The sequence below is a fragment of the Pseudomonas sp. BF-B-15 genome (assembly GCF_019946675.1).
Lineage (GTDB): Bacteria > Pseudomonadota > Gammaproteobacteria > Pseudomonadales > Pseudomonadaceae > Aquipseudomonas > Aquipseudomonas migulae.
On the sequence record NZ_JAGYFZ010000012.1, the window covers coordinates 1 to 55,823 of the forward strand.

At 60.1% G+C, this 55,823-nt stretch carries 58 protein-coding genes (1 of these 58 running past the window's edge); 40 read left to right on the plus strand and 18 right to left on the minus strand.

Going from position 1 to position 55,823, the window contains the following annotated elements:
- The 5 genes from KGA97_RS05930 to KGA97_RS05950 all read left to right on the plus strand — a co-directional run.
- The coding region (locus KGA97_RS05930) for a hypothetical protein (protein WP_223480374.1) at window positions 1-230 on the plus strand (230 nt) is incomplete at its 5' end.
- Window positions 231-1,052: 822 nt separating this feature from the next.
- The gene (locus tag KGA97_RS05935; RefSeq protein WP_223480375.1) at window positions 1,053-1,502 is read left to right on the plus strand and encodes a DUF411 domain-containing protein; all 450 of its coding nucleotides are present in this window, start codon (window positions 1,053-1,055) and stop codon (window positions 1,500-1,502) included.
- On the plus strand, window positions 1,502-1,936 hold the full coding sequence (locus KGA97_RS05940) for a YqaA family protein (RefSeq protein ID WP_223480376.1): 435 nt from the start codon (window positions 1,502-1,504) through the stop codon (window positions 1,934-1,936). Before KGA97_RS05935 ends, KGA97_RS05940 begins: the two co-directional genes overlap by 1 nt.
- Window positions 1,937-2,019: 83 nt before the next feature.
- Window positions 2,020-3,042: an alpha/beta fold hydrolase gene (locus KGA97_RS05945; RefSeq protein ID WP_192229989.1), complete on the plus strand. Its 1,023-nt coding sequence runs from the start codon at window positions 2,020-2,022 to the stop codon at window positions 3,040-3,042.
- A gap of 13 nt (window positions 3,043-3,055) precedes the next feature.
- Window positions 3,056-4,009: a D-2-hydroxyacid dehydrogenase family protein gene (locus KGA97_RS05950; protein ID WP_008036836.1), complete on the plus strand. Its 954-nt coding sequence runs from the start codon at window positions 3,056-3,058 to the stop codon at window positions 4,007-4,009.
- A gap of 51 nt (window positions 4,010-4,060) precedes the next feature.
- Here KGA97_RS05950 and KGA97_RS05955 read toward each other — a convergent pair whose 3' ends face one another.
- On the minus strand, window positions 4,061-4,288 hold the full coding sequence (locus KGA97_RS05955) for a hypothetical protein (RefSeq protein WP_223480377.1): 228 nt from the start codon (window positions 4,286-4,288) through the stop codon (window positions 4,061-4,063).
- A 114-nt stretch (window positions 4,289-4,402) separates the two neighbouring features.
- Between KGA97_RS05955 and KGA97_RS05960 the strand changes: the two genes are divergently transcribed.
- The 3 genes from KGA97_RS05960 to KGA97_RS05970 are packed head-to-tail and all read left to right on the plus strand — an operon-like array spanning window position 4,403 to window position 6,241.
- Window positions 4,403-4,933, plus strand: coding sequence for a tetratricopeptide repeat protein (locus tag KGA97_RS05960; protein WP_223480378.1), 531 nt, complete (start codon window positions 4,403-4,405; stop codon window positions 4,931-4,933).
- A 46-nt stretch (window positions 4,934-4,979) separates the two neighbouring features.
- Complete coding sequence (locus tag KGA97_RS05965; RefSeq protein WP_202949142.1) at window positions 4,980-5,477, plus strand: RNA polymerase sigma factor; 498 nt, start codon at window positions 4,980-4,982, stop codon at window positions 5,475-5,477.
- A complete protein-coding gene (locus KGA97_RS05970) occupies window positions 5,474-6,241 on the plus strand; it encodes an anti-sigma factor family protein (RefSeq protein ID WP_008036838.1) in 768 nt (255 codons plus the stop codon). Before KGA97_RS05965 ends, KGA97_RS05970 begins: the two co-directional genes overlap by 4 nt.
- 104 nt (window positions 6,242-6,345) lie before the next feature.
- Here KGA97_RS05970 and KGA97_RS05975 read toward each other — a convergent pair whose 3' ends face one another.
- Together KGA97_RS05975 and KGA97_RS05980 are read right to left on the minus strand one after the other, a co-directional pair.
- A complete protein-coding gene (locus KGA97_RS05975; RefSeq protein WP_223480379.1) occupies window positions 6,346-7,647 on the minus strand; it encodes an ATP-binding protein in 1,302 nt (433 codons plus the stop codon).
- Between the two features lie 4 nt (window positions 7,648-7,651).
- The gene (locus tag KGA97_RS05980; protein ID WP_008031130.1) at window positions 7,652-8,353 is read right to left on the minus strand and encodes a response regulator transcription factor; all 702 of its coding nucleotides are present in this window, start codon (window positions 8,351-8,353) and stop codon (window positions 7,652-7,654) included.
- Between the two features lie 295 nt (window positions 8,354-8,648).
- On the opposite strand from KGA97_RS05980, the gene KGA97_RS05985 reads away from it, so the two are divergent.
- The 10 genes from KGA97_RS05985 to KGA97_RS06030 all read left to right on the plus strand — a co-directional run bounded on the left by KGA97_RS05985 (window position 8,649) and on the right by KGA97_RS06030 (window position 20,803).
- The gene (locus KGA97_RS05985) at window positions 8,649-9,806 is read left to right on the plus strand and encodes an efflux RND transporter periplasmic adaptor subunit (RefSeq protein ID WP_223449940.1); all 1,158 of its coding nucleotides are present in this window, start codon (window positions 8,649-8,651) and stop codon (window positions 9,804-9,806) included.
- Between the two features lie 15 nt (window positions 9,807-9,821).
- Window positions 9,822-12,920 (plus strand): efflux RND transporter permease subunit, encoded by a 3,099-nt coding sequence (locus tag KGA97_RS05990; protein ID WP_223480380.1) that lies wholly within the window; start codon window positions 9,822-9,824, stop codon window positions 12,918-12,920.
- Window positions 12,921-13,099: 179 nt separating this feature from the next.
- Window positions 13,100-13,741, plus strand: coding sequence for a DUF1345 domain-containing protein (locus tag KGA97_RS05995; protein ID WP_223480381.1), 642 nt, complete (start codon window positions 13,100-13,102; stop codon window positions 13,739-13,741).
- 76 nt (window positions 13,742-13,817) lie between these two features.
- A complete protein-coding gene (locus KGA97_RS06000) occupies window positions 13,818-14,657 on the plus strand; it encodes an AraC family transcriptional regulator (protein WP_223480382.1) in 840 nt (279 codons plus the stop codon).
- Between the two features lie 52 nt (window positions 14,658-14,709).
- Window positions 14,710-15,318 carry a LysE family translocator gene (locus tag KGA97_RS06005; protein WP_223435826.1) on the plus strand — a complete coding sequence of 203 codons (609 nt, stop codon included), beginning with the start codon at window positions 14,710-14,712 and terminating at the stop codon, window positions 15,316-15,318.
- 138 nt (window positions 15,319-15,456) lie between these two features.
- Entirely contained in the window at window positions 15,457-16,482 is a 1,026-nt protein-coding gene (locus tag KGA97_RS06010; protein ID WP_310650436.1) for a LacI family DNA-binding transcriptional regulator, read from the plus strand.
- 156 nt (window positions 16,483-16,638) lie between these two features.
- Window positions 16,639-17,421 (plus strand): sugar phosphate isomerase/epimerase family protein, encoded by a 783-nt coding sequence (locus tag KGA97_RS06015; RefSeq protein ID WP_223480383.1) that lies wholly within the window; start codon window positions 16,639-16,641, stop codon window positions 17,419-17,421.
- A complete protein-coding gene (locus KGA97_RS06020) occupies window positions 17,414-18,400 on the plus strand; it encodes a sugar kinase (protein ID WP_223480384.1) in 987 nt (328 codons plus the stop codon). Before KGA97_RS06015 ends, KGA97_RS06020 begins: the two co-directional genes overlap by 8 nt.
- Window positions 18,401-18,505: 105 nt before the next feature.
- Window positions 18,506-19,804, plus strand: coding sequence for an MFS transporter (locus KGA97_RS06025; protein ID WP_008036856.1), 1,299 nt, complete (start codon window positions 18,506-18,508; stop codon window positions 19,802-19,804).
- Between the two features lie 21 nt (window positions 19,805-19,825).
- Window positions 19,826-20,803: an NAD(P)-dependent oxidoreductase gene (locus KGA97_RS06030; RefSeq protein ID WP_223480420.1), complete on the plus strand. Its 978-nt coding sequence runs from the start codon at window positions 19,826-19,828 to the stop codon at window positions 20,801-20,803.
- Window positions 20,804-20,920: 117 nt separating this feature from the next.
- Here the strand turns inward: KGA97_RS06030 and KGA97_RS06035 are convergent, their stop codons facing one another.
- The 4 genes from KGA97_RS06035 to KGA97_RS06050 all read right to left on the minus strand — a co-directional run bounded on the left by KGA97_RS06035 (window position 20,921) and on the right by KGA97_RS06050 (window position 26,627).
- Entirely contained in the window at window positions 20,921-22,108 is a 1,188-nt protein-coding gene (locus tag KGA97_RS06035) for a pyridoxal phosphate-dependent aminotransferase (protein ID WP_223480385.1), read from the minus strand.
- Window positions 22,109-22,149: 41 nt separating this feature from the next.
- Entirely contained in the window at window positions 22,150-23,775 is a 1,626-nt protein-coding gene (locus KGA97_RS06040; protein ID WP_223480386.1) for a methyl-accepting chemotaxis protein, read from the minus strand.
- Between the two features lie 346 nt (window positions 23,776-24,121).
- Window positions 24,122-25,264, minus strand: coding sequence for a glycerate kinase (locus KGA97_RS06045; protein WP_223480387.1), 1,143 nt, complete (start codon window positions 25,262-25,264; stop codon window positions 24,122-24,124).
- 241 nt (window positions 25,265-25,505) lie between these two features.
- On the minus strand, window positions 25,506-26,627 hold the full coding sequence (locus KGA97_RS06050) for a sugar diacid recognition domain-containing protein (RefSeq protein ID WP_008036866.1): 1,122 nt from the start codon (window positions 26,625-26,627) through the stop codon (window positions 25,506-25,508).
- Between the two features lie 161 nt (window positions 26,628-26,788).
- Between KGA97_RS06050 and KGA97_RS06055 the strand changes: the two genes are divergently transcribed.
- The 3 genes from KGA97_RS06055 (at window position 26,789) to rarD (ending at window position 30,392) form a co-directional block, all read left to right on the plus strand.
- On the plus strand, window positions 26,789-28,099 hold the full coding sequence (locus tag KGA97_RS06055) for an MFS transporter (protein ID WP_008031098.1): 1,311 nt from the start codon (window positions 26,789-26,791) through the stop codon (window positions 28,097-28,099).
- A gap of 191 nt (window positions 28,100-28,290) precedes the next feature.
- Window positions 28,291-29,304 carry an aldo/keto reductase gene (locus KGA97_RS06060; protein WP_223480388.1) on the plus strand — a complete coding sequence of 338 codons (1,014 nt, stop codon included), beginning with the start codon at window positions 28,291-28,293 and terminating at the stop codon, window positions 29,302-29,304.
- Between the two features lie 200 nt (window positions 29,305-29,504).
- The gene (rarD, locus tag KGA97_RS06065) at window positions 29,505-30,392 is read left to right on the plus strand and encodes an EamA family transporter RarD (protein ID WP_223480389.1); all 888 of its coding nucleotides are present in this window, start codon (window positions 29,505-29,507) and stop codon (window positions 30,390-30,392) included.
- 83 nt (window positions 30,393-30,475) lie between these two features.
- On the opposite strand, the gene hppD is transcribed toward rarD, so the two are convergent.
- Together hppD and KGA97_RS06075 are read right to left on the minus strand one after the other, a co-directional pair.
- Window positions 30,476-31,552 (minus strand): 4-hydroxyphenylpyruvate dioxygenase, encoded by a 1,077-nt coding sequence (gene hppD / locus KGA97_RS06070; protein ID WP_008031092.1) that lies wholly within the window; start codon window positions 31,550-31,552, stop codon window positions 30,476-30,478.
- Between the two features lie 252 nt (window positions 31,553-31,804).
- Window positions 31,805-32,749 (minus strand): DMT family transporter, encoded by a 945-nt coding sequence (locus KGA97_RS06075; protein WP_223480390.1) that lies wholly within the window; start codon window positions 32,747-32,749, stop codon window positions 31,805-31,807.
- A gap of 78 nt (window positions 32,750-32,827) precedes the next feature.
- On the opposite strand from KGA97_RS06075, the gene KGA97_RS06080 reads away from it, so the two are divergent.
- From KGA97_RS06080 to KGA97_RS06090, 3 genes are all read left to right on the plus strand, one after another.
- A complete protein-coding gene (locus KGA97_RS06080) occupies window positions 32,828-33,700 on the plus strand; it encodes a LysR family transcriptional regulator (RefSeq protein WP_223480391.1) in 873 nt (290 codons plus the stop codon).
- A gap of 115 nt (window positions 33,701-33,815) precedes the next feature.
- Window positions 33,816-35,351 (plus strand): EAL domain-containing protein, encoded by a 1,536-nt coding sequence (locus tag KGA97_RS06085; protein ID WP_223480392.1) that lies wholly within the window; start codon window positions 33,816-33,818, stop codon window positions 35,349-35,351.
- Window positions 35,352-35,584: 233 nt separating this feature from the next.
- Window positions 35,585-35,950, plus strand: a complete 366-nt coding sequence (locus tag KGA97_RS06090) for a histone-like nucleoid-structuring protein, MvaT/MvaU family (protein WP_008031084.1) — start codon at window positions 35,585-35,587, stop codon at window positions 35,948-35,950.
- Window positions 35,951-36,116: 166 nt separating this feature from the next.
- On the opposite strand, the gene KGA97_RS06095 is transcribed toward KGA97_RS06090, so the two are convergent.
- Window positions 36,117-36,641, minus strand: a complete 525-nt coding sequence (locus KGA97_RS06095) for a DUF4946 domain-containing protein (RefSeq protein ID WP_223480393.1) — start codon at window positions 36,639-36,641, stop codon at window positions 36,117-36,119.
- A gap of 145 nt (window positions 36,642-36,786) precedes the next feature.
- Between KGA97_RS06095 and gloA the strand changes: the two genes are divergently transcribed.
- Window positions 36,787-37,308 carry a lactoylglutathione lyase gene (gene gloA, locus KGA97_RS06100; protein WP_223480394.1) on the plus strand — a complete coding sequence of 174 codons (522 nt, stop codon included), beginning with the start codon at window positions 36,787-36,789 and terminating at the stop codon, window positions 37,306-37,308.
- A 176-nt stretch (window positions 37,309-37,484) separates the two neighbouring features.
- On the opposite strand, the gene ahpF is transcribed toward gloA, so the two are convergent.
- The 3 genes from ahpF to KGA97_RS06115 form a co-directional block, all read right to left on the minus strand.
- Window positions 37,485-39,050 (minus strand): alkyl hydroperoxide reductase subunit F, encoded by a 1,566-nt coding sequence (ahpF, locus tag KGA97_RS06105; protein WP_223480395.1) that lies wholly within the window; start codon window positions 39,048-39,050, stop codon window positions 37,485-37,487.
- A 128-nt stretch (window positions 39,051-39,178) separates the two neighbouring features.
- Window positions 39,179-39,742 carry an alkyl hydroperoxide reductase subunit C gene (ahpC, locus tag KGA97_RS06110; protein ID WP_007975937.1) on the minus strand — a complete coding sequence of 188 codons (564 nt, stop codon included), beginning with the start codon at window positions 39,740-39,742 and terminating at the stop codon, window positions 39,179-39,181.
- Between the two features lie 138 nt (window positions 39,743-39,880).
- Complete coding sequence (locus KGA97_RS06115; protein WP_223480396.1) at window positions 39,881-40,819, minus strand: site-specific integrase; 939 nt, start codon at window positions 40,817-40,819, stop codon at window positions 39,881-39,883.
- Window positions 40,820-40,997: 178 nt separating this feature from the next.
- On the opposite strand from KGA97_RS06115, the gene KGA97_RS06120 reads away from it, so the two are divergent.
- A complete protein-coding gene (locus KGA97_RS06120; protein ID WP_223480397.1) occupies window positions 40,998-42,008 on the plus strand; it encodes a DNA-binding protein in 1,011 nt (336 codons plus the stop codon).
- Here KGA97_RS06120 and gorA read toward each other — a convergent pair.
- Together gorA and galU are read right to left on the minus strand one after the other, a co-directional pair.
- On the minus strand, window positions 42,005-43,363 hold the full coding sequence (gene gorA / locus KGA97_RS06125; RefSeq protein ID WP_223480398.1) for a glutathione-disulfide reductase: 1,359 nt from the start codon (window positions 43,361-43,363) through the stop codon (window positions 42,005-42,007). The two genes, KGA97_RS06120 and gorA, sit on opposite strands and share 4 nt — an antisense overlap.
- A gap of 131 nt (window positions 43,364-43,494) precedes the next feature.
- On the minus strand, window positions 43,495-44,334 hold the full coding sequence (gene galU / locus KGA97_RS06130; RefSeq protein ID WP_008036893.1) for a UTP--glucose-1-phosphate uridylyltransferase GalU: 840 nt from the start codon (window positions 44,332-44,334) through the stop codon (window positions 43,495-43,497).
- Between the two features lie 279 nt (window positions 44,335-44,613).
- Here galU and KGA97_RS06135 point away from each other — a divergent pair, with 279 nt between their 5' ends.
- Together KGA97_RS06135 and KGA97_RS06140 are read left to right on the plus strand one after the other, a co-directional pair.
- Entirely contained in the window at window positions 44,614-44,802 is a 189-nt protein-coding gene (locus KGA97_RS06135; protein WP_008036894.1) for a hypothetical protein, read from the plus strand.
- A gap of 141 nt (window positions 44,803-44,943) precedes the next feature.
- Window positions 44,944-45,225: a hypothetical protein gene (locus KGA97_RS06140; RefSeq protein WP_008036896.1), complete on the plus strand. Its 282-nt coding sequence runs from the start codon at window positions 44,944-44,946 to the stop codon at window positions 45,223-45,225.
- An 11-nt stretch (window positions 45,226-45,236) separates the two neighbouring features.
- On the opposite strand, the gene KGA97_RS06145 is transcribed toward KGA97_RS06140, so the two are convergent.
- The gene (locus KGA97_RS06145) at window positions 45,237-45,467 is read right to left on the minus strand and encodes a hypothetical protein (RefSeq protein ID WP_008031064.1); all 231 of its coding nucleotides are present in this window, start codon (window positions 45,465-45,467) and stop codon (window positions 45,237-45,239) included.
- Between the two features lie 72 nt (window positions 45,468-45,539).
- Window positions 45,540-45,899, minus strand: coding sequence for a hypothetical protein (locus tag KGA97_RS06150; protein WP_223480399.1), 360 nt, complete (start codon window positions 45,897-45,899; stop codon window positions 45,540-45,542).
- A gap of 212 nt (window positions 45,900-46,111) precedes the next feature.
- Between KGA97_RS06150 and KGA97_RS06155 the strand changes: the two genes are divergently transcribed.
- The 5 genes from KGA97_RS06155 to ada all read left to right on the plus strand — a co-directional run bounded on the left by KGA97_RS06155 (window position 46,112) and on the right by ada (window position 49,273).
- A complete protein-coding gene (locus tag KGA97_RS06155; RefSeq protein ID WP_008031060.1) occupies window positions 46,112-46,414 on the plus strand; it encodes a DUF1883 domain-containing protein in 303 nt (100 codons plus the stop codon).
- Between the two features lie 34 nt (window positions 46,415-46,448).
- Complete coding sequence (locus KGA97_RS06160; protein WP_162130704.1) at window positions 46,449-46,619, plus strand: hypothetical protein; 171 nt, start codon at window positions 46,449-46,451, stop codon at window positions 46,617-46,619.
- Between the two features lie 125 nt (window positions 46,620-46,744).
- On the plus strand, window positions 46,745-47,452 hold the full coding sequence (locus KGA97_RS06165; RefSeq protein WP_223480400.1) for a 2OG-Fe(II) oxygenase: 708 nt from the start codon (window positions 46,745-46,747) through the stop codon (window positions 47,450-47,452).
- Window positions 47,442-48,122 carry a DNA oxidative demethylase AlkB gene (gene alkB, locus KGA97_RS06170; RefSeq protein ID WP_223416087.1) on the plus strand — a complete coding sequence of 227 codons (681 nt, stop codon included), beginning with the start codon at window positions 47,442-47,444 and terminating at the stop codon, window positions 48,120-48,122. The genes KGA97_RS06165 and alkB overlap by 11 nt, the downstream gene beginning before the upstream one ends.
- An 86-nt stretch (window positions 48,123-48,208) precedes the next feature.
- A complete protein-coding gene (gene ada / locus KGA97_RS06175; RefSeq protein WP_192227050.1) occupies window positions 48,209-49,273 on the plus strand; it encodes a bifunctional DNA-binding transcriptional regulator/O6-methylguanine-DNA methyltransferase Ada in 1,065 nt (354 codons plus the stop codon).
- Between the two features lie 47 nt (window positions 49,274-49,320).
- On the opposite strand, the gene KGA97_RS06180 is transcribed toward ada, so the two are convergent.
- Window positions 49,321-50,304, minus strand: coding sequence for an MDR family oxidoreductase (locus KGA97_RS06180; RefSeq protein ID WP_192227049.1), 984 nt, complete (start codon window positions 50,302-50,304; stop codon window positions 49,321-49,323).
- 187 nt (window positions 50,305-50,491) lie between these two features.
- Here KGA97_RS06180 and KGA97_RS06185 point away from each other — a divergent pair, with 187 nt between their 5' ends.
- From KGA97_RS06185 to KGA97_RS06215, 7 genes are all read left to right on the plus strand, one after another.
- Window positions 50,492-51,556 carry an NAD(P)H-dependent flavin oxidoreductase gene (locus KGA97_RS06185; RefSeq protein WP_223480401.1) on the plus strand — a complete coding sequence of 355 codons (1,065 nt, stop codon included), beginning with the start codon at window positions 50,492-50,494 and terminating at the stop codon, window positions 51,554-51,556.
- 135 nt (window positions 51,557-51,691) lie between these two features.
- Entirely contained in the window at window positions 51,692-52,459 is a 768-nt protein-coding gene (modA, locus tag KGA97_RS06190) for a molybdate ABC transporter substrate-binding protein (RefSeq protein WP_223480402.1), read from the plus strand.
- A complete protein-coding gene (modB, locus tag KGA97_RS06195; RefSeq protein WP_192227047.1) occupies window positions 52,460-53,140 on the plus strand; it encodes a molybdate ABC transporter permease subunit in 681 nt (226 codons plus the stop codon). It abuts the gene before it with no gap.
- 3 nt (window positions 53,141-53,143) lie between these two features.
- Window positions 53,144-54,223 carry a molybdenum ABC transporter ATP-binding protein gene (gene modC / locus KGA97_RS06200; RefSeq protein WP_223480403.1) on the plus strand — a complete coding sequence of 360 codons (1,080 nt, stop codon included), beginning with the start codon at window positions 53,144-53,146 and terminating at the stop codon, window positions 54,221-54,223.
- A gap of 75 nt (window positions 54,224-54,298) precedes the next feature.
- Complete coding sequence (locus tag KGA97_RS06205) at window positions 54,299-55,339, plus strand: DNA topoisomerase IB (RefSeq protein ID WP_223480404.1); 1,041 nt, start codon at window positions 54,299-54,301, stop codon at window positions 55,337-55,339.
- Between the two features lie 72 nt (window positions 55,340-55,411).
- A complete protein-coding gene (locus KGA97_RS06210; protein WP_223416091.1) occupies window positions 55,412-55,633 on the plus strand; it encodes a hypothetical protein in 222 nt (73 codons plus the stop codon).
- Between the two features lie 115 nt (window positions 55,634-55,748).
- Window positions 55,749-55,823, plus strand: the start of a protein-coding gene (locus KGA97_RS06215; protein ID WP_008031039.1) for a hypothetical protein. Its footprint extends 156 nt past the window's final position; only the first 75 of its 231 coding nucleotides appear in the window; the start codon lies at window positions 55,749-55,751; its stop codon lies off the right edge, out of view.

The window sequence follows — 55,823 nt, forward strand, 5'->3', positions numbered from 1 at the left end:
GAACCTGCGCTCGGCCTCTCGAGGGGGCGCTCAGATCAAAAGCGGAAGGCGAGCTAACGCTCGGCCTGATGAGTGGTGAGAAGCAAAAGCAAACGCGATTCCCTGTAGGAGCGAGGCTCGCCCGCGAAAAACGACCGGACAACGCGTTCATTCAGACAGCCCGCGTTATCGTTGGCGTCCATCGCCAGCAAGCTGGCTCCTACAAGGGAAATGCACTTGCGTTTGGATAAATACGATCAACTGTAGGAGCCGGCTTGCCGGCGATGGCATCCGTCCAGTCAACAAATATGCTGGATGACCCACCGCTATCGCCAGCAAGCTGGCTCCTACAAGGGAAATGCACATGCGTTTGGATAAATACGATCAACTGTAGGAGCCGGCTTGCTGGCGATGGCATCCGTCCAGTCAACAAATATGCTGGATGACCCACTGCTATCGCCAGCAAGCTGGCTCCTACAAGGGAAATGCACTTGCGCTTGGATAAATACGATCAACTGTAGGAGCCGGCTTGCCGGCGATGGCATCCGTCCAGTCAACAAATATGCTGGATGACCCACCGCTATCGCCAGCAAGCCGGCTCCTACAGGGATCGGTGTGCGCTTTTGATCTTCACCACTCATCAGGCCGAGCGTTAGCTCGCCTTCAGCTTTTGATCTTGAGGTGCACGCCCCCTCGAGAGGCCGAGTGGAGGTTCTGCGCAGTGGGCAACCCGGCATGGATGCCGGGTTAGCCGCGCACGGCCAGGGATGGCCGATCGCGGCGGGCCCACGGAGCAGGACCGGAGCGAGGGCATGCCGAGCCTTAGCGAGGCACCGAACGAAAGGGGCAAAAGCGCTTTGGTTACTTTCGCGCTTTTCGAAAGTGACTCGCCGTAAGGGCGAAACCCATATCCGCCATCACCAAACCAATGGATATGTACACCAACCAAAACCCGTACAACCCAGAATCCCCCACAACCCCAGCATTAATTCGAAACAATCTCGTCGCTCTTAACCGGCTAAAGTAGTCAAAATGCCTCTTTTTTTGACCGCCATCCGAGTCGAGATCCCTCCATGCGAACCCATCTGCGTCTGGTCGCCCTGAGCGCCCTGTTCATTTCGTCCCTGGCCCAGGCCGCCGACCTCATCCCCATCGAGGTCCACCGCGACGCCAACTGCGGCTGCTGCAAAAAGTGGATCAGCCACCTGGAGGCCAATGGCTTCAAGGTCGAGGATCACGTCGAAGCCAACATGAGCGAATTCAAGCAACAGCACGGCGTGCCACCACGTCTCGCTTCCTGCCACGCCGGTTTGATCAATGGCAAATTCGTCGAAGGCCATGTCCCGGCCGATCAGGTGCTGGCCTTGACCAAGCGTGACGATCTATTGGGCGTGGCCGCGCCCGGCATGCCGATGGGTTCGCCCGGCATGGAAATGGACGGCATGAGCGACGCCTATCAGGTGATCGGCCTGAAAAAGGACGGCGCTGACGTGGTGGTGGCGGACTACCCCGCCGCCCATTGATGTCTGCGGCGTACATCGGGCTGTTTTTCGCCGCATTCGGTGCGGCGACCCTGCTGCCGTTGCAGTCCGAAGCGGTCCTGGTGGGGCTGTTGCTCAGCGAGCAGTACTGGCTCTGGTCGCTGCTGGCAATTGCGACGCTGGGCAATGTGCTCGGCTCGCTGCTGAACTGGTGGTTGGGTCACGGTATCGAGCGGTTTCGCGAGCGGCGCTGGTTTCCGGTCAGCCCACGCCATCTGGACAAGGCCCGCATTCATTATCAGCGCTACGGTCATTGGTCGTTGCTGTTGAGTTGGGTGCCTGTCATCGGTGATCCCCTGACGCTGGTCGCCGGCGTCATGCGCGAACCGCTGGGGCGCTTCCTGCTGATCGTGACGCTCGCCAAAGGCGCCCGTTACGGCGTGCTGGCCCTGGCGACTCTGGGCTGGATCGGTTGAACCATCACCCGCCGCGATTGCCTGTGCTTAATACCGCCCTAATCATGCCGATCCAGCATCGCCGATTTCCTCTGGAGTTCCCCATGCCCCTCGCACGCTCCCGCTGGCTTCCGAGCCTGCTGCTGACCGCCGCACTGCCGGCCATCGCGGCCGAAGGCCCGGAATATGGCCCCGAACTGCAAGGCTTCGAATACCCCTATACGCTCAAGCACTTCGCCTTTGAATCCCAGGGCCAGTCCCTGCAAATGGGCTACATGGACGTCGCCGCGCACGGCAAGGCCAACGGGCGCAGCATCGTGCTGATGCATGGCAAGAATTTCTGCGGCGCAACCTGGGACACGTCGATCAAGGCCTTGAGCGACGCCGGTTACCGGGTCATCGCGCCGGACCAGATCGGTTTCTGCACCTCCAGCAAACCGGACAATTATCAGTACAGCTTCCAGCAACTGGCGGCCAACACCCAACAACTGCTCAAAGCCCTCGGCATCCAGAAAGCCAGCCTGCTCGGGCATTCCACGGGCGGCATGCTCGCCACCCGCTATGCGCTGCAATATCCCGAGCAGGTCGAACAACTGGCGATGGTCAACCCAATCGGTCTTGAAGACTGGAAAGCCCTCGGCGTGCCGTATCGCACGGTGGATCAATGGTACGAGCGTGAGCTCAAGGTGACGGCGCAAGGCATTCACGACTATCAGCGCAACACTTATTACGACGGCCGCTGGAAACCCGAATTCGACCGCTGGGTAGACATGTACGCAGGCATGGCCAAAGGCCCGGGCAAAACCCGGGTGGCGTGGAACTCGGCACTGATTTACGACATGATCTTCACCCAGCCGGTGTACTACGAATTCAAGGACCTGAAGGTGCCGACGCTGTTGCTGATCGGCACTGCCGACTCCACGGCCATCAACAAGGACATCGCCTCACCCGAGGTCAAAGCGAAAATCGGTCACTACGACGTACTCGGCAAACAGGTGGCGAAACTGATTCCTCACTCGACGCTGGTTGAATTCCCCGGCATGGGCCACGCGCCGCAAATGGAAGAACCGGCAAAATTCCACCAGGCCCTGCTCGCCTGGCTGAACAATTCCAACCCCGTTCATTGATGAGGTAAGGCGGATGGCTGTGCAGATTGCGGTACTCGATGACTGGCAGGATGTGGCGCGGCAGGTGGTTGACTGGTCGGCGCTGGACGCCATCGGCCAGGTGAGTTTCATCCATGACTATCCGGCGGATAACGAAACGCTGGCAGCACGGCTGGCCGGGTTTGAAGTGATCTGCGTAATGCGCGAGCGCACTCGCTTCGATGAAGACCTGCTGCGTCGGCTACCGACCCTCAAACTGCTGGTCACCGGCGGCATGCGCAACGCTGCCCTCGACCTGAAAGCCGCTGCCGCGCTTGGCATTCAGGTCAGCGGCACCGACAGTTACAAACACGCCGCGCCGGAACTGACCTGGGCGCTGATCATGGCCGCCACCCGCAACCTGGTCGTGGAAGCCAACGCCCTGCGTGCAGGTAAATGGCAACAAGGCCTGGGGGGTGACCTGCACGGCAAGACCCTGGCGATTCTCGGTTTGGGCAGCATTGGCCAGCGAGTCGCCCAGTTCGGCCAGGTGTTCGGCATGCGGGTGATCGCCTGGAGCGAAAACCTCACAGCCGAACGCGCCGCCGAAGTGGGCGTGACCTACGTCAGCAAGCAGGCGTTGTTCGAACAGGCCGACGTGTTGTCGGTGCATCTGGTGCTCAGCGACCGCAGTCGCGGCTTGGTCGACGCGCAAGCGCTGGACTGGATGAAACCCACCGCACTGTTGGTCAACACGGCTCGCGGGCCGATTGTCGATGAGGCGGCGCTGATCAAGGCGTTGCAAAAACGACGGCTGGCCGGTGCGGCACTGGACGTGTTCGAGCAGGAACCCTTGCCCGCTCATCATCCGTTCAGGACGCTGGAGAATGTGCTGGCGACGCCGCATGTCGGGTACGTCAGCCAGCAGAACTACCATCAGTTCTTTTCGCAAATGATCGAGGACATTCAGGCCTGGTCAGCTGGAGAGCCGATCCGGTTGCTCAGCTGAGACCCGGTCATCGTTCATCGCCGGCCAGCCGGCGATGAACGCACCACAAATCTAACTGGCCTTCATCGCGATAAGCGCCGCCGTCACATAAAGCACCGTCACCACATCCTTGCCCCGCAATTCGGGCTCAGCGGCGATCAGCACGCGAATTTGCCCATCCACCTTCGCCCTTCCTGCGCTGATAAAGCCGCGACAAAACGGGTGGACACCCAGATCGACCACGAACCTGTGTGCGCGTGCCTCGAAAAGACCGCCCGAAAGAAATGAATAATTGTTCACCCTGCGGTGTTCATGACAGCGAAGACTCATCATTTCGGCCTGCGGGATAACACCTTGCGTGCATGTTGCCGGGGCGTGGTTGAACTGAAACGAATAAGCCAGTGGAGATCATCCATGAATACCCGTCTTACTGTTTTTACCGTTCAGCTACTGCTCGCCTTTGCGTTGTCCGCTACCCTTGCATTGGCCAATGGTGAAGATGACGCACCGGCCAGGCCCAACTGCCCAAAAGGCCAGGTCTTCGACTCCAGGTCGCAAAAATGCGTGAGGCAGACCAGCGGCGAGGTGTCCGATGCCGACCGCACCGATTACGCCTATCGGCTGGCAAAGGACGGTCGCTACGAGGAAGCCCTGGCACTGCTCGACACACTGAAAGAACCCGACACCGCCAAGGCGCTCAACTATCGCGGCTACGCTACGCGTAAACTGGGGCGCACCGACGAGGGCATCGGTTACTACCTGCAATCGGTCAAACTCGACCCGCAGTACGCGCAAGTCCGCGAGTACCTCGGCGAGGCTTATGTGATCAAGGGTCGGCTGGATCTCGCCCAGGAGCAGTTGCAGCAGATAAAATCGATCTGCGGCAGCACCTGCGAGGAGTACCAGGACCTGGCTGAAGCCATTAACGATTCATCGAAAACCTGACAGGACGGAGGTCGCCATCGCCAGCGATCAGGCAATACGGGCAGAGCTGGGCCAGCACCTGGCGCGCTTATGGCGCTACGGCCTGCTACTGTCCCGGCAGCGGCATGTCGCCGAAGACCTGGTGCAGGCCACCTGCGTGCGTGCGCTGGAGTGTGCCGGGCAATTTGTCCCCGGCAGCCGCCTGGACCGCTGGCTGCTGAGCATTCTGCATTCGATCTGGCTCAACGAAGTGCGTTCGCGCCGAGTGCGTCAGGGCCAGGGGCTGGTGGATGCCGACAACGCCTTGTCGTTCGACGGTGAATACGCCGCGCAAACTCACGTGCTCGCCACGCAGGTGATTCGGCGCGTCGATGCGCTACCTGAAGCGCAACGCGAAACGGTATTTCTGGCCTACGTGGAGGGCCTGTCCTATCGCGAAGTCGCCGAAGTCCTGGACGTGCCCATCGGCACGGTCATGAGCCGCCTGGCCGCGGCGCGGGCGAAACTGGCCGAGTACCCGCCCTTGCACGCGGTGTCGAACCCTTCCACAGGAGAACGTCGATGAACGATCACACGATGCCTACGGACGAGCAACTGGTGGCCTACCTCGACGACCAACTCGATAGCGATCAGCGCAGCCGCATCGACGCAGTCATCGCCGAAGACTCGATGCTCAACCTGCGCCTTCAATGGCTGGCCCGCAGCAGCCTGCCGTTCAAGGCCGCCTACGACGAACTGGCGCAACAGGCGCCCGTGGACCGCCTGCAAGCGATGCTCGACACCTTGCCCTCGCCTGCCCGGCCCGCGATAAATCGGCGCAGGTTCCTCGCGGCGGCAGCCGGCCTGGTGTTGAGCGGCGTGCTCGCGGACCGGTTGTTCCTTGGCTGGCAGGCGAGCCAGCACAAATCCAGCTGGCGAGGGCTGGTGGCGGACTACATGTCGATGTACGTGCCGCAAACCCTGGAACACTTGCCCAGCGACGAAGCCACTCAGCGCGCGCAATTGCACACCATCGACGCACGCCTGGGGCTGCGCCTTTTGCCGGCTCAACTGAGCCTGCCACGCGTTGAGCTCAAACGCGCACAAATCCTCGAATACGACGGCATGCCCATCGCCCAGATTACGTATCTGGACCCGGCGCACGGCCCCATGGCGTTGTGCGTCACCCGCTCAAACAGTGGCAGTCGCCACTTCGCCCACGAGCGTCGGCACGGAATGAACGTGGTGTATTGGGCGGACATGGAACATGCGTGGATGCTGATCGGGCACAACCCGGCGTCGGAGCTGGAGGAGATGGCGAAGGTGTTGCGCAGTCGGCTAAGCGCGTGACCTGTAGGAGCCGGCTTGCTGGCGATGGGGCCATCAGACATTGCGTTGAATTCAAGGACGCCATCGCCGGCAAGCCGGCTCCTACACAGGTTTTTCGGCGGTCATCAGGCCGGGATCGGTAACCACAAACGGAACCGTGCGCCGCCCAGCGGAGACGGTTCGACGGTGAGCGTACCGCCCTGTGCCTCCAGCGCCCGCCGACTGATCGCCAATCCCAGGCCAAAGCCGCCAGTCGCCCGATCGCGACTGCGATCCAGTCGATAAAACGGCTCGAAAATCCGCTCGCGTTCGTCATCGGGAATGCCGATCCCATCGTCATCGACCCAGATTTCACACCCCTTGGCACAGACCTGAACCCCGATCTGAATACGCTTCTCGCAATAGCGCATCGCGTTGCGCAGCAGGTTCTGAATCGCCCGGGCAGTCAGCCGAGGATCGAGTGTGAAACGTTCGAGCTGGCCGTGAAGCAGCACGTCGATCACGATTTCAGGGGATTCCAGCTCCTCATCGACACTGCCCAGAATGCTGTCGATGAACTCATCCAGCGACACTTCCACCTGTTCCGGTAGCCGGGCCGGATTTTGCAAGCGGCTATAGGACAGCAGCTCCAGCACCAACTCATCCAGTTCACGAATGTGCGCGACCAGCCCTTGCAGGCGCTCCCGACTGGCAGCCGGCAAATCGTCGGACAGTGCCAGCGCGAGGCCAAAATCCAGGCGGGTCAGCGGTGTGCGCAACTCGTGAGAAACCGCGTTGAGCAAATCCCGCTGCTGGTTCAGCAGGTTTTCGATATCGCCGGCCATGGTGTCGAAAACGTTGGCCAGGCTGCCGATGTTGGAGTGGGTGGGGATCTGGGTGCGCTCGCTCAAATGCCCCTTGCCGAAGCGTTCAGCCGTGCCTTTGAGCCGCTCCAGGTCGCGCCAGTGCGGGCGCAGCCACAGCAACAGGCACGCGAGCATGGTCGCGCCGATCAGCACGTTGATGCTCCAGTACAGCAAATTCACGTCCAGCGGGTCCGGCGGCACGACCATTTGCACGACGGTTTGCGAGTTCAACGGTGCCACCGCCAGCGTGCGCCAGCCCCAGTCGCCGATGCGCACGACATTCTCGCCACGCTGCAAACGTTTCTGTTCCGCCAGGGTCAGGCCGTCATCGTCATTGCGGCTGAGGACGATGTGCAGCGGGTTGAATTCCTTGTCCATCTTCGCCGCCAACGCTGGCCACTGCGTTTCGGGCACGGCGTGAAACTGCTTGACGATCAGCGACTGCAACCCGCGCGAGTAATCGAGGTTGTAGGTGACAAAGCGCTCCTGGAAGACCTTGATCACCACGTCAGGTACCAGGTAGATCGCCGCGCTGTACGAAATGATCGTCACCAGGTACAGGCGAAAGAGGATTCTGAACATCGCCTCAGCATTCCCACTCGGAACGGCTGAACAGGTAACCCTTGCCCCACACGGTCTTGATCTTGCGCGCCTCGCCGGCGTGGTCGTCGAATTTGCGTCGCAGTTTGGAAATCGCCACGTCCACCGAGCGGTCGGTGCCGTTGAATTCGATGCCGCGCAGGCGTTGCAGAATCTGGTCGCGGCTCAACACTTCGCCGGCATGCCGGGCCAGCACCACCAGCAAGTTGTATTCGCCGCTGGACAGCTCGACCAGTTGTTCACGCCAGGTCACGGTGCGTTCGGACAGGTCGATGCACAAATTGCCCATGAGGATGCGGTCATTGGCCGTCTGCGGTTCGCTGAGGCTGCTGCGGCGCAACAGTGTACGAACGCGGGCCAGCAACACGCGGGGTTCGCAGGGTTTGGTGACGTAGTCATCGGCGCCCATTTCCAGGCCCAGCACCTGATCGTGGCTGTCGTCACGGGCAGTGAGCATCAGGATCGGCAGCGTGGCCGAATCCGCGCGCAACAAGCGACAGACTTGCAGGCCGTCGAGCCCCGGCAACATCAGGTCGAGGATCACCAGGTCCGGCGGATTGACCCGCGCGCGCTCACGCACGTGGTCGCCGCGGCTGATCACGCTGACGGAGTAGCCGTTGCGTTCCAGGTAGCTGGAAATCAACTCGGAGAGCGCGGTGTCGTCTTCGACCAGGAGGATGTTGGGCATGGGTGTTTCCAGAGAGTGCAGTGGCGGCTGTTATGCCGCCATCGCTAGCAGGCTAGCTCCCACAGGGGTTCAGTGGTGTTCACAATGTTTGTGTCCACATGAGATCCCTTGTGGGAGCTAGCCTGCTAGCGATGACTGCCTGACAGGCGCAATAAATTTCAAGCCGTGAAGGATATACGCCCTCACCCGTGCCTGAGCAAAACCATTACACAATTTCACACAGCACCAACAAAGCTTCACCGCTACCCTCGTCGCCTCCCCGTAGGATGCGGGAGTTCATTATTGGGGTATTTACATGTCGAAGAACCTGCTTGCCAAGCTCAGCCTGCTAGCCCTGGCGTTGTCGCTGAGCGCGTGTGACAAATCCACGAACGCTGAAGAGCAGGCGCCGTTGGCCACCGTGCGCATCGAGACCATCAAACCCCGGCCCCTGTCGATCACCAGCGAACTGAGCGGACGGATCGCCGCGCCACGGATTGCCGAAGTGCGCGCCCGGGTCGCCGGCGTGGTGTTGCAACGCGCCTTCCACGAAGGCAGCGACGTGAAAAAAGGCGACGTACTGTTCCGCATCGATCCGGCACCGTTCAAGGCTGACCTGGACAGCGCCGAAGCCTCGCTGCGCAAGGCCGAGGCCAACGCCTTCCAGGCCAGGCTGCAAGAACAGCGCTACGCCCAGTTGATCGAAGGCAATGCCATCAGCGGCCAGGATTACGACAACGCCCGGGCCGCCGTACGGCAAACCGCCGCTGAAGTCGCGGCCAATAAAGCCGCCGTGGATCGAGCGAAACTGAATCTCGGGTACGCCACCGTCACCGCCCCCATTTCCGGGCGCATCGGCCGCGCACTGGTCACCGAAGGCGCTTTGGTCGGGCAGAACGAAACCACGCCGTTGGCATTGATCCAGCAGTTGAACCCGATTCATGCCGACCTCACCCAGTCGACCCGCGAACTCAACGACCTGCGCCGCGCCTTCCGTTCCGGCCAGTTGCAAGAAGTGGGTCAGGGTCAGGCCAAGGCCACGCTGATTCAGGATGACGGCAGCCTTTATCCTCTGCCGGGCAAGCTGCTGTTCACCGACATCACCGTCGACCCGGGCACCGGCCAGATCATCCTGCGCAGCGAGTTTCCCAACCCCGACCTCGACTTGCTGCCGGGCAGCTTCGTGCGGGTGCGCCTGGAACAAGCGGTGAACCAGCAAGGCATCAGCGTGCCGCAACGCGCCATTCAACGCGACAGCGCGGGTGTTGCGCAGGTGCTGGTGCTCGATGCGGAACTGCGCGTCGGCCAGCAAACCGTAGAGCTGGGCGCCGTGCAAAACGATCGCTGGATCGTCACCGCAGGCCTCAAGTCTGGCGACCGCATCGTCATCGAAGGCCTGCAACACGCCAAGCCCGGCGAGAAAGTGCAGATCGACGACTCCCCTCTTCCACTTGCCCAGGTTTCTGGTCAGTAAGCAGGACGCTTTTCTATGCCGCAGTTCTTTATCGACCGCCCGGTGTTCGCCTGGGTGGTTGCCCTGTTCATCCTGCTGGCCGGTGCCCTGTCCATTCCGCAATTGCCGGTGGCGCAGTACCCCGATGTCGCGCCGCCGCAGATCGAAATCTACGCCGTGTACCCGGGCGCCTCGGCGCAAACCGTGGACGAAAGCGTGGTTAGCCTGATCGAGGAAGAGCTCAACGGCGCCGATCACCTGTTGTATTTCGAATCGCAAAGCAGCCTCGGCAGCGCCACGATCAAGGCGACTTTTCAACCGGGCACCAACCCGGAAATGGCCCAGGTCGATGTGCAAAACCGCCTGAAAGTCATCGAGTCGCGCCTGCCGCAAGCGGTCAACCAGCAAGGTTTGCAGGTGGAGAAAGTCTCCGCCGGTTTCCTGTTGCTGATCACCCTGACGTCTACTGACGGCAAGCTCGACGACGTGGCGCTCAGCGATTACCTGGCGCGCAACGTGATGAACGAGATCAAGCGCCTGGACGGTGTCGGCAAGGCCCAGCTGTACGGCGCCGAGCGGGCGATGCGGATCTGGATCGACCCGCAGAAACTGATCGGTTTCAACCTGACACCGGCCGACGTCAACGCGGCCATCGTTGCGCAGAACGCCCAGGTTTCGGCCGGCAGCATCGGCGACCTGCCGACCCGCACCACCCAGGAAATCACCGCAACCGTTCTGGTCAAAGGCCAGCTGTCGACCCCGGAAGAATTCGCCGACATCGTGCTCAAGGCCAATCCGGACGGTTCTACCGTGCGCATCGGTGATGTGGCGCGGGTCGAAATCGGCAGCCAGGAATATCAGTTTGGCACGCGTCTGAACGGCAAGCCGTCCACCGCCGTCGGCGTGCAATTGTCGCCCGGCGCGAACGCCCTCAGCACTGCGACGCTGGTGCGGGCGAAGATGGATGAACTGGCGCGCTACTTCCCGGCCAATGTGGAATACAAGATCCCGTACGACACCTCGCCTTTCGTCAAAGTCTCGATCACCAAAGTGGTTTACACCCTGATCGAAGCGATGGTGCTGGTGTTCGCGGTGATGTTCCTGTTCCTGCAAAACTTCCGCTACACGCTGATTCCGACCCTCGTGGTGCCAGTGGCGCTGATGGGCACCTTTGCGACCATGCTCGCGCTGGGGTTCTCGATCAACGTACTGACCATGTTCGGCATGGTGCTGGCCATCGGCATTCTGGTGGACGACGCCATCGTGGTGGTGGAAAACGTCGAACGGATCATGGCCACCGAAGGCCTGTCGCCCAAAGAGGCGACGCGCAAAGCGATGAAGCAGATCACCGGGGCGATCATCGGCATCACTCTGGTGCTGGTCGCCGTGTTTATTCCAATGGCGTTCATGCAGGGCTCGGTCGGAGTGATCTACCGGCAATTCTCGCTGTCGATGGCCACCTCGATTCTGTTTTCGGCCTTCCTCGCCCTGACCTTGACCCCGGCGCTCTGCGCAACGCTGCTCAAGCCGATTGCCAAGGGCGAGCATCACGCCAAGGGCGGCTTCTTCGGCTGGTTCAACCGACGCTTCGAACAACTGACCGAGCGCTATCAGGGCTGGGTCGCTTATGCGCTGAAACGCAGCGGTCGTTACCTGCTGATCTACGGCGTGCTGCTGGTCGGTCTGGGGCTGTGCTTCAGTCGTCTGCCCTCTTCGTTCCTGCCGGTGGAGGATCAGGGTTACACCATCACCGACATTCAACTGCCACCCGGCGCGAGCAAAAATCGCACGGTGCAGGTGGTCGAGCAGATCGAAGCGCACAACGCCACCGAACCGGGTGTCGGCGACAGCACGGTGATTCTGGGTTTCAGCTTCTCCGGCAGCGGGCAAAACGCGGCGCTGGCGTTTACCACGTTGAAAGACTGGTCGGATCGCGGCAGCGACGACTCGGCGAGTTCGATTGCCGACCGCGCCAACATCGCGCTGAGCCAGATCAAGGACGCCATGGCGTTCTCGGTCCTGCCGCCGCCGGTGGACGGCCTCGGCACCTCCAGCGGTTTCGAGTTCCGCTTGCAGGACCGTGGCGGCCTCGGCCATGCCACGCTGATGCAGGCGCGTACCGCGTTGCTGGCAGCCGCCGAGAAAAGTCCGATCCTGATGAACGTGCGCGAAAGCGCGCTGGCCGAAGCGCCGCAAGTGCAACTGATCGTCGACCGTAAACAGGCGAATGCGCTGGGGGTTTCGTTTACCGACATCGGCAGCGTGCTGTCCACCGCAGTCGGTTCGGCTTACATCAACGATTTCCCCAATCAGGGGCGGATGCAGCGGGTGGTGGTTCAGGCTGAAGGCGATCAACGCAGTCAGGTCGCCGACCTGCTGAAGATCCACGTGCGCAACAGCAGCGGGAAAATGGTGCCGCTGTCCGCCTTCGTCCAGGCCAAATGGACTCAGGGCCCGGCGCAGTTGACCCGTTACAACGGCTATCCGGCAATTAGTATTTCCGGTGAACCGACGCCAGGCCACAGCACCGGTGAAGCCATGGCGGAAATCGAGCGACTGGTCGCGCAAGGGCCAGCGGGCCTGGGCCAGGAATGGACCGGGTTATCGCTGCAGGAACGGCTGTCCGGCAGCCAGGCGCCGATCCTGCTCGGGTTGTCGCTGTTGATCGTGTTCCTGTGCCTGGCGGCGTTGTATGAGAGCTGGTCGATTCCGACTTCGGTGCTGCTTGTGGTGCCGCTCGGTGTACTCGGCGCGGTGTTGGCCGTGACCTTGCGCGGGATGCCCAACGACGTGTTCTTCAAGGTCGGGCTGATCACCATCATCGGCCTGTCGGCGAAGAACGCGATCCTGATCATCGAGTTTGCCAAGAGCCTGTACGACGAAGGCCACGACCTGATCGACGCCACCCTGCAAGCCGCGCGCCTGCGCCTGCGGCCAATCGTCATGACGTCCCTGGCGTTCATCCTCGGCGTCGTGCCGCTGGCGATCGCCACTGGCGCGAGCTCGGCAAGCCAGCAAGCCATCGGCACCGGGGTGATTGGCGGGATGATCACCGCGACACTGGCGGTGGTGTTTGTGCCGGTGTTTTTTGTGGTGGTGATGAAACTGGTGCGCAAACGCCACAAAAACATCTAACCGCACACATCCCCCTTGTAGGAGCGAGGCTTGCCCGCGAAGGCGGTGTGTCAGTCGAGTGAAGTATTGACTGTTACACCGTCTTCGCGGGCAAGCCTCGCTCCTACAAGGATCGTCGTTGGTCAGAGGGGGCCACGCTGGGCTAAGGTGTTTGCAATACCCCAACCCATCGAGCCTCCATGCCCTTCCTCGCCCGCACCCACCCTCGCCTGTCCGCCGCTGCGACCCTCGGTGTTGCGGTGGGCATTCTGGCTCCGGCCGATTCGATCATCAGCAAAATCCTCTTCGGCTGGAACGCCGGGGTCTGGTCGTATCTGGTGCTGATGCTCTGGCTCGCCGCCCGCGCCAAAGCGCCGGATGTGAAACGCATTGCCGAAGTCGAAGACGAGAACGCCGGGCTGGTGCTGCTCGTGGTGTGCATCGCCGCCATCGCCAGCCTGGCGACCATCACCTTCGAACTGGCCGGCAGCAATGACCTCGAAACCACCCGCAAACTGTTGCATTACGGGTTTACCGCGCTGACCGTCATCGGTTCATGGCTGTTGATCGGGGTGATTTTCAGCGTGCATTACGCCCGCCTGTTCTACACCTGGGCCGGCAAAGACCCGGCTTTGCGCTTCGCTGAAGGGCTGACCACCCCCAATTATTGGGACTTCCTGTATTTCTCGTTCACCATCAGTGCAGCCGTGCAGACCTCCGATGTCGGCGTGGCCACTCGGGAATTGCGCAAGATTGTGCTCGCGCAGTCGCTGATCGGTTTTCTGTTCAACACCGCGATTCTCGGGTTCTCGATCAACATCGCTGCGGGCCTGTTCAACTGAGCCGTGCACAAACGTTCTAGGCATCGCCCTCGCCACGGGCGTTAAATAACCCGGCAATCCGTCTCGCAGGTGCAGCATGACCACTCACAACTGGATCGACCTGGCCCAGGACGCCGACACCGGCATCGAGACGCTGCGCGCGCATTTCGAGGGCCACGCCTACGATCCACACTGGCATGACAGCTATCTGGTGGGCGTCACCGAGCAAGGGGTGCAGCAATTCAACTGCCGGCGGGCCCGGCACCAGAGCACGCCGGGCAAGGTGTTTTTGCTCGAACCGGGTGACATCCATGACGGCGAAGCACCGACGGCAGACGGTTTCACCTACCGCATGCTGTACCTCGACCCGCAGTGGTTGAAACGCGAACTCAGTGCCGTGTTCGACAACGCGCCGGACAACAGTCAATTGAGCTTCGCCAATACCCTGGCCACCGACGTGCGCCTGGCCCACGCCACCAGCCTGGCGTTTCAGGCGCTGCACAACGGCGAGCTGAAAATCGTCCGCCAGACTGCCCTCGACGGTTTGCTCGAACGCCTCACCACTCACCTGCACTGGCGTGCCCGTTATGGCGAAGACCCGCGATTGCCGTTGGTGGCGCAGAAGGCTCGGGAATATCTGCACGCCCATGCCCACGAGGACATCGGCCTCGACCAACTGGCCGCCGCAACGGGCGTCGATCGCTTTCGCCTGACCCGCGCCTTCAAGGCTGCTTACGGCATCGCCCCGCACGCCTATCTGGTGCAATTGCGCCTGGCCACGGCCCGCAGAATGCTGGCCCGAGGCGAACAACCGGCCACGGTGGCCATGGCGTTGGGGTTCGCCGATCAGAGTCATCTGGGCCGTTGGTTCGTGCGGGCCTACGGCCTGACGCCCGCGTTGTATCGCAAGCGCTGCTCAAATCTTCCAGACAGTTGACCGTGGGATTGTGAAGATCGACTTCAAAGATCTTCACCGGAGTTTGCCCGCGATGCTGTCCACTTTCCCGACGTTACTGCCCTTCCTGTTGTTTGCGTTCGTGGCGTCGATCACGCCCGGCCCGACCAACATTCTGGTGTTGAGCAACAGTGCCCGATACGGCTTGGTGGCCGCCGTGCCGATCATCTTCGGCGCCTGTGCCAGCGCCGCGACAATTGTGTTGTTGGTCGGCAGTGGTGCCGGGGCGTCGCTGACCGCTTGGCCCTTCGTGCAAACCGCGATGCAGTGGATCGGCGTGGCCTGGCTGAGTTACCTCGCCTGGCAGATTTTCAACGCCCCGGCAGAGGCCGTCACCAACCAAGATGCCGACGCCCGGCTCGGTCTTTTGGGCGCTGCCGGCCTGCAACTGATCAACCCGAAAACCTGGATGATGGCGCTGGCGGTTGTCAGTGTATTTGCCGGGGCCGGCGAACAGCGCCTGGCCCATGTGATGGTGTTGTCGCTGGCGTTCTTTCTGATTTCCCTGCCCTGCCTTGGGGTCTGGGCATTGCTCGGCGCGGGCTCCACGCGCTGGTTGCGTTCACCTCGTTCAATGCAACGCTTCAATCGCTGCATGGCCCTGTTGCTGTTGGGATCGGCCTGGTTGAGTCTTTGGGCCTGAATCCCATTCGTCGGCCATTGTCGGACAATCGACGATGCGGGGCTTGACGGCGTATTTGCTTTTGGTGTCTTCTGAAACCGGTTTCAGTGCGATCTCAAACGCACGGACCTTATAACTCCAATAAGAAGGTTTCAGACCGTGAACGATTTCTCCGCCGCCCAGCGCAGCCGCGTGACCATGCTTGATGTCGCCGAACATGCCAAGGTCTCCAAGGCCAGCGTGTCGCGGTTCATCGGCGAGGATCGCGCCTTGCTGTCCGATGCGATTGCATTGCGCATCGAACAGTCGATTGCCGAACTGGGCTATCGCCCGAACCAGATGGCTCGCGGTCTGAAACGTGGACGAACCCGCCTGATCGGCATGCTGGTCGCCGACATCCGCAACCCTTATTCGATTGCCGTGATGCACGGGGTGGAAACCGCCTGCCGTCAACACGGCTACAGCCTGGTGGTGTGCAACACCGACCGCGATGACGAGCAGGAATGCCAGCACCTGGCCCTGCTCCGCTCGTACAACATCGAAGGGCTGATCGTTAACACCCTCGGCCACCACCGCGACGAATTGCAGGAACTGCATCGAGAGATGCCGCTGGTGCTGGTGGACCGCAAGGTCGAGCACCTCGAAAGTGACATGGTCGGGCTGGACAATCCGGCAGCGGTCGAGATCGCCATCGCCCACCTTGAAGAACGCGGATACCGCGATGTGCTGCTGGTCACCGAACCGTTTGACGGCACCAGTTCACGGATCGAACGAGTCAGCAGTTTCAAGGCACAGATTGCCCGGCGTTCGGCGCTGCGCGGAACGATGATCGAAACCGGCAGTGACCTCACCGCAAACCTCAAGACTTTTCTCGATACACCCGGCCCCGGCCCGAAGGCGCTGTTCTGCGCGAACGGGATTGCGGCGCTGGCCGCGACCCATGCGTTGCGCGAATTGCAGTGCACGTTGTTCGAGGATGTCGGCTTGATCGCCCTCGATGATCTGGATTGGTACCCGCTGGTGGGCAGCGGCATCACCGCCCTCGCCCAACCGACGACCGAGATGGGTGCGAGTGCGTTTGAATGCTTGCTCAAGCGTTTGCGCGGGGATGACGGGCCGGTGCGGACGATGGATTTTTCGGCGCGGTTGATTGTGCGTGGGTCGACCCTGGGAAATTCTCGGTGAATGTTTCGGCCCCTTCGCGGGCAAGCCTCGCTCCTACAGAGGCTCGCGATACCTCTGTAGGAGCGAGGCTTGCCCGCGAAGGGGCCCAAAAGATCACCACAAAACCTCATCCTTTTTTTTGAACAAAAATGAAACCGGTTTCAGAGGTCCATGACAATGCATAAACCACCCGTTTCCATCAGCCTCTCCAGCTACGGCGCCGACCTCGTCCGCCAGCGCGGTCAAGGCAGTTTCATCGATATCCTCGCCGCTGCGGGCGCCAGCCACATCGAATGGCGCGAAGAACTGCTGACCGTTGAAGACCCCACCCAACTGGCCGATGCCACCCGGGCGCAAGGCCTCGAAAGCGTGTATTCCTCGCCGATGGAATTGTGGCTGGCCGGCCAGTCGAAACCCAATCCGCAACTGATCACCGCCCTGCAACGCGCCCAGGCCTTCGGCGCCAATTGGCTGAAGGTGTCCCTCGGTTACTTCACCGACACCAGCGACCTGCAAACCCTCGCCCGGATCCTGGGCAAAAGCGCCGTGCAACTGCTGGTGGAAAACGATCAGACCCTGCACGGCGGTCGCATCGAACCGTTCCAGCGTTTTTTCGCAGCGGTCGAGCAACACAATCTGCCGATCAACATGACCTTCGACATCGGCAACTGGCACTGGCAGGACCAGTCCGCCAGCAGCGCCGCGCGCCTGCTCGGGCGCCACGTTGGCTACGTGCACTGCAAAGCCGTGTCACGCCGGGCCGATGGCAAACTGGTCGCCATGCCGCCTGCTGCCAGCGACCTGCATTCGTGGGAACAACTGCTGCGGCACATGGCCCAAGGCGTGATGCGGGCCGCGGAATATCCGCTGCAAGGCGACGACCTGGTGCGGCTCACCACCGAGCATGTCGCCGCCCTCGCCCACTTGGGGCAAGCACGCCTGGAGAGCGCTCATGTCTGAGATCGATATCCTGTCGTTCGGCGAAACCATGGCGATGTTTGTCGCCGATCAAAATGGCGACCTCGCCAACGTCGACCACTTTCACAAACGCATTGCCGGGGCCGACAGCAACGTCGCCATCGGTTTATCGCGACTGGGGTTCAAGGTGACGTGGCTGAGCCGGGTCGGTGACGACTCTCTGGGCCGCTTCGTAATCGACACCTTGAAAAAGGAAGGTCTGGATTGCAGTAACGTTGCCCTCGATGCCGCACACCCGACCGGGTTTCAGCTCAAGTCGCGCACCGACGATGGCGACGATCCCAGGGTCGAATACTTTCGGCGCGGCTCGGCGGCGAGTCATCTGTCGCCGAAGTCGATCATCCCCGAACTGCTCAAGGCGCGGCACTTGCACGCCACCGGCATTCCTCCGGCGCTGTCCGAAACGGCGCGACAGATGTCTTTCGAACTGATGACGCGCATGCGCGAAGCCGGGCGCAGCGTGTCCTTCGACCCGAACCTGCGCCCGAGCCTGTGGGCCAGCACGCAACAGATGATCAGCGAAATCAACCGCCTCGCCGCCCTCGCCGACTGGGTGCTGCCGGGTTTGAGTGAAGGTCGTTTGCTGACCGGCTATGAAGACCCGGCTGACATCGCCGCGTTTTACCTCGACCAGGGCGCCGAAGCGGTGGCGATCAAGCTCGGCCCGCACGGCGCGTATTACCGCACGCATCTGGATGACGGTTTCGTGGCGGGCGTGCCCGTGGAAACGGTGGTCGACACGGTCGGTGCCGGTGACGGGTTTGCCGTCGGCATGATCAGCGCGCTGCTGGAAAACCACAGCGTTGCCGACGCCGTGAAACGCGCCAACTGGATTGGCAGCCGTGCGGTGCAGAGTCGCGGGGATATGGAGGGGTTGCCGACCCGATCCGAGATGTCCATCGAATTCGAGGCCGCTATCGCCAGCAGGCTGGCTCCCACAGGGGATTTGTGTCGCCTATAGATCCAGTGTGGGAGCTAGCCTGCTAGCGATGAGGCCCGCTCAATCACCGAAGATTTAAACCCGTTACCTGCTGCGACAAAAACAACAAGCTCAGGAGCACCACTCATGAAAACCGCAACGCTCGCCACCCGCCGCTGGTGGTACATCATGCCCATCGTGTTCATCACCTACAGCCTGGCGTACCTGGACCGCGCCAACTATGGCTTCGCCGCCGCCTCCGGGATGGCTGCCGACCTGATGATCACGCCAGGCCTGTCGTCGATGCTCGGCGCACTGTTCTTCCTCGGCTACTTTTTCTTCCAGGTGCCGGGCGCGATCTACGCGCAAAAACACAGTGTGAAGAAGCTGATTTTCGTCAGCCTGATTCTCTGGGGCAGCCTGGCAACGCTCACCGGGATCGTCTCCAACGCCTACTGGCTGATCGTCATTCGCTTCATGCTCGGCGTGGTCGAAGCGGCGGTGATGCCGGCGATGCTGATCTACCTGTGCCACTGGTTCACCCGTGCCGAACGCTCGCGGGCCAATACTTTCCTGATCCTCGGCAACCCGGTGACCATGCTCTGGATGTCGGTGGTGTCGGGCTATCTGGTGCAGCATTACAGCTGGCGCTGGATGTTTATCATCGAAGGTTTGCCGGCAGTGCTCTGGGCGTTTATCTGGTGGCGCCTGGCGGATGATCGTCCAGCCCAGGCCAAGTGGCTCAGCGACGCCGAAAAGCACGATCTGGAAAGCGCCCTCGCCGCCGAACAGGTGGGCATCAAGGCAGTGAAGAACTACGCCGAAGCCTTCCGCTCGCCGAAAGTGATCATCCTGGCCCTGCAATTTTTCTGCTGGAGCATCGGCGTCTACGGCTTCGTGCTGTGGCTGCCGTCGATCCTCAAGGCCGGCGCGCAAATGGACATGGTCGAAGCCGGCTGGCTGTCGGCGCTGCCGTATCTGGCGGCGGTGATCGGCATGCTGCTGGTGTCCTGGGGCTCGGACAAACTGCAAAAGCGCAAACGCTTTGTCTGGCCGCCGCTGCTGATCGCCTCGATTGCGTTCTACGGATCGTACGCGCTGGGCGCCGAACATTTCTGGTGGTCGTACACCCTGCTGGTGATTGCCGGGGCCTGCATGTACGCGCCTTACGGACCGTTCTTCGCGATCATCCCGGAAATCCTCCCGGCCAACGTCGCCGGTGGCGCCATGGCGTTGATCAACAGCATGGGCGCGCTCGGCTCGTTTGGCGGCTCTTATCTGGTCGGTTACCTGAACAGCTCCACCGGTTCGCCGGGCGCGTCTTACCTGCTGATGAGCGGCGCGCTGATGTTTTCGGTGGTGCTGACGATTCTCCTCAAGCCCGGCGCCAGCGACCGGGAACGTCCTGCGGTTGCGCAAACACGCCCGACCGCCGCCCATCCTTGAATTGATGCAGAGATGAATACGATGAAAAAGCAGGTCGTGCTGTACAAGAAACTCTCACCGTTGCTGATGGCTCGCCTGCATGAGCAGACCGACGTGACGCTGATCGACAACCTCGACGCCGATGGCCTGGCGCAACTGCGCGAGGCCCTGCCCCGCGCTCACGGGTTGCTCGGTGCCAGTCTGAAACTGGACACGGGCCTGCTGGACCTGGCGCCGAATCTGCGCGCCATCGCCAGCGTTTCGGTGGGCGTCGACAACTACGACATCGACTACCTGACCGAGCGGCGAATCCTGCTCAGCAACACCCCGGACGTGCTCACCGAAACCACCGCCGACACCGGTTTTGCGCTGATCCTCGCGACGGCACGGCGCGTGGTGGAACTGGCGAACATGGTTCGTGCCGGCCAGTGGAACCGCAACATCGGCCCCGTGCATTTCGGCAGCGATGTGCACGGTAAAACCCTGGGCATCATTGGCATGGGGCGGATCGGCGAAGCGTTGGCCCAACGCGGGCATTTCGGTTTCGGCATGCCGGTGATCTATCACAGCCACTCGCCGAAACCGGCGGTGGAACAGCGCTTCAATGCGCAATACCGCAGCCTGCCGGAGCTGTTGCAGCAGGCCGATTTCGTTTGCCTGACATTGCCGCTGACAGTGGAAACCGAGGGGCTGATCGGTGCTGAACAGTTTGCGCTGATGCGTCCAGAGACGATCTTCATCAACATTTCACGGGGCAAAGTGGTGGACGAAACGGCGCTGATCGAAGCGTTGCGTTCCGGGCAGATTCGCGCAGCGGGGCTGGATGTGTTCGAACGCGAACCGCTGAACCCGGACTCGCCGCTGTTGCAACTGAACAACGTGGTGGCGACGCCGCACATTGGCTCGGCGACCCATGAAACGCGCGAAGCGATGGCGACGTGTGCGGTGGACAATCTGCTGGCAGCGTTGGCGGGTGAGCGGCCGAAGAATCTGGTGAATACGCGGGCGTGGAAGGATTAAGAGATTCGGCGCCTGCAAGTCAGTCTTCGCGGGCAAGCCTCGCTCCTACGGGATTACGCAGCACCTGTAGGAGCGAGGCTTGCCCGCGAAGGGGCCGGCATTGCCAACACAAATCTGTCAGGCCCGGCGCGCTTCCAAAAGATCCGCCGCACACAACGCAATCCGCCGACACGCATCCGCCAGTTTCCGTTGATCCACCACCAACCCGATCCGGATGTGCCCCGCCGCGCTCGGCCCGAACGCTTCACCGGCCAGCACCGAAACGCCATAGCCCTCCAGCAGGCGCTCGGCGAAGTGCTGAGCAGACAACCCGGTCTGGCGCACATCAACCATCACAAACATCCCGCCATCCGGCCGAACCGCCCGCACCCCCGGGCACGCACTCAGGCTCGCGCACACCAGGTCACGGCGTTGACGGTATTCTTCGCGCATCATCGCCACTTCCGGCAGATCACCCTCCAGCGCAACTTGCGCCGCCTTCTGCACAAAGTCCGGAATGCCGAACAGCATGCACAACGACAGATGTTCCAGATGGTCAATCAAGGGTTTGGGCCCGATCACCCAACCGACCCGCCAGCCGCTCATGGCGTGGGATTTGGACAGGCTGTTGAGCGTCGCGGTGCGCTCGGCCATGCCCGGCAGGCTGGCCGGGCTGATGTGCTCGCCCTCGTACAACAGATCGCTGTAAACCTCGTCACTGATCAGCCACAGGTTGTGCCGAATGCACAGCGATGCCAGTTCCTGCCAGATCTTCAGCGACAGACTGGCACCGGAAGGGTTGTTCGGACTGTTGAGCAAAAGCGCGCGGGTTTTCGGCGTGATCAGCGCCGCGACATCCGCCGGATCAACGCGAAAGCCGTTCTCCGGACGCACCGCCACCGGCACCGCTTTCGCCCCGCAGGCACCGAACACGCCTTCATAAGTCACGTACATCGGTTCGGCGACGATCACTTCATCGCCCGGATCGAGCAGGCATTGCACGACCGAATACACCCCGCACTGGGCGCCGGGCGTCACAATCACCTGATCAGCATCGACCTCCTGACCGCTGCAACGCCGGTGACGGCTGACGATGCTGTCGCGTAGCCCGCGACTGCCGCGCACTTGCGAGTAATGCGTGTCGCCAGCCAACAGGCTGTCAATGCATGCCTGGACGATGGGACGCGGCGTATCGAAGTCCGGATCGCCCACCGACAACAGCAACACATCGACGCCCTGCTCTCGTAATTCCAATGCTCGGTAATGAATCTGCCAGGCCGCAGCGCCGTCTCCGGCAATTCGTTGGGTCAAGGCTGAATAGCGCATGTATTTCTCCAATCGCGCGTGTTCCTAGTCTCAACCCTATCTCAAATCACGAAACGCGCCACCATGGCATTCAAATCAACGGCCAGGCGCGACAGCTCGTGGGTGGCAGCGCTGGTCTGGTTGGCCCCGGCAGCGGACTGGGTCGCCAGGTCGCGAATGTTCACCAGGTTGCGGTCGACTTCACGGGACACCTGCGCCTGCTCTTCGGACGCGCTGGCAATTACCAGGTTGCGTTCGTTGATCAGATGGATCGACTGGGTGATCTGCTCCAGCGCGACACCGGCGGCTCGGGCCATTTCCAGGGTGCTGTGGGTGCGCTGATTGCTTTGCTGCATCGACGACACCGCCTCCCCCGTACCGTTTTGGATGCCGGCCACCATCTTCTCGATTTCCTGAGTCGACTGCGCCGTGCGATGCGCCAGCGCCCGCACCTCGTCCGCCACCACCGCAAAACCACGCCCGGCTTCACCGGCACGGGCCGCTTCAATCGCGGCGTTCAGTGCCAGCAGGTTGGTCTGTTCGGCAATGGCGCGAATCACGTCCAGCACCTTGCCGATGTCCCGCCCCTGAGCGGCCAGGCCTTCGATCATCAGCGAGGTGTTCTGCACGTCGTGGGTCATGGTCTGGATCGCATCAACGGTTTCCACCACGCGGTCGCGACCTTCACGAGCAGCCTGGGTCGACTGGTTCGAGGCTTCGGAAGTCGACACGGCGTTGCGCGCCACTTCTTCCACGGCGGCGGTCATTTCGTTGACAGCGGTGGCGGCTTGTTCGATTTCATTGTTTTGCTGTTGCAGACCGCGGGACGCTTCTTGCGTGACCGTGCTCAGCTCTTCGGCGGCGGCGCCCAACTGCGTGGCGGAACCGGCGATCTGCTCGATGGTTTTGCGCAAACTGGCCTGCATCGCGGACAACGCGCCGAGCAAACGGGCCGGTTCATCTTTGCCATCGACTTCGATGACGTTGCGCAGGTTGCCGCCCGCGATGGTTTCAGCAGCCTGCAATGCACGGTTCAGCGGGGTGACGATGCTGCGGGTCAACAGCCAGGCCAGCAACACGGTCATCAGTGCGGCGATCACCGCAACGACCACGATGCCGGTGATGGCGTTGCTGTAGTGTTCGCCCGCTTCGGCCGAAGCGGTCTTCGCATCGGTGGTGTTGAGTGCCACCAGTTTATTGAGCTGCTCGCCCATCTGGTCGGTGCCGTCCTTGATCCGCGTATTGATCAGGGTGCGCATCTCATCCAGCTTGTTCTGCCGCGACAGTTCCATCATCTGGTTCTGCGCTTGCATGTAGGTGTCGAGGGTGGCGGTGAACGTCTTGTACAGCGCGGCTTCTTCTGGCTGGGCGGGCAAGGCTGCGTAGCTGGCCTGAGCGCTGCGCAGCTTGTCGGTGAGGACGCCGATGCGAGTCTGGGCTTCCTGCAACGCGGCGGGTTCGCGGTTGACCAACACCCGGAACGAGAGGATGCGCATGCGCAGGACGTTTTCCGTCATGTTGCCCAAAAACCCGATGCTGGGCAGTTGCGTCGTCTCCATATCGACCGATGCCTGGCGAATGGTCGTCATGCGGCTCACGGCAAATACACCCAGCACGATGACCAGCAAGGCAATGAAGGCAAAACCCAGGAAAGCTCGAGGCGCGATGTTCAGATTACGCAGGGACATAGGACGATACTCGGGTGATTGAGTCTTCGAGCGTCCTTGCCGTGATCACTGGCGGGCGGGCATTGAGGCGCACCGCTCAGGCTGGCGCCACTGTTGTAATAGGTTTGTGTGCGCCTGATATCTGTATCGGCTGGGGTTGAGGATTTTTGCGGGGATTTGCGAAATATATTTCAAGGGATTACGAGTGTTTCATCCGTGAAACACTGATCTTTGGTTCGCCGCGTCCCCCTGTAGGAGCGAAGCTTGCTCGCGAAGGTCGTCAACGATGACGCAGGTTGTCTGGATGAACGCGTTGCCCTCACGTTCTTCGCGAGCAAGCTTCGCTCCTACAATGGCCGTGGGGTATTCAGGATTGGCGTTTGGCGATACGCCAGACCCGGGCGATGTCGCTCGCCCGCTCACGCAACAACCGTGGCGCCTCGGTGCACGCCTGCTCCAGGGTCATCGGCCCGCTCGCCAAGGCAAACGCGGCGTCGATGCCATGCGCGTACAGGGCCTGATAACCCTCGCCCAAGGTGCCGGCGATGACGATGACCGGTACGCCGTGTTGCCCGGCGATGCGTGCGACACCAAACGGTGTCTTGCCGCGCAGGGTTTGCGCATCGAAGCGGCCTTCGCCGGTGATCACCAGGTCGGCGCCCTTGACCGCATCGGCCAGACCGACCAATTCCGCGACCACTTCAACCCCGGCCTTGAACTGCGCGCCCAGGAAGGCCTTGGCGGCAAACCCCAGGCCACCCGCCGCGCCGCTGCCCGGCTCGTCACGCACGTCATTGCCGAGGACCTGGGCGCAAAGCCCGGCGAAGTGCCCGAGGGCGCGATCCAGCTGCTCGACCTGCGCAGGCGTTGCGCCTTTTTGCGGACCGAAAATCGCAGAGGCGCCGTGGGGGCCGCACAGTGGATTGTTGACGTCGGCGGCGATGTCGAAGCGCACGTCGGTCAGACGCGGATCGATGTCACTGAGATCGATGCGCGCCAGTTGCGCCAGTGCCAATCCGCCGGGCGCCAGGGTTTGGCCTTGTGCATCGAGCAGTTTCACGCCCAGCGCTTGCATCGCCCCCGCGCCGCCGTCGTTGGTGGCGCTGCCGCCAATCGCCAGGATCACCCGTTGCGCCCCGGCGTCGAGTGCCGCGCGGATCAACTCACCGGTGCCGAAGGTGCTGCTGATGCACGCATCGCGTTGCCCCGGCGGAACGAGTTGCAGGCCGCTGGCCTCGGCCATCTCGATGATGGCGGTGAGGCTCTGGGGCAACCAGCCCCACGCGGCGTCGACCGTTGTGCCCAGCGGCCCTTTGACGCGAGTGCGACGGAGTTGACCTTCGCAGGCGGCCAGAATCGACTCGACCGTGCCTTCGCCCCCATCGGCCATCGGGCATTTGACCAGTTGCGCATCGGGCCAGACTTCAACCAGACCAAGGGCAATGGCATCGGCCACGCCTTGTGCGCTTAGGCTGTCCTTGAACGAATCGGGGGCGATGACGATTTTCATGCGAATTCTCCAGTTCCAATGCCCCCATGCTGCCAGCCGGCCTGAACAATAACGCCGGTCCGCTGCACAAGTGGCACGGAGGATTATTGTTCATTTTCACAAAACCCTGTGGGAGCGAGCCTGCTCGCGAAAGCAATCTCAAGTACGCCGAAAAACCTGTAGGAGCCCGGCTTGCCGGCGATGGCGATTTCGAGGACGCCATCGCCGGCAAGCCGGCTCCTACAAGGACGTGTTCACAACGTCATGGATTTGCGTCGGTTTGTGGGAGTAGCTGCACGCCGAGGTACAGCGCCAGCATGCCATCGAGGCGCAACGGGTCGACGCCGCTGAGCTCGGCAATCCGTTCCATCCGGTAACGCAGGCTGTTGCGGTGAATGCCCAGCGCATCGGCGCAGGCCTGGCTCTGGCCGTCGTGATCGCACCAACTGCGCAACGTCGCCAGCAATTGGCCGTTGCCGTCCTTGGCGATGACTTTGCGCAAGGGCTTGAGCAATTCGTCCAGCGCATCATCGTTGCGATGGCGCCAGAGCATCACCGGCAATCGATAGCGGGTCAGCGTCAACAGACGTGAATGCGGCAGTACATCGCGCCCATAGGCCAGCAAGTCGCCGACCCGCCGATAGCAACGGCGCAAACCCGACAAGCCATCGGCCTGCCCGCCCACGGCGATGCGCAAGATATTCCAGCCGAGGCCGTCGAGCTTTTCCAGCAAGCGGTCGTTCTCGATCGCCTGGTTGGCCGGCCGGCACCACAGCAACGACGACTTGGCCGAACTCACGCACCAACTGTCCGGGTAGCGCGAGGTCAGCCAGGCGCTGAGTGCGTCGACGGTTTGCCCCGGACCGTGCTCCATTCCCAGCTCGAACAAATACGGCACCCGCGTCAGTTGCGGTTTGAGCCCAAGCTGTTGCGCCTCATCGATCAAGCGCGGCGAATCCCCTGCCTCGCTGAGCAGCAACGCCAGCAAATCATCGCAACGCTGGCGCCGCCATTGCTGCTCGGCCTGCTGATTGCGCTGGCCCACCAGCATCTCGGCGGTCATGCGCACCAGTTCGGCGTAGGTGCGCAATTGCTCGGGTTCGCCGGTGATGCCGAGCACACCAATCAGCCGTTGATCGAGCAACAGCGGCAGGTTGATACCTGGTTGTACGCCCTTGAGGTGGATAGCGGTTTGAGCATCGATTTCCACCACCCGCCCGTTGGCCAGCACCAGTTGCGCGCCTTCGTGCCGGGTGTTGACCCGCTCCGGTTCACCACTGCCGAGAATCAACCCCTGGCTGTCCATGACGTTGACGTTGTAAGGCAGGATGGCCATCGCCCGGTCGACGATGTCCTGGGCCAGGTCGTGATCGAGTTCGAACATTGTGGTGGTCCTTCAAAGCGCGGTTGTTCACCCGCACAGGGCTTGGTTGCAAACCCTGTGCTCAGGCACAAAGACAGCAGCCCTGAGGGTGGTCGAGACTCTCAGGGCGATCAACGTTACCCTTTGCATCGCAAAAAATCATAATAAAGAGAGAGCCCGCCATGTCACAGAGCGCCGCCGCTACCCAGGCCATCGTTGACGAAAAAAATGCCGTCTACAAACGCATTACCCTGCGTTTGATCCCCTTCATCTTCATCTGCTACCTGTTCAACTACCTCGACCGGGTGAACGTTGGATTTGCCAAGCTGCAGATGCTCGACGCGCTGAAATTCAGTGAAACCGTGTACGGCCTCGGCGCCGGGATCTTCTTTATCGGCTACGTGCTGTGCGGCGTACCGAGCAACCTGGCGCTGACCAAATTCGGCCCGCGCCGCTGGATCGCGCTGATGATGATCACCTGGGGCACGCTGTCGACTTGCCTGCTGTTCGTCACCACCCCGACCGAGTTCTACACCTTGCGCCTGTTCACCGGCGCGGCCGAAGCCGGGTTCTTCCCGGGCGTGGTGTTGTACCTCTCGCAGTGGTTCCCGACCTTCCGCCGTGGCCGCATCATGGCGCTGTTCATGTCGGCGATCCCGGTGTCCGGCCTGCTCGGCAGCCCGTTCTCTGGCTGGATCCTCAACCACTTCGCTGCGGGCCAGGGTGGCCTGGCCGGCTGGCAGTGGATGTTCCTGCTGCAAGGCATCCCGACCGTGATCCTCGGTGCCCTCGCCTACTTCCTGCTGAGCGACAGTTACGCCAATGCCAAATGGCTCACGCCGTTCGAACGCTCGGTGCTGGAAGCCGACCACGCTGAAGACCTGGCCAACAAACCGAAAACCACCACCGACTCGCTGCTGGCGGTGTTCAAGAACCCGGCGATCTGGGCGTTCGGTTTGATTTACTTCTGCATCCAGAGCGGGGTCTACGCGATCAACTTCTGGCTGCCGTCGATCATCAAGAACCTGGGCTTCAACGATAACCTGGTGATCGGCTGGCTGAGTGCGATCCCGTACCTGCTGGCGGCCGTGTTCATGCTGATGGTCGGCCGCTCGGCGGACTTGCGCAAAGAACGTCGCTGGCATTTGGTGGTGCCCATGTTGATGGGCGCAGTGGGCCTGCTGATTGCCGTGAACTTCGCCACCACGCCTGCCATCGCCATCCTTGGCCTGACGATCGCCACCATGGGCGCCCTCACCGGCCTGCCGATGTTCTGGCCGGTGCCGACCGCACTGCTGAGCGCCGGCGCGGCTGCCGGTGGCCTGGCGTTGATCAACTCGATGGGCCAGATGGCCGGCTTCCTCAGCCCGTACCTGGTCGGTTGGGTCAAGGACACTACTGGCTCGACCGATGCCGCGTTGTACTTGCTGGCGGGCGTGATTGTCTGCGGCAGCCTGCTGGCGTTGCGCATGACCCGCACCCTGCGCGTCTGACACCTGTCCCCTGTGGGAGCGAGCCTGCTCGCGATAGCGGAGTGTCAGTCAACATAGCTGTTGAATGTTGAACCGCAATCGCGAGCAGGCTCGCTCCCACATTTGATTGTGGGGGGGCAATAATTGTGTTTGCCCCATGCGGTTGTTCTGGTATTTGATTGAGCCTTTCCCACTGGTAAAAGGATTTCGTCATGAGCTACCGCACGCTGGGTCACTCGGGATTGCAGGTGTCCACCCTGACCCTGGGGACCATGATGTTCGGCGAACAGACCAGCACCGAAGATTCCCTGCGGATCATCGACAAGGCCTGGGACCAGGGCATCAATTTCATCGACACCGCCGACGTCTACACCAACGGTCGCTCTGAAGAGATCGTCGGCGAAGCGATCGCCGGCAACCGCCACGAATGGGTGCTCGCCACCAAAGTCGGTTTCGGCCCGGTGGACGGTGTGCCGAACCGCAGCGGCCTGAGCCGCAAGCACATTTTCAATGGCATCGATGCCAGCCTCACGCGCCTGGGCACCGACTACGTCGACCTCTATTACCTGCACCGCGAAGACCACAACACGCCGCTGGAAGTGACGGTGTCGGCCATCGGCGACCTGATTCGCCAGGGCAAAATCCGCAACTGGGGGTTGTCTAACTACCGCGGCTGGCGCATCGCCGAGGTCATTCGCGTGGCGGACAAACTGGGTGTCGACCGCCCTGTCATCAGCCAGCCGCTGTACAACATCGTCAATCGTCAGGCCGAAACCGAACAGATCACCGCCGCGCAGAACTACGGTTTGGGCGTTGTGCCTTACAGCCCGCTGGCGCGCGGCGTGCTCAGCGGCAAATATGCGCCGGATGTAAAACCGGATGCCAACAGCCGCGCCGGGCGCGCCGACAAACGTATTCTGGAAACCGAATGGCGCGTCGAATCCCTGCGCATCGCCCAGCAGATCCAGCAATACACGCAAGATCGCGGCGTCGGTATCGTCGAATTCGCGATTGCCTGGGTGCTGAACAACAGCGCCGTCACCTCGGCCATTGTCGGGCCGCGCACCGAAGAGCAATGGGATGCCTACACTAAGGCGCAGGCGGTGAAGATCACGGCGCAGGATGAAGCGTTTATCGACTCGCTGGTGACACCGGGGCATGCGTCCACGCCAGGGTTCAATGACGTGAGCCATTTCGTGTCGGGCCGTAAACCCCGTAACACCTGAAGAAACACATAACCACTGTAGGAGCGAGCCTGCTCGCGATGATCTGTCAGTTGATACCGATGTGGCTGATACACCATCGCGAGCAGGCTCGCTCCCACAGGGTATTGCCGTGTTGCAAATATTGATCATCCGGACAATATTCAGCACAAAAACCACGTATCCTCCGCACCCCGTTTCACGTTCAACTTCGCGAGGACAGTTTGTCTAAAGGTATCGCTCTATCGGTTTCGGCCTCCGTGCTGTTTGCCGTCATGTATTACTACACCTCACTGCTCAACCCGTTGAGCGGTGTGGAAATTTTTGGCTGGCGCATGCTGCTGACAGTGCCGTGCATGACCGTGTTCATGGTGGTCTCCAGCGAATGGAAGCGTGTGGTCGAGCTCGTTCGCCGAGCCATCGCCCAGCCGAAACTGATTGCCGCCCTGATCGCCTCTTCGGCCCTGCTGGGCGTGCAACTCTGGCTGTTCATGTGGGCGCCGCTCAACGGCTACAGCCTTGATGTGTCGCTGGGCTATTTCCTGTTGCCACTGACCATGGTCCTGACCGGACGGCTCGCCTACGGTGAGCGCCTCTCCTATCTACAGAAAATTGCCGTGTTTTTTGCCTGCCTCGGTGTGATCAACGAGGTGTATCAGGTCGGTGGTTTTTCCTGGGCGACGTTGCTGGTATGCATCGGCTATCCAACGTATTTCATCCTGCGCAAGCGACTGGCGACGGACAACCTCGGCGGCTTGTGGCTGGACATGGCGTTGACGCTGCCGGTGGCCTTCTGGTTCGTACAGACCGGCGAGCAAGGTTTCAATGTGTTTGATCAGCATCCGTGGCTGTCACTGTTGATCCCGCTTCTCGGCGTGATCAGTGCGTCGGCGCTGGTGATCTACATCATCGCCAGCCGGCTGTTGCCCTTCAGCCTGTTCGGGCTGTTGAGCTACGTCGAGCCGGTGCTGTTGCTTGGCGTTGCGTTGTTGCTCGGGGAAAGCATCAAGACCGGGGAATGGCTGACCTACATTCCGATCTGGATGGCGGTGCTGGTGCTGATGTTCGAAGGGTTCAAGCACATGATGCGACAGAGACGCGGTTCCATGTAGGAGCGAAGCTTGCTCGCGAAGGCGTCTTCGAAAACGCCAGAAGCTTCGCGGGCAAGCCTCGCTCCTACAAGGATCTAAAGCGCTTAGTCGGTGGAGAGCACACCACGACGAACCTGGTCGCGCTCGATCGATTCGAACAGTGCCTTGAAGTTGCCCTCGCCGAACCCGTCGTCGCCTTTACGCTGGATGAATTCGAAGAACACCGGGCCCATCAGGGTTTCCGAGAAGATCTGCAACAGCAGACGCTTGTCGCCCGACTCGGACGAACCGTCCAGCAGGATGCCCCGCGCTTGCAGTTGATCAACCGGTTCGCCGTGGTTCGGCAAGCGGCCTTCAAGCATTTCGTAATAGGTTTCCGGTGGCGCCGTCATGAAGCGCATGCCGATGCTTTTCAGGTGATCCCAGGTCTTGATCAGATCGTCGCTGAGGAACGCCACGTGCTGGATGCCCTCGCCGTTGAACTGCATCAGGAACTCTTCGATCTGCCCGGCGCCCTTGGAGGACTCTTCGTTCAACGGAATGCGGATCATACCGTCCGGCGCGGTCATCGCCTTGGAGGTCAGGCCGGTGTATTCGCCCTTGATGTCGAAGTAGCGGATTTCACGGAAGTTGAACAGCTTCTCGTAGAAGTTCGCCCAGTACGCCATGCGGCCGCGATACACGTTGTGAGTCAGGTGGTCGATGATCTTCAGGCCGGCACCGACCGGGTTGCGGTCAACGCCTTCGATGAACACGAAATCGATGTCGTAGATCGAGCTGCCTTCACCGAAACGGTCGATCAGGTACAGCGGCGCGCCGCCGATGCCTTTGATCGCCGGCAGGTGCAGTTCCATCGGGCCGGTTTCGATGTGGATCGGCTGAGCGCCGAGTTCCAGTGCACGCTTGTAGGCCTTTTGCGAATCCTTGACGCGGAACGCCATGCCGCACACCGACGGGCCGTGCTCGGCCGCGAAGTACGAAGCGACGCTGTGGGGTTCGTTGTTGAGGATCAGGTTGATCGCGCCCTGGCGATACAGGTGCACGTCTTTGGAACGGTGGGTCGCGACTTTGGTGAAGCCCATGATCTTGAAGATCGGCTCCAGCGTGTTCGGGGTTGGCGATGCGAATTCAATGAATTCAAAGCCCATCAGGCCCATCGGGTTTTCGTATAAATCTGCCATGGTCGGCGCCTCATCATTTTCTGGTCAATTAACGAATCGTTAGTTGCTGGCAATGCTGAGACCGGCGGGTGGCGCGCAGGAGATGCCCCGCACGCTGCGCGCGAGGAAGTCACCGTAGATCAATTGAAACCCAAAACTCTTCATTGTCGACCCAAGGCTATTACGGGCGAGGCTTCTGCTGCCAGAAGCTATTTATTCTTATATGCGTAACCTGATTCTACACAGCGTAAATAGATTTGTCCGCCTTCTGTATCAAATCCCCTTTTTCCCTGCTCGCGCAAGGGGTTTGTTGCAGAGGAAAATCCCCGCCAGAATCAGCCCTCCGCCCAGACACATCGTCAGGGTCAATTGCTCGCCGAGCAGCAACGCACCCAGGATGACAGCGGTCAGCGGATTCAAGGCGATGAACACCCCGGAACGGGTCGCACCGATTTTGCGCAGGCCGTCGTAATAGCCAATATACGCCAGCGCCGAGCCCAACACGCCCAGATACATCAGGCTCAACCATTGCGCCGGGTCAAGGCTGACCAGTGCCACGACACTCACCTCGCCCCTGACGGCACTGGCCACCCAGAGCATCACCGTGCCCAGCAAAATCGAATACGTCACCGTTTGCACCGGCCCCAGGGTTTGATTCAGATCCTTGGAGAACAGTGAGTAAATGCCCCAACCGAGCACGCAGCCGAAAATCAACAGATCGCCGAACCAGGCATCCGCCTGACCGGCCAGCAACTGCGGATGACGACTGACAATCACCAGGCTTGCCCCGGCAATGCAGATCGCGATGCCGATGACTTTCTCTCGACTCAAACGCTCCTTGAACAGCAGCCACGAGGCCAGTCCGATCACGGCCGGGTTCAGCGCCACGATCAATGACGCCCGCGAGGCATTGATGTAGTGCAGGCCATAGAAGAAGCACAGGTTGTAGAAAAAAATCCCGAAAAAGCCCAACAACGCCAGTTGCAACCATTGCCGAGGACTCGGCCGGGCCAGTGGAATGCGCGCGAGCAGCAGAAACAGCAGCAGCGCCACGCTGGCCAGCAAAAAACGCAGGCTGGCAGCGAACAACGGGCTGAGGCTGTCCGCCAGAAACCGCCCCGCGACGAAAGTGCCGCCCCAAATCATGGTGACCGCCGCGAGTTTGAAATAAACCGCGACATCGGAAGGCTCCGACAGGCTTTGCTCATATGCAGTCATAAGTCTCCAGAACGACAGATCGATTCGATGGCGTATCATTTCGCTAATATTCGATCATCGTAAAATGAGTAAAAGCTCATGACCCTCACTCAACTGGAGATCTTCTCGCTCGTTGCCGAACTCCACGGCTTTACGGCGGCGGCCAATCGTCTGGGCATTTCTCAATCTGCTGTGTCTCACGCCCTCAAGTCGCTGGAACAGGAACTGGGCGTCGAGCTGCTGCGACGGCATCAGTCTCAGGTCGAACTCAGTGACATCGGCCAACAGCTGCTGTTGCGCGCCCGGGCAATGCTCGGGTTGGCCAACACCTTGCGCCAGGAAGCAGCGGATGCCCGCGGCATGAAGCGCGGCACATTGCGCATCGGCTCGTTTGGCCCGACCTCGTCGATCAAGTTGCTGCCGACGATTCTGCAGCACTACCGCGCCGCTCACCCCGGCATCGAGGTGCACATTGATGAAGGCCCCGACCGCCAGGTGATCCAGTGGCTGGAAGAGCGACGCATCGACATCGGCTTCGTGGTGTTGCCCGAAGAGCGCTTCGATACCTTTGCGTTGTTCGAGGACCAGATGGTCGCGTTGCTGCCCGCCCATCATCCGCTGGCGGCTCGCGCCAGCCTGACCTTGGGCGATTTGTGTCACGACCCTTTCGTGCTGACCGAGGCCGGTTCTTCGGAGCTGGTGTCCCGTTTGTTCAGTGCCGCGCGGTTGACGCCTAACATCCGTTATCGCTGCTCGCAGCTGCTCAGCACGCTGGATACCGTTGGCCGGGGCGATGCCTTGACCGTGGTCGCCGAAGGCTCGCTGCCCACGCATCACGACGACCGCTACCTGAAAAAACCGCTATCGCCAGCGATCGCACGCCAGGTCGGCCTGGCTGTGCTCGACCAACGCCAGAGTTCACCGGCGGCACTGGCCTTTATCAAACTGGCCACAAGCCTGGCCTACCGTTGAGCGGCATAAGCCACAAAGGCCAACTATCATGGCCTCTGACCGAACTCTTTTGGGGAGGCGTGCCGTTGTCCTGCCTGCATTTGAGAGCCCTATTTCATCGCTACAGGTTTCGCAAATGCCACTGACTGTAAAAACCCGCCGCCAACGCGGCAGACGGATTATTGTCACCGTATTGAGTGGTTTGCTCCCGATGTTGCTCGGGTTCGCCATTCTTTACCTGCAAGCTGAGCGCGCGCTTGAGCAAAGCACCCGACTGACCGCCGAAGAAGCCATCCGCCAATTCGAACTGATGCTCGACAACACCGCGCAGGCCGCACGCGAATTGCTGCCGCTGGCCGGGAAAAGTTGTATTGACGTCAATCTGGCCTTACGCGAGCAAGTCACCCGCCGCCCGTTTGTGCGCTCGACCAATCTGGTGTGGGACGACACCAATTATTGCAGTTCTTTGTTCGGCGACTTTCGCGAAAAAATCGAGGTGGGCGACTACAGCAACGGCACATTGCAACTGATGAAAGGCAATCTGGTCACGCCCGATTCCGCGGTGTTGGTGTACCGCATCGGCGAAGGAAAAAAAGGCGCGCTGAGCACACTCGACGGTTATCACTTGAGCAACGTACTGCGCATGATCGGCCGCTCGACAATACTGATGCTGCAAGTCGGCCCCCATTGGCTGACTGCTGATGGCCAGTTCCATCAAGACCCCCTCCCCACTTTGCCCGTAGCGCAAACCAGACTCGGCTCCTCGCGCTACGCGTTCTCTGTAACAGCCGGATTTCCCGAAGGCGAAACGTGGCGCTACATGAGTAGCGAGTATCCGCCGCTGTTCAGTTTGTTGATCTTCTTCGGCGTGGTGTCAGGTTCCATCGGGCACATTCTGCAGAAGCGCTCTTCATCGCCGAGTCATGAGCTACAGCGTGCGCTGGAAGCGGCGGAGTTCATTCCTTACTTTCAGCCGGTGGTTCATGGCGACAGCAAGAAATGGTCAGGCACCGAGGTGCTGATGCGCTGGAAGCACCCGAAGGAAGGGCTGGTTCGTCCCGATCTGTTTATTCCGTTCGCCGAGCACTCCGGGCTTATCGTGTCCATGACCCGTTCTTTAATGCAGCAAACCGCCGCATTGCTGGCGCCCTTGTCGACCTCATTCGAAAGCCCGTTTCACGTGGGCATCAACATCACTGCCAGCCACTGCAAGAACCTGGAACTGGTCGAAGATTGCCGGACATTTCTGGGCAACTTTGCGCCGGGGTCCATTCACCTGGTACTGGAGCTGACCGAGCGCGAACTGATCGAGCCGACCGCCATCACGCTGCAGTTGTTCGAGCAACTTCACGCGCTGGGCGTGATGATCGCCATCGATGACTTCGGCACCGGCCATTCAAGCCTGGGTTATCTGCGCCAGTTCAATGTCGACTTCCTGAAAATCGACCAGAGCTTTGTCGCCCTGATCGGCGCCGACGCCCTCTCCCGGCACATTCTGGACACCATCATCGAACTCTCGGCCAAGCTCGATCTGGGCATCGTCGCCGAAGGCGTGGAAACCGAAGAGCAAAGTGACTACCTCACCGCCCATGGCGTGAACTTTCTGCAAGGATATCTGTTCGGCAGGCCGATGCCCGGTGAAGACTTCATTAAGGCATTAAGTCACCATTAACTAATGGCATTAAGCGACGAGACAACGGCGATGCGCACCAAATTGAATCAAAAGACTACTCTCGTTACATGAAGAAAAAGTCAGGATTTACTCTTTGCTCATTAACTACTACAATTTTTCATGCCTGCTATAAATTGGCAGGTGAGCCACTATCACCGAGTCGCTACAAGGCTCTTGGCTTATAGCTTTGTTTGCGGTTGGTATCAGCCAAACACACTATTGGAGTAAAGATATTGTCCAGACTCGCTGAATTTCGTGCAGCTGAAAAGGCCCTTCAAGAGCAGCTCAAGCAGCTGGAATCCCTGAAGAACGATGCCGGGCTCAAGAAAGAAATCGAATTCGAAGAAAAGCTCCAGGGGCTGATGAAAACCTACGGCAAGAGCTTGCGCGACATCATCGCCATTCTCGATCCGAACCCGGCAAAATCCGGTCTGCAGCAGGCCGCCGCGCCGAAAACCCGCCGCGCTCGCGTGGTCAAGGTTTATCAGAATCCGCACACCGGTGAACTGATTGAAACCAAGGGCGGCAACCACCGCGGCCTGAAAGCCTGGAAGGAACAATACGGTGCTTCCACCGTTGACTCCTGGCTTCGCGGCTAAGCACTCGCGGTGACAAAAAAAGCCCTGCATCAAGCAGGGCTTTTTTATGGATACCTGTTAAATGCAACGATTGAAATCGATCAATTCGCTACATATCGACTAACTTTGTGCTTAATCCCTTTGGGTATCTAAACATTGCGAAATGCACGACCGTGCAAACCGTTATCTAAAGTTTCAAGCTGTTACGAGCAGCCTCTATTTCACCCTGGCTTGCCTTGTAAGCCTCTGCCTGCCCTGCGTACGAAAGAACATAAGCCTTATCGGCATCCACCGCCGCGACCAATGTTTGCGAAAGCACGTGGCGTCCGTTCTGCGTAATGGTGCAGGTAGTTTCCAGTGCCGCCAGACGACTCAACGTTGCCGGATGGATTTTGTTGCACACGCTTTGATAGCCGCCCTGAAAGAAGTCCTTCTGCACGGACTTGCGCATTTCCAGCAGCACACCTTGCAGATTGACCTGATGACCGCTTTCCACTGTCGTCATGGTCAACTCCATGACCATCAACGGCGCACCGCCCTGATCGTTTTTCACCGCGCGCTGCCGGGACACTTGAGGCGTGGCCTGATCTGGCGGGGTCGCTTCGACTTCCCAGCCATCTGGCCAGGTCACGATCGGGGCATCCGCATGAGCACAGGTAACGCCTGACAACAGGAAAATCAGAACGAACAGCGATTTACAGGATCGGATCATTGCAATGAATACTCAGGGATTGAGCGATAAAGTCTGAGCCTCGTCCGCCTGTCAGGCAATAGCGGGTGGTTTGGGTTTGGTGATGCCTGCGCCCTTGCGTATCATTGACGCCATTCGTTTGCCCCACTTATTTTCCGGAGGGCCCATGAGCCTGCACGAATTGAACACCTTCCCAGGCGTCACCGCCCAACCTGACACCGCAACGCAGAACTTCGTGTTCAACCACACAATGCTGCGGGTCAAAGACATCACCAAGTCCCTGGATTTCTACACGCGGGTCCTCGGTTTCTCGCTGGTGGAAAAGCGCGACTTCCCGGAAGCCGAGTTCAGCCTGTATTTCCTGGCGCTGGCCGACAAGAACCAGATCCCGGCCGATGCCGCAGCCCGCACCCAATGGATGAAGTCGATCCCCGGCATCCTTGAGCTGACCCACAACCACGGCACCGAAAACGATGCTGATTTCGCCTACCACAACGGCAACACCGACCCGCGCGGTTTCGGCCACATCTGCATCTCGGTCCCGGACATCGTCGCTGCGTGCGAACGCTTCGAAGCGCTGGGCTGCGATTTCCAGAAGCGCCTGAACGACGGCCGCATGAAGAGCCTGGCATTCATCAAGGACCCGGATGCTTACTGGGTCGAGATCATCCAGCCAGCGCCACTCTGAAACACACCGCCCTACTGTAGGAGCCGGCTTGCTGGCGATCCGTCGCAAAGCGGCGGCCATCCCAATGGTTGTAACAGTGAAATCGCCATCGCCAGCAAGCCGGCTCCTACAGGGATCTGCTGCGCATAAAAAAACCCCATGATCACTCATGGGGTTTTGTGTTTTCAGCGTCCGGTTTATGCCGGGGCCGATGTCCGGATCAAGTGATCGAATGCACTCAGGGAAGCCTTGGCGCCCTCGCCTACTGCAATCACGATCTGCTTGTACGGCACGGTCGTCACGTCACCGGCAGCGAACACGCCCGGCATCGAGGTTTCACCACGGGCATCGACGATGATCTCGCCGCGAGGCGACAACTCGATGGTGCCTTTGAGCCAGTCAGTGTTAGGCAGCAGACCGATCTGCACGAAGATACCTTCAAGATTCACCGTGTTGAACTCACCCGAATCGCGATCCTTGTAGACCAGCCCGGTCACCTTCTGGCCGTCACCCTTCACTTCACTGGTCAGTGCGCTGGTGATGACATCGACGTTGGGCAGGCTGAACAACTTGCGTTGCAACACCGCATCGGCGCGCAGCTTGCTGTCGAATTCCAGCAGCGTGACTTGGCTGACAATACCGGCCAGATCGATCGCCGCTTCAACGCCGGAGTTACCGCCGCCGATCACCGCTACGCGCTTGCCTTTGAACAGCGGACCATCGCAGTGCGGGCAGAAGCACACGCCTTTGGCTTTGTATTCCTGCTCGCCCGGCACACCCATTTCACGCCAGCGGGCGCCGGTGGCGAGGATCAGTGCCTTGGTCTTGAGGGTCGCGCCACTTTCGAAGCGAACCTCGTGCAACTCGCCGGGATTCTTCGCCGGGATCAGCGCGGTGGCCCGTTGCAGGTTCATGATATCGACGTCGTATTGCTTGACGTGCTCTTCGAGCGCGCTGGCCAGTTTCGGCCCTTCGGTCTCCTGCACGGAGATGAAGTTCTCGATGGCCATGGTGTCCAGCACCTGCCCACCAAAACGTTCAGCTGCCACACCGGTGCGAATGCCTTTACGGGCGGCGTAGATCGCTGCCGAAGCACCGGCCGGGCCACCGCCGACCACCAGCACGTCAAAGGCTTCCTTGGCGCTGATTTTCTCGGCCTGACGCTCGGCGCCGCTGGTGTCGATCTTGGCGAGGATTTCTTCCAGGCCCATGCGGCCCTGGCCGAAAATCTCGCCGTTCAGGTAAATGCTTGGCACGGCCATGATCTTGCGATCATCGACTTCGGCCTGGAACAACGCGCCGTCGATAGCGACGTGACGGATGTTCGGGTTGAGCACGGCCATCAGGTTCAGCGCTTGAACGACGTCCGGGCAGTTCTGGCAGGACAGCGAGAAGTAAGTCTCGAAGCTGAACTGGCCTTTGAGCGAGCGGATCTGTTCGATCACTTCCGCACTGGCTTTCGAAGGGTGGCCACCGACTTGCAGCAGGGCCAGCACCAGCGAGGTAAATTCGTGGCCCATCGGGATGCCGGCGAAACGCAGGCTTATGTCGGCACCGGGGCGATTGATCGAGAACGATGGTTTACGCGTGTCGTCACCGTTGTCGAGCAAAGTAATTTGGCTGGAAAGACTGGCAACGTCTTTCAGCAGTTCGAGCATTTCCCGGGATTTCGCACCGTCGTCGAGGGATGCAACGATCTCGATCGGCTGGGTGACCCGTTCCAGGTACGATTTCAACTGGGCTTTAAGATTGGCGTCCAACATACGGGCGATTTCCTTTGCTTTTCTTGAGGCGAAAAAAAGCCCGAGCGAATCTCGCCCGGGCTTTTCTATTGGGCGGTGCAGCTTACTGAGTAGGTGCGGAGTTCCGCCCTTTGAAGCGTGTCACAGACTTAGATCTTGCCGACCAGGTCCAGGGACGGAGCCAGAGTGGCCTCGCCTTCTTTCCACTTGGCTGGGCAAACCTGGCCTGGGTGAGCAGCGACGTACTGGGCAGCCTTGATTTTGCGCAGCAGCTCGGAAGCGTCACGGCCAACGCCGCCATCGTTCAGCTCAACGATTTTGATCTGGCCTTCAGGGTTGATCACGAAGGTGCCACGGTCAGCCAGACCAGCTTCTTCGATCAGTACGTCGAAGTTGCGGGAGATAGCGTGGGTCGGGTCGCCGATCATGGTGTACTGGATTTTGCCGATGGCTGGCGAAGTGTTGTGCCAGGCAGCGTGGGCAAAATGGGTGTCAGTGGAAACGCTGTAGATCTCGACGCCCAGTTTCTGGAACGCGTCGTAGTTGTCAGCCAGGTCTTCCAGTTCAGTCGGGCAAACGAAGGTGAAGTCTGCTGGGTAGAAGAACACAACCGACCACTTGCCTTTCAGGTCAGCGTCCGAGACTTTTACGAAGTCGCCGTTTTTGAATGCGTCAGCTTTGAATGGTTTAACTTGGCTGTTGATGATAGGCATCGTTGACTCTCCGTCAGGGGTTAAGAAGTTGATGGAGTGAACTCTACCCACTCGACGGACGGATGGCTCATTGGCAAACCTCATGCTGCTGATTGGTTTTCGCTATTAGCAGACAGTATTAATAGAAGGAAAAGGTATCTAGGGCGCCAACGGCTTTTCCGAAATCCGCGTCATCCCCAGAAACGGACTGGCTTCTACGTAACGCATGGCCGATTTCATATCCTTCCAGCCGACGTAACTCATCAGCGATTTCAAATCCCAACCGCTTTGATGGGCCCACGTGGCAAAACCCCGTCGCAACGAATGGCTGGTGTAGTGCTCGGCCGCAATGCCGGCGCGCTCCAGCGCCTGGCGCAATAACGGGATGATGCTGTTGGCGTGCAAGCCCTCTTCGCTCAAATGGCCCCAGCGGTCGATGCCACGGAACACCGGCCCGCGCACCAATGCGGCCTCGGTCATCCAGTCGATGTATGCCTGCACCGGACACAATCGCTGCAACGCCGGTGTCTGGTAAGTCTTGCCAAGGTTTTCGCGGTCGCTCTTGCTGCGAGGCAGATACAGGGTGATGCCTGAACCGGCACTGGCCTGTACGTGTTCAATTTGGAGGCGGCATAACTCGTCGCTGCGGAAACCGCGCCAGAAACCCAGCAAGATCAGCGCCCTATCGCGCCGGGCTCTTAACAGCGCCGGTCGATCGTCTTTTGATTTCGCGGCTTGTGCCTCCTGCTCAAGCCAGACCACCACTTGCTCCAGATGCTGAAGCTGCAATGGCTCAGCCTGCTTCTCCTGTGCCGGGTGCAGCGCACGAATGCCTTTGAAGACTTTGCGCACCACGGGCGCCTTGGTCGGATCGGCAAACCCCTGACTGTTGTGCCACTGCGCCAGCGCCGACAACCGCAGCTTTAACGTATTGATCGATAACTCACCCGCATACGCCACCAGATAACGCGCAACGCTGTCAGCCGTGGCCGGCAGAAACCCGCCCCAATCGACTTCGAAATGTTCGATGGCCGCCCGGTAGCTTCGGCGAGTGTTGTCGCGCGTGGCGGCTTGCAGGTAACGATCCAGATCGCTCATGGGCTTACTTCTCGAAGGCGTACTGTTTTCTTGGCTGAAAAGCCGCGCCAAAGCGCATCACATTGGGTAATACCAGTATATCCCTTGTGAATACTTAACGTATTTAATGTTTCCTATTGGCGTGGTACATTGTGTACTTTAGTGGTATGTACCACAGTACGAAATCGTAGGAGAGTTCATGGCACGCGGTGGTGTTAACAAAGCAGTGGTGCAAGCGGCACGCTTGGCAATTCTGGCTCGCGGTGAAAACCCCAGCATCGATGCAGTACGGATCGAAATGGGCAACACCGGCTCGAAAACCACTATTCACCGGTACTTGAAGGAGCTGGATGACGGCGCCGAGCCGGTAGCGCCCTCCTCCGAACCCATCGATGACGAGCTGGCCGGGCTGGTCTCGCGCCTTGCGCAACGCCTCAAGGAACAAGCACAAGAGCCCATCGATCAGGCACGCGCGCAGTTCGAACAGCAACGAAAAGACCTGGAAAGCCAACTGACAGACGCCCAGGAAGCCAACAGCGAATTGCAGCAACAGTACGAGATTCAAACCCTGGCACTGACGCAGGAGTCCGAAACCCTGCAAAACACCCTGTCGATGCTGCAGACCGAGCAAACCCGTAACGCCGGAATGAATCAGGCACTCGCTGATTTCGAGTTGCGCTTGCAAGACAAGGACGAGCAGATCCGCTCCCTTGAGGAAAAGCACCTGCACGCCCGTGACGCACTGGAGCACTATCGCAACGCCGTCAAAGAGCAGCGCGAGCAGGAACAAAGCCGCCATGAAGGCCAGGTGCAGCAGATTCAGATGGAGTTGCGCCAGACCCAGCAAAGCGCCCTGGTGCGCCAGGATGAAATCACCCAACTGCACCGCGACAACGAACGCCTGCTGACCGAAAACCGCGGCACATTGCGCGAGCTGAGCCTGTTGCAGGAACAGCTCAAGCACACCCATACCCGCCAGGATCAACTGCTGGAACAGGTCAACCGGATCGACAGCGAACGCACCCTCCTCCAGGAACGCCTGCGCGCAGCTCTGCTGGAGAGCCAGTCGCTGAAGCAGAACGTCGAGGAGCAGTCGCAGATAAACAAAGCGCTGGAAATTGAATTACTGACGACTCAGGCGAGCCTCGATGAAAGCGTGCGCCTGGCAGCGGTCATTGCGACAGCGCCAGACGCAGCCAAGGCCGATTAACCCGCGACCGGTGTACGCATGGTGACGAACTCTTCGGCAGCCGTCGGGTGCACGCCGATGGTTTCGTCGAAGTCGCGCTTGGTAGCGCCCGCCTTCAAGGCAATCGCCAGACCTTGCACGATCTCGCCGGCATCCGGCCCGACCATGTGGCAACCCAACACCTTGTCGGTTTTGCCGTCCACCACGAGCTTCATCAGCGTGCGCTCCTGACATTCGGTCAGGGTCAGCTTCATCGGGCGGAAACGGCTTTCGAAAATCACCACGTCATGGCCGGCCTCGCGAGCCTCTTCTTCCGTGAGGCCGACTGTGCCGATGTTCGGCAAGCTGAACACGGCCGTCGGGATCATCTTGTAATCCACCGGGCGATACTGCTCAGGTTTGAACAAGCGACGCGCAACGGCCATGCCTTCAGCCAGCGCAACCGGCGTGAGCTGGACCCGGCCGATCACATCGCCCAGCGCGAGGATCGATGGTTCGGCGGTCTGGTATTGCTCATCGACCTCGACGAAGCCTTTCTTGTCGAGTTTGACCCCGGTGTTTTCCAGCCCCAGGTTATCCAGCATCGGACGCCGGCCAGTGGCGTAGAACACGCAATCCGCCTCCAGTTCGCGACCGTCCTTGAGCGTAGCCTTCAAGCTACCGTCAGCGAGCTTTTCAATGCGCTCGATGTCGGCATTAAATTGCAGGTTCATGCCACGCTTGGTCAGTTCTTCCTGCAAGTGCTTGCGCACCGCGCCGTCAAAACCGCGCAGGAACATATCCCCGCGATACAGCAACGTGGTTTCGGCGCCCAGGCCGTGGAAAATACCGGCGAACTCAACGGCGATGTAACCGCCACCGACAACCAGCACACGTTTTGGCAGCTCTTTGAGGAAGAATGCCTGGTTGGAGCTGATCGCGTGTTCATGCCCCGGAATCTCCGGAATCTGCGGCCAGCCGCCCGTGGCGATCAGGATGTTCTTTGCAGTAAAACGCTCGCCATTAATCTCGACCGTATTAGGATCGACGATCTTCGCGTGGCCTTCATGCAAGGTCACACCGCTGTTGACCAGCAGGTTGCGATAGATACCGTTCAGGCGATTGATCTCGCGATCCTTGTTGGCAATCAGCGTTGCCCAATCAAACTGTGCTTCGCCCGGCGTCCAGCCAAAGCCCGAAGACTGCTCGAAGTCTTCGGCGAAGTGCGCACCGTAGACCAGCAACTTCTTCGGCACGCAGCCGACGTTCACGCACGTACCGCCCAGATAACGACTCTCGGCCACGGCCACTTTCGCGCCAAACCCGGCCGCAAAACGCGCCGCTCGCACACCGCCGGAACCGGCGCCAATCACATAAAGGTCAAAATCGTAGGCCATTTTCAATCTCCTCGGCAGGCAAACAGCATACCCGCAGACGTCCGTTGGGCAAGCGCTGCAAACGATATGGGGCCGGAAAATGAAAAAGCCACCCGAAGGTGGCTTTTAAGAAACAAGCAGGTCAAACGCTATCAGTAAGCCTTGCCAGTCTTGTAGAAGTTCTCGAAGCAGAAGTTGGTTGCTTCGATGTAGCCTTCAGCGCCACCGCAGTCGAAACGCTTGCCTTTGAATTTGTAGGCAATGACGCAACCGTTTTGCGCCTGCTTCATCAGGGCGTCGGTGATCTGGATCTCGCCGCCCTTGCCTGGCTCGGTCTGCTTGATCAGGTCGAAGATGTCCGGGGTCAGGATGTAACGACCGATGATCGCCAGGTTCGACGGTGCGTCTTCAGGGGCTGGTTTCTCGACCATGTTGCGAACGCGGTAGAGGTCATCACCGATCAGGTCACCGGCAATTACACCGTACTTGTTGGTTTCCTGCGGATCGACTTCCTGGATCGCAATGATCGAGCAGCGGTACTGTTTGTACAGCTTGACCATCTGCGTCAGTACGCCGTCACCGTCGAGGTTGACGCACAAGTCATCCGCCAACACCACGGCGAAAGGTTCGTCGCCGATCAGCGGACGACCGGTCAGGATGGCATGACCCAGGCCTTTCATTTCGGTCTGGCGAGTGTAGGAGAAAGAGCACTCGTCGAGCAGTTTGCGGATACCGACCAGGTATTTCTCTTTGTCGGTGCCCTTGATCTGGTTTTCCAGCTCGTAGCTGATGTCGAAGTGGTCTTCCAGGGCGCGCTTGCCACGACCGGTAACGATGGAGATTTCGGTCAAACCGGCATCCAGAGCTTCTTCGACGCCGTACTGGATCAGTGGCTTGTTTACCACCGGCAGCATTTCTTTGGGCATGGCTTTAGTCGCTGGCAGGAAGCGAGTACCGTAACCGGCTGCTGGGAACAAGCATTTCTTGATCATAAAAGTCCTTGAAAGGGCTGTGTGTACGAGTTTCGGCGCAGTCTAATCAGGCGGCGTGCACCTTACAATGCCCCGCACTGGCTAACCGATGCCAACATAGAGAAATATTCTTGCGGATAGTTCCGCAGAACGTCGCGATGCCTCTTATAGATAGCAGATTTTCGGGGCTGCACAGGTGACAACCGAGCATGCAATCGCACCCACCCTACACCCATCAACACCGGTTGCGTGCGTTTGGCGTTATCATTGCGCAATTGAACCAGCCAACGAGGCAGATAGATGTCGGTAGCAAAAAGTGTCAACGGGTTCCTGATCAATCAGGCGAAAGACGGCCAGTGGTGGGTAGCCAGCGTCAGCGGCGAGAATATCGCCGGGCCATTCCCGACTGAAGCGTTGGCGATTGAAGTGGCGTCTGTATTGGAACTCGAACACCCGGAGCCGAAGCGCCGCGGCAAGGATAAGTCCTGATCCGGAGCCGATTTGCATGACCAAGCCCTGCCTCGCGCAGGGCTTTTTTGTGATTGGATGAAACGAAGTGGCCTTTCGCTATAACCTTTTGATTCCGGCGCTGTCACAGGCTTAGCCCATCACCCTGACGACGACAACGACATGAATAGATTTTTGCCTTTGATTGCGATATTGGCCCTGAGTGGCTGCGCCACCTCTGAAAAGACTTACCTGGGCAATGGCGAAACAGGCCTGTCCATCGACTGCTCCGGCGAAGCCAACTCCTGGGCCTCCTGCTATGAAAAAGCCGATGCCTCCTGCGCCGGCACCGGCTATCGAATCGTTGGCACCGACGGAACCCCGTCGACCAAGGAAAGCGACAAGACCCTCGGCGTCGACGTAGGCAACTACAAAAACCGCAGCGTCGTGGTGGTCTGCAAGTAAGGCGCCCTGCCCTACATGTGAATTTCGGCGAACTTGATCCCGAGACCGCGCACGGTCTCGATCAGATCGTCGAGACGACTGAAGGATTCGACTTCATCGTTATCGTCCACCAGAAAATAGCTGCGCCCGGCGCTTTTCTTGAAAAACACGATCCATTCCCCCGGATCAGCCGGATTTTGAATCACATGGGTAGCAGAGATGTGACCCTCTGCGTGCCGTTCCCGTACCTGCTCTCGCTTCATGCTCGACTCCAGAAATGACAATGCCGCCAAAGCGTTGCTTTGACGGCATCGATGCTGACTGTCGCCAGTCTATCAGCCGGAAATGCACGCCGTGGCGGCATCGCGCACATCCATGGGGCGTAATGGCACATTGGAGATGCGCTCATGCAGCTTGATGCTGCTGCCACTGGAACGTTCTTCGATATCGAATACAGCGGCCGGACCCGAGGAGAACTTCTGCGGCACGATGACCCGCACGCCGTCTTTGCCCTGCGGCTCGACTTGCAGGGCGCCGCGGCTGCCGGCCAGTTTCTCGGTCAGGCATTGCGCGTACTCATGGGGCTTCTTGCCTGAAATCACGCTCATGGTGGGCAGCGTCTCGTTGATTTCCGAGACACTCGCACAACCACTCATCGCCAACGCCAATGGCAAAACCCACGCACCCCACTTCATAAAAAACCTCCGATAAAGCCCCTCCGACAGCACAAATGCTGGTTTTCTCCGAGGCCCACTGCTTTTATCGCTCATAGAATTCCGAATAACTGTTTTTAATTGTCAAAGCGGAGCCCGACGACCGGATAATAACCCGTTCGGGCTGATAAACTGCGCCCATCGCCCATGCTATCGTTTTGATTTTGTAGAAAAAGCCCTTCTGGAGGCGCCTCATGAAATTTATCCACCAGCGCGAGCACCTCAATGAAGACGACATCGTCGTCATTCAGTGCTCGCAAATGTGCAACATCCGCTTGATGAACGACGCCAATTTCCGCAGCTTCAAGAATGGTGGCCGTCACACTTACCATGGTGGTGCATTCGACACCTTCCCGGCCCGAATTACTGCACCAAGCACCGGTTTCTGGAACATCACCATCGACACCGTCAACCGTCGGGCGATCAGCGTGACCCGCAAACCGACCTTGTCCCACTCGATCAAGATCATCCGCCGCTCCACCACGAAACTGAGCTGAGCACCGCCCGACTCGAACACAGGCAGATATGACCGTGACCCAAACAACCAAGTACGTCATCAAATACAAACTCAACGGCGAACGCCGCTTCGAATTTGCCCAGCTTGAAAACGGCACCGAAGCAGAAGCCAAAGCCGCGCTGGACGCCATTCATGGCCAGGGCGAAGACGTCATCAGCGAGATCAGCGTCAGCAAAGCGCTGTAACGGGATTCGGAGCGACAACCGGGATGTCTGCTCCGTCCGTTGAATTCGACCGCAAGCGCCGGAGTGTTCACGACGGCAGCGCTCCCTAGACTGGCCACCTCAACCCTGGGTTAAGGAGTCAGCACATGTTTAACGAGCGTACGCTCGATGCACTCGACTGGGACAGCCTGTACCAGCAACTCGATCAGGATGGCTGCGCCATCATCCGGTCATTGCTGAGTGCCGAAGAGTGTGACGACATCAGCGCGCTCTATGCGAAACCAGAGCCTTTCCGCTCACAGGTCATGATGGCCCGCCACGGCTTTGGCCGCGGCGAGTACAAATACTTTCGCTACCCGCTGCCGGATCTCGTCTGTCGAATGCGCAATGCGCTTTACCCGCGACTGGTGCCGATTGCCAATCGCTGGTACGAGCAGATGGACTTGCCGATCCGTTTCCCCCCGAAGCACGAGGCGTTCCTTGAGCGCTGTCATGCCGCCGGTCAGGAGCGCCCAACGCCGTTGTTGCTGCAATATGGGCCACAGGACTACAACTGCCTGCATCAGGATCTGTACGGTGAACACGTTTTTCCACTGCAAGTGGCGATTCTTCTGTCAGAGTCAGGCGAAGATTTCACCGGCGGCGAGTTTGTACTGACCGAGCAACGGCCACGGATGCAGTCTCGCCCCCAGGTGATTGGCCTGAAGAAAGGTGACGGGCTGATCTTTGCCGTCAACCAACGACCAGTCAAAGGCGTTCGCGGCTTCTACCGTGTCACGTTGCGCCACGGGGTCAGTCGCCTGCACAGCGGAAAACGGCATACCCTTGGAATCATCTTTCACGATGCGACATGACCCCATGACCCCGAGCACATTCGACCTGTTTGCCGACGCCGAGCCCGAGCAGCTACCTCGGCGCGAGCAAATCGGCGAACAGTCTTGCGTACTGAGAGGCTTTGCCCTGCCCTGGCTGGATCGTTTGCTGCCTGCACTGGAAGCGGTTCTGGCCGCCGCGCCGTTTCGGCAGATGGTCACGCCCGGCGGCTTCATCATGTCGGCAGCCATGAGCAGTTGCGGTACCTGGGGCTGGACCACCGACCGCAGCGGTTATCGCTACACCCGCAATGATCCGCAAACCGACGCGCCCTGGCCGGCCATGCCCGCGGTGTTTTTGGCGCTCGCACAAGCGGCGGCGCGCGAAGCCGGTTTTGCTGATTTCGTACCCGATTCGTGCCTGATCAACCGTTATGTCCCCGGCGCCAAAATGTCTTTGCATCAAGACAAGGATGAAGCGTCCTACGCAGCACCGATCGTTTCGGTCTCCCTGGGCTTGCCGGCGATGTTCCTGTTCGGCGGGTTTGAACGCAGCGATAAAAGCCAGCGAGTACCACTGTTGCACGGCGATATCGTGGTCTGGGGCGGCGTTGATCGCTTGCGTTATCACGGTGTCTTGCCGATCAAGGACGGTCAGCACCCGCGAATGGGCGAGCAACGGATCAACTTCACGTTTCGTACCGCAAAATGAATCCCCGAATTTGACCGCAAGCCCCGGAGTGCGACGACTGCGCCGGCTGGTTAATCTGAATCAAACAGGTCAACGGACAAGAAGCCATGACACGCCAATCGACAAGAATCGCCACCGAAAACGATCCGCGCTGGGCCGCCGTCGTCGCACGCGATCCCCGCGCAGACGGGCAGTTTGTGTATGCAGTGAAAACCACCGGCATCTATTGCAGCCCCAGCAGTCTGGCGCGCTTGCCCAAGCCGCAGAACGTCGAATTCTTCGACACCGCCGAGCAAGCCCAGGCGGCCGGTTACCGCCCGAGCAAACGCGCAGCGAAAGATCAAAGTGACGTCGCCGCGCAACATGCCGCAACGGTGGCCGCCGCGTGCCGTCAGATCGAGACCGCAGAGCATCTGCCGGCACTGAGTGAGTTGGCCGACGTGGCGGGCCTGAGCAGCTTCCACTTTCACCGAGTGTTTAAAGCCGTGACCGGATTGACGCCCAAGGGCTACGCCACGGCCCACCGTTCACGCAAGGTTCGCCAACGCTTGATCGATGGAGGCTCGGTGACCGATGCCTTGTATGACGCCGGTTTCAATTCCAATAGCCGATTTTATGAGGCGGCGGATCAATTGTTGGGGATGAAACCTGGCGACTACCGCGCCGAAGGCCAGAACAACGACATTCGGTTTGCCGTCGGCCAGTGTTCTTTAGGGGCGATTCTGGTGGCGCAAAGCGAACGCGGTGTGTGCGCGATTCTGCTGGGTGATGATCCGCACCAATTGGTGTGCGACCTGCAGGACAAGTTTCGGCGGGCCAACCTGATCGGCGCCGACCACGGGTTCGAGCAGTTGATCGCTCAGGTCGTCGGGTTTATCGAAGCGCCGGCCATCGGCCTGGACTTGCCTCTGGATGTGCGCGGCACGGCGTTTCAGGAGCGCGTCTGGCAAGCCCTGCGGGAAATTCCTGTCGGCAGCACCGCCAGTTACGCCGATGTCGCGCAGCGCATCGGCTCACCGAAAGCGGTGCGCGCCGTGGCCCAGGCCTGCGGCGCGAACAGCCTGGCGGTGGCGATCCCGTGCCACCGCGTGGTGCGCAGTGACGGCAACTTGTCGGGGTATCGTTGGGGCGTGGAGCGCAAGCGGCAGTTGTTGGAGCGCGAAAGCCAATAAATCAAAAGATCGCAGCCTGCCGCAGTCGCAGGCTGCGATTTTTGCTTTCAGCGATTCACATCCACCACCACACGGCCACGCAGCTGACCGGCGAGCAATCGCGGTGCCGCATCGATCGCCTCACTCAAACCGATTTCGTGGCTGATCAGCGGCAGCAAGGCAAAGTCCAGATCCTTGGCCAGACGGTTCCATGCCAATACCCGCTTGGCTTTGGGTTGGGTCACGCTGTTGATTCCGGCCAGGGTCACGCCGCGCAAAATGAACGGGGCGACAGAGGCCGGAAAGTCCATGCCTTGCGCCAAACCACACGCGGCGACAGTGCCGTTGGCTTTCGTGCTGGCACAGGCGTTGGCCAGGGTGTGACTGCCGACCGAGTCGATCACAGCCGCCCAACGCTCCTTGGCCAGTGGTTTTCCCGGCTCGGACAATGTCGCGCGGTCGATGATTTCGCTGGCACCCAATTGCTTGAGGTAGTCGTGTTCGGAGGTGCGGCCAGTGGACGCGACCACCCGGTAGCCGAGCTTGTTCAACAGCGCGATGGCGAAACTGCCTACACCACCGTTGGCGCCCGTGACCAGAACGTCACCCTGCTCAGGCGTCACACCGTTATGTTCCAAGGCCAGGATGCTCAGCATCGCCGTGTAACCGGCCGTGCCGATCGCCATTGCCTGGGCAGCGGTGAATTCCCGAGGCAACGGAATCAGCCAGTCGCCATTCAGGCGCGCCTTCTGCGCCAATCCGCCCCAATGCCCTTCACCGACTCCCCAGCCATTGAGTACGACTTGATCACCGACCTTGTAGTCCGGATGCCCACTGACTTCGACAGTCCCCGCCAGATCAATGCCCGGCACCATCGGGAATTTTCGCACCACCGGGCTGCTGCCGGTGATCGCCAGACCGTCCTTGAAGTTCAGCGTGCTGTACGCCACACGCACTGTCACATCGCCCTCGGGCAGTTGATCGTCATTGATCTCTTGCAGTGTGGCCCGGTAACCGCTGTCGTCTTTGTCGATCAAAATGCCTTGGAACATTGTCGTCTCCTGTCAGATCATTCAGTTGTCGTGCTACTGGAATATCACACTGCAACCTTTTGCCGTACCCGACTTTAAGCCAATCCAGGAATGCCCCATCCTGAAACCCGATGGGTCTTGCGCCTGTCTTTGCTGATACAAGTCCCGTCCTGCAGCCCTGCCCCGTTATGACCCGGAGAACCTTGAAATGAGCCAATGGCCAGATACCCGAATTATCGATTTGCTGGGGATCGAACTGCCGATCATCCAGGCTCCGATGGCTGGCGCAACCGGTTCAGCCATGGTCATCGCCGCGAGCAATGCCGGCGGCCTGGGCTCGATGCCCGCGGCCATGCTGACCACCGAGCAGTTGCGCGAAGAATTGAAGACCATTCGCCAACACACTCAACGCCCGATCAACGTCAACTTCTTCTGCCATCAGCCGCCCCCTGCCGACGAGCAACGTGCCCGGGACTGGAAGAATCTGCTGCAACCCTACTACCGCGAACTCGGCGTGGATTTCGACGCACCGACACCCGTGTCCAATCGCGCGCCGTTCGATAACGCAACCTGTGAAGTGATCGAAGAATGCCGCCCCGAAGTGGTGAGCTTTCACTTCGGCCTGCCGGAAAAATCCCTGCTGGATCGCGTCAAGGCGACCGGGGCGAAAGTGCTGTCTTCGGCGACGACTGTCGAAGAAGCCGTCTGGCTTGAGCAGCATGGCTGCGACGCGATCATCGCCATGGGTTACGAAGCCGGTGGCCATCGGGGCATGTTTCTCAGCGACGATTTGAGCAGCCAGGTGGGCCTCTTCGCGCTGCTGCCGCAAATTGTCGACGCGGTGAAAGTGCCGGTGATTGCCGCTGGCGGCATTGCCGACGCACGGGGCGTGGCGGCGGCGTTTCTGTTGGGCGCGTCCGCGGTGCAGGTGGGCACGGCGTATTTGTTTACACCGGAAGCCAAGGTCAGCGCCTCTCACCACAAGGCGTTGCGCACGGCCAAAGAAAGCGAGACCGCCGTCACCAACATTTTCACTGGCCGCCCGGCACGCGGGATTCTCAATCGCGTGATGCGCGAACTCGGACCGATCTGCGATAAAGCACCGGCCTTCCCGTTGGCAGGTGGGGCGTTGATGCCGTTGCGGGCAAAGGGCGAAGCGGATTTCAGCAACCTCTGGGCCGGGCAGGCATTCAGGTTGGGGGGTGAGATGACGACAGCAGAATTGACGCAGCGTCTGGCCCAAGACGGCTTGGCGAAACTGTTGCACCGCTAGGCACAAGACCTGGGGCGAGGCGTTTCGCCGCAATGCAATCGAGATCAACACATTCCGTTTGCAGGCAATTCGCTATATATTCCGCTATATAGCGTTTTAACCCCTCGCTGTCCCTGCCTACAACGGAGCCGTTTCATGACCATTCGTGCCTCACGTTTTGCCCCTACTTGCCTGGCGAGCCTGCTTGCTGTGTTCGCCATTGGCGCGGCCCAGGCGGACGAAGTCCAGGTCGCCGTCGCGGCCAACTTCACCGCGCCGATCCAGGCTATCGCTGCTGATTTCGAGAAAGACACCGGGCACAAACTGGTCACCTCCTTTGGTGCAACCGGCCAGTTCTATACGCAGATCAAGAATGGCGCGCCGTTTGAAGTGTTCCTCTCGGCGGACGACACCACCCCGCAAAAACTCGAAGCCGAAGGCGACATCGTCAAGGGCTCGCGCTTCACCTACGCCGTTGGCACCCTGGCGTTGTGGTCAGCCAAGGACGGTTACGTCGATGCCAAAGGGGATGTGCTGAAAAAGAACGAATATCAGCATCTGTCCATCGCCAACCCGAAAGCCGCCCCTTATGGCCTGGCTGCCACCCAGGTTTTGGCCAAGCAGGGCCTGACCGACAAGGTCAAGGACAAGATCGTTGAAGGCCAGAACATCACCCAGGCTTATCAGTTTGTCTCAACCGGTAACGCAGAACTGGGCTTTGTCGCCTTGTCGCAGATCTACAAAGACGGCAAAGTCACCAGCGGTTCGGCGTGGATCGTTCCAGCCAGCCTGCACGACCCGATCAAACAAGACGCGGTGATCCTCAACAAAGGCAAGGACAACCCGGCTGCCAAGGCGCTGGTTGACTACCTCAAAGGTCCGAAAGCCGCTGCTGTCATCAAATCCTACGGTTACCAACTCTAAATGACCCTGTCGAGTGCCGATTTTTCCGCCATCTGGCTGACCCTGAAACTGGCGTCCCTGACGACGGTTATCCTGCTGGTGATCGGCACTCCGATTGCGTTATGGCTTTCGCGCACCCAATCCTGGCTGCGCGGCCCGGTCGGGGCGATTGTCGCCCTGCCCCTGGTGCTGCCGCCCACGGTGATCGGTTTTTATCTGTTGCTGGCGCTTGGCCCTAACGGCTTTATCGGCCACTTCACTCAATCGCTGGGGCTTGGCACCCTGACGTTCAGTTTTGCCGGATTGGTAATCGGCTCGGTGCTCTATTCGATGCCGTTCGTGGTCCAGCCGTTGCAAAACGCTTTTTCTGCCATTGGCACCCGCCCGCTGGAAGTAGCTGCGACCTTGCGCGCCAATCCCTGGGACACTTTTTTCAGCGTGATCCTGCCTCTGGCCCGACCGGGGTTCATCACCGCCGCGATTCTCGGTTTCGCCCACACCGTCGGTGAGTTTGGCGTGGTGCTGATGATCGGCGGCAACATCCCCGACAAGACCCGTGTGGTCTCGGTGCAGATCTACGATCACGTCGAAGCCATGGAATACGCCCAGGCCCACTGGCTGGCCGGGGCGATGCTGGTGTTCTCGTTTGCCGTGTTGCTGGCGCTGTACTCCAGCCGTAAAACCAAAGCGGGCTGGAGCTGATCGATGATTCAAACACGTCTGAAACTGAGGTATTCGGGGTTCGCCCTGAATGTGGACTTGCAACTGCCCGGCCGTGGCGTCACCGCGCTTTACGGCCATTCCGGCTCGGGCAAGACCACCTGTTTGCGCTGTATTGCGGGCCTGGAACGGGCCGAACAAGGCTTTATCCAGGTCAACGATGAAGTCTGGCAGGACAGCGACAAGAAGATTTTCGTAGCACCGCACAAACGCGCAATCGGCTATGTCTTCCAGGAAGCCAGTCTGTTTACGCACCTGTCGGTGTTGGCGAACCTGCAGTTCGGCCTCAAGCGAATCCCCAGACACCAACGCCGGGTCGACATGGCGCACGCGACGGAGCTGTTGGGTATCGGTCATCTGCTGGACCGCCATCCGCAGCACTTGTCGGGTGGCGAGCGACAGCGTGTCGGCATTGCCCGCGCGCTGCTCACCAGCCCGAAACTGTTGCTGATGGACGAACCGCTGGCGGCGCTGGATTCGCAACGTAAAAGCGAGATCCTGCCCTACCTGCAAAGGCTGCACGATGAGCTGGACATCCCGGTGCTGTATGTCAGCCATTCCCAGGATGAAGTGGCGCGACTGGCCGACCACATCGTCCTGCTCAGCAACGGCAAAGCCCTGGCCAGTGGCCCTATCGGCGAAACGCTGGCCCGGCTCGATTTGCCTTTGGCGTTGGGCGATGACGCCGGCGTGGTGATCGAGGGTCATGTCAGTGCCTATGACGCCGATTATCAGTTGCTGACCTTGCAACTGCCAGACACCGCTCTGAACATCCGCGTGACGCACACGCCGATGGACCCCGGCCAGGCGCTGCGTTGCAAGGTCCAGGCGCGCGATGTCAGCCTGAGCCTGCACAGCGCCGAGCAAAGCAGCATCCTCAACCGTCTGCCGGTGACCGTGATCAGTGAAATGGGCGCAGACAACGCCGCCCACGTGCTGATCCGTCTGGATGCGGCCGGCACACCGCTGCTGGCGCGAATCACCCGCTACTCCCGGGATCAGTTGCACGTGCATCCCGGCCAACAGCTCTGGGCGCAAATCAAAGCGGTGGCGGTGCTGGCGTAAACCCGCTGGCACGACTTCACTGGCACGCGGTCAATGGCTGTAACGGCCCCTGATTCGTCGCCAAGGACTACCGCCATGCCCGACTCCACGCTGACTGATGTGCTGCCACCTGACCTGCATTATGTCGATGACACCCAGCCCGGCATCGCCCGCAAGAAACTGCGTGGCAAGTTCTGCTACTTCGACCCGGACGGAAAACGCATCACCGACCCAAAGCAAATCAAACGTATCAATGCCCTCGCCGTCCCCCCGGCCTACACCGACGTTTGGATTTGCGCCGACCCGCGTGGGCATCTGCAAGCCACAGGCCGTGATGCCCGGGGGCGCAAGCAATACCGTTATCACCCGCGCTGGCGCGAAGTGCGCGATGCCGACAAATACTCGCGCCTGCGGGATTTCGGACTCGCCCTGCCGAAACTGCGCAAACAGCTTGAAACGCTGTTGGCCGCGCCGGGCTTCAGCCGTGACAAGGTCATGGCCACGGTCATTACCTTGCTCGACGCGACATTGATTCGGGTCGGCAACACGCAGTACGCCCGGGACAACCGCTCGTATGGGCTGACCACGCTGCGCAACCGGCACGTCGAGATCAACGGCAGTGCGATCCGGTTCCAGTTCCGGGGCAAGAGCGGCGTCGAGCACCAGATCACCGTGAAAGACCGGCGCCTGGCACGAATCATCAAACGCTGCCAGGAGATTCCCGGGCAGAACCTGTTTCAGTATCTGGATGAAAGCGGCGAGCGGCACACCGTCAGTTCCTCCGACGTCAACGCCTACCTGCAAACCCTCACCGGCACCGACTTCACCGCCAAGGATTACCGCACCTGGGCAGGCAGCGCGCTGGCGTTGTCGGTGTTGCGCGGTTTGCAGTGGGAACCGGAATCAGACGCCAGGCGGCATGTGGTGGAGATGGTCAAGAACGTCGCCAGGCAACTTGGCAACACCCCGGCAGTTTGTCGCAAGTGCTATATCCACCCGGCGGTGCTTGAGGGTTTCCTGATGGGGGCATTGGCCGAGTTACCGCGCCCGAGAACACGTAAAGGCTTGAGGACCGAGGAAGTCGGGCTGGCGATGTATTTGGAGAAGATGATCGAGGCGACTCAACCGACGAACTGACCTGTTCATTTTTTGCGCGATTACAAATGGCTTCTATAGTTGTTGTGACACAAATTAGCTTCGAGTGAAGCCATGGAAGACATTTACGTTGTTAAGCGTTGCAACAAGATCATCGTTTATGGCCGCCGAGCCGGCGAAGACCAACATCAGCCACCTGAAGCCGCCGTCTGGTATCGCATCACCGATACCCGGACTAACGGCTACATCGGTGACGGCTACGATCTTGAAGAAAAAGCCCAACGCACGTGCGATCAACTCAATGCCCGATCGCAAGTGGTGGCCCGACAAGGCTGAAGTCCGGGTCTATACTGAAAAATGGCTGAGGGAACAGCGACCCCATCGGCAGAAAGCTCGCTCTTTGCGGGCTTTTTGCTGCCACTGCCAGGTTTCTTGAACGGAGGTGTTTGCCATGTCCGAAAAAGAGTCCATCACCACCCTGCTCACCCTGCTCGACTCGCGCCAGGTTCGCTTGGCCGCAGCGTGC

Excerpts from the sequence above, each read along its gene's own strand:
- KGA97_RS06045 (WP_223480387.1), bottom strand. The coding sequence starts at position 25,264 with ATGAAAATCGTCATCGCCCCCGATTCGTTCAAGGACAGCCTAAGCGCA.
- hppD (WP_008031092.1), bottom strand. The coding sequence starts at position 31,552 with ATGGCAGATTTATACGAAAACCCGATGGGCCTGATGGGCTTTGAATTC.
- alkB (WP_223416087.1), top strand. The coding sequence starts at position 47,442 with ATGCGACATGACCCCATGACCCCGAGCACATTCGACCTGTTTGCCGAC.
- KGA97_RS06040 (WP_223480386.1), bottom strand. The coding sequence starts at position 23,775 with ATGTCCCTGCGTAATCTGAACATCGCGCCTCGAGCTTTCCTGGGTTTT.
- KGA97_RS06080 (WP_223480391.1), top strand. The coding sequence starts at position 32,828 with ATGACCCTCACTCAACTGGAGATCTTCTCGCTCGTTGCCGAACTCCAC.
- KGA97_RS06050 (WP_008036866.1), bottom strand. The coding sequence starts at position 26,627 with ATGTTCGAACTCGATCACGACCTGGCCCAGGACATCGTCGACCGGGCG.
- KGA97_RS05945 (WP_192229989.1), top strand. The coding sequence starts at position 2,020 with ATGCCCCTCGCACGCTCCCGCTGGCTTCCGAGCCTGCTGCTGACCGCC.
- KGA97_RS05975 (WP_223480379.1), bottom strand. The coding sequence starts at position 7,647 with ATGTTCAGAATCCTCTTTCGCCTGTACCTGGTGACGATCATTTCGTAC.
- KGA97_RS06150 (WP_223480399.1), bottom strand. The coding sequence starts at position 45,899 with ATGAAGTGGGGTGCGTGGGTTTTGCCATTGGCGTTGGCGATGAGTGGT.
- KGA97_RS06115 (WP_223480396.1), bottom strand. The coding sequence starts at position 40,819 with ATGAGCGATCTGGATCGTTACCTGCAAGCCGCCACGCGCGACAACACT.
- modA (WP_223480402.1), top strand. The coding sequence starts at position 51,692 with ATGACCATTCGTGCCTCACGTTTTGCCCCTACTTGCCTGGCGAGCCTG.
- gloA (WP_223480394.1), top strand. The coding sequence starts at position 36,787 with ATGAGCCTGCACGAATTGAACACCTTCCCAGGCGTCACCGCCCAACCT.
- ada (WP_192227050.1), top strand. The coding sequence starts at position 48,209 with ATGACACGCCAATCGACAAGAATCGCCACCGAAAACGATCCGCGCTGG.
- KGA97_RS05980 (WP_008031130.1), bottom strand. The coding sequence starts at position 8,353 with ATGCCCAACATCCTCCTGGTCGAAGACGACACCGCGCTCTCCGAGTTG.
- KGA97_RS06095 (WP_223480393.1), bottom strand. The coding sequence starts at position 36,641 with ATGATCCGATCCTGTAAATCGCTGTTCGTTCTGATTTTCCTGTTGTCA.
- KGA97_RS06025 (WP_008036856.1), top strand. The coding sequence starts at position 18,506 with ATGAAAACCGCAACGCTCGCCACCCGCCGCTGGTGGTACATCATGCCC.
- KGA97_RS06145 (WP_008031064.1), bottom strand. The coding sequence starts at position 45,467 with ATGAAGCGAGAGCAGGTACGGGAACGGCACGCAGAGGGTCACATCTCT.
- KGA97_RS06030 (WP_223480420.1), top strand. The coding sequence starts at position 19,826 with ATGAAAAAGCAGGTCGTGCTGTACAAGAAACTCTCACCGTTGCTGATG.
- KGA97_RS06085 (WP_223480392.1), top strand. The coding sequence starts at position 33,816 with ATGCCACTGACTGTAAAAACCCGCCGCCAACGCGGCAGACGGATTATT.
- KGA97_RS06035 (WP_223480385.1), bottom strand. The coding sequence starts at position 22,108 with ATGCGCTATTCAGCCTTGACCCAACGAATTGCCGGAGACGGCGCTGCG.
- KGA97_RS06015 (WP_223480383.1), top strand. The coding sequence starts at position 16,639 with ATGCATAAACCACCCGTTTCCATCAGCCTCTCCAGCTACGGCGCCGAC.
- KGA97_RS05940 (WP_223480376.1), top strand. The coding sequence starts at position 1,502 with ATGTCTGCGGCGTACATCGGGCTGTTTTTCGCCGCATTCGGTGCGGCG.
- KGA97_RS06120 (WP_223480397.1), top strand. The coding sequence starts at position 40,998 with ATGGCACGCGGTGGTGTTAACAAAGCAGTGGTGCAAGCGGCACGCTTG.
- KGA97_RS06140 (WP_008036896.1), top strand. The coding sequence starts at position 44,944 with ATGAATAGATTTTTGCCTTTGATTGCGATATTGGCCCTGAGTGGCTGC.
- KGA97_RS05985 (WP_223449940.1), top strand. The coding sequence starts at position 8,649 with ATGTCGAAGAACCTGCTTGCCAAGCTCAGCCTGCTAGCCCTGGCGTTG.
- ahpC (WP_007975937.1), bottom strand. The coding sequence starts at position 39,742 with ATGCCTATCATCAACAGCCAAGTTAAACCATTCAAAGCTGACGCATTC.
- KGA97_RS06205 (WP_223480404.1), top strand. The coding sequence starts at position 54,299 with ATGCCCGACTCCACGCTGACTGATGTGCTGCCACCTGACCTGCATTAT.
- KGA97_RS05935 (WP_223480375.1), top strand. The coding sequence starts at position 1,053 with ATGCGAACCCATCTGCGTCTGGTCGCCCTGAGCGCCCTGTTCATTTCG.
- KGA97_RS06180 (WP_192227049.1), bottom strand. The coding sequence starts at position 50,304 with ATGTTCCAAGGCATTTTGATCGACAAAGACGACAGCGGTTACCGGGCC.
- KGA97_RS05960 (WP_223480378.1), top strand. The coding sequence starts at position 4,403 with ATGAATACCCGTCTTACTGTTTTTACCGTTCAGCTACTGCTCGCCTTT.
- KGA97_RS06185 (WP_223480401.1), top strand. The coding sequence starts at position 50,492 with ATGAGCCAATGGCCAGATACCCGAATTATCGATTTGCTGGGGATCGAA.
- KGA97_RS06165 (WP_223480400.1), top strand. The coding sequence starts at position 46,745 with ATGTTTAACGAGCGTACGCTCGATGCACTCGACTGGGACAGCCTGTAC.
- KGA97_RS06060 (WP_223480388.1), top strand. The coding sequence starts at position 28,291 with ATGAGCTACCGCACGCTGGGTCACTCGGGATTGCAGGTGTCCACCCTG.
- KGA97_RS06020 (WP_223480384.1), top strand. The coding sequence starts at position 17,414 with ATGTCTGAGATCGATATCCTGTCGTTCGGCGAAACCATGGCGATGTTT.
- KGA97_RS06075 (WP_223480390.1), bottom strand. The coding sequence starts at position 32,749 with ATGACTGCATATGAGCAAAGCCTGTCGGAGCCTTCCGATGTCGCGGTT.
- KGA97_RS05970 (WP_008036838.1), top strand. The coding sequence starts at position 5,474 with ATGAACGATCACACGATGCCTACGGACGAGCAACTGGTGGCCTACCTC.
- KGA97_RS06000 (WP_223480382.1), top strand. The coding sequence starts at position 13,818 with ATGACCACTCACAACTGGATCGACCTGGCCCAGGACGCCGACACCGGC.
- KGA97_RS06055 (WP_008031098.1), top strand. The coding sequence starts at position 26,789 with ATGTCACAGAGCGCCGCCGCTACCCAGGCCATCGTTGACGAAAAAAAT.
- KGA97_RS06210 (WP_223416091.1), top strand. The coding sequence starts at position 55,412 with ATGGAAGACATTTACGTTGTTAAGCGTTGCAACAAGATCATCGTTTAT.
- KGA97_RS05990 (WP_223480380.1), top strand. The coding sequence starts at position 9,822 with ATGCCGCAGTTCTTTATCGACCGCCCGGTGTTCGCCTGGGTGGTTGCC.
- galU (WP_008036893.1), bottom strand. The coding sequence starts at position 44,334 with ATGATCAAGAAATGCTTGTTCCCAGCAGCCGGTTACGGTACTCGCTTC.
- KGA97_RS06135 (WP_008036894.1), top strand. The coding sequence starts at position 44,614 with ATGTCGGTAGCAAAAAGTGTCAACGGGTTCCTGATCAATCAGGCGAAA.
- KGA97_RS05950 (WP_008036836.1), top strand. The coding sequence starts at position 3,056 with ATGGCTGTGCAGATTGCGGTACTCGATGACTGGCAGGATGTGGCGCGG.
- modC (WP_223480403.1), top strand. The coding sequence starts at position 53,144 with ATGATTCAAACACGTCTGAAACTGAGGTATTCGGGGTTCGCCCTGAAT.
- ahpF (WP_223480395.1), bottom strand. The coding sequence starts at position 39,050 with ATGTTGGACGCCAATCTTAAAGCCCAGTTGAAATCGTACCTGGAACGG.
- KGA97_RS05995 (WP_223480381.1), top strand. The coding sequence starts at position 13,100 with ATGCCCTTCCTCGCCCGCACCCACCCTCGCCTGTCCGCCGCTGCGACC.
- gorA (WP_223480398.1), bottom strand. The coding sequence starts at position 43,363 with ATGGCCTACGATTTTGACCTTTATGTGATTGGCGCCGGTTCCGGCGGT.
- KGA97_RS06005 (WP_223435826.1), top strand. The coding sequence starts at position 14,710 with ATGCTGTCCACTTTCCCGACGTTACTGCCCTTCCTGTTGTTTGCGTTC.
- KGA97_RS06155 (WP_008031060.1), top strand. The coding sequence starts at position 46,112 with ATGAAATTTATCCACCAGCGCGAGCACCTCAATGAAGACGACATCGTC.
- modB (WP_192227047.1), top strand. The coding sequence starts at position 52,460 with ATGACCCTGTCGAGTGCCGATTTTTCCGCCATCTGGCTGACCCTGAAA.